Origin of the sequence: Aliidiomarina celeris, from assembly GCF_003316875.1 — a bacterium.
Lineage (GTDB): Bacteria > Pseudomonadota > Gammaproteobacteria > Enterobacterales > Alteromonadaceae > Aliidiomarina > Aliidiomarina celeris.
Window position 1 is genome coordinate 633,513 of the sequence record NZ_QMIL01000001.1, and the last position, 57,671, is coordinate 691,183.

Annotated in this window: 46 protein-coding genes and 3 tRNA genes (2 of these 49 cut by a window edge); 19 read left to right on the top strand and 30 right to left on the bottom strand. The window is 50.2% G+C overall.

Annotation, left to right across the window (positions count from 1 at the left end; translation table 11 throughout):
• From astE to DQW12_RS02980, 4 genes are all read right to left on the bottom strand, one after another.
• A protein-coding gene (astE, locus tag DQW12_RS02965; RefSeq protein ID WP_113906360.1) for a succinylglutamate desuccinylase crosses the window boundary here: on the bottom strand, positions 1 to 265 show its start. 767 nt of this gene lie to the left of the window's left edge; 265 of the gene's 1,032 nt are visible here — the first part of the coding sequence; the start codon lies at positions 263 to 265; its stop codon lies off the left edge, out of view.
• An 18-nt stretch (positions 266 to 283) separates the two neighbouring features.
• Complete coding sequence (locus DQW12_RS02970) at positions 284 to 1,018, bottom strand: DUF599 domain-containing protein (protein WP_113906361.1); 735 nt, start codon at positions 1,016 to 1,018, stop codon at positions 284 to 286.
• A gap of 140 nt (positions 1,019 to 1,158) precedes the next feature.
• Positions 1,159 to 4,281 carry an efflux RND transporter permease subunit gene (locus tag DQW12_RS02975; RefSeq protein WP_113906362.1) on the bottom strand — a complete coding sequence of 1,041 codons (3,123 nt, stop codon included), beginning with the start codon at positions 4,279 to 4,281 and terminating at the stop codon, positions 1,159 to 1,161.
• On the bottom strand, positions 4,278 to 5,549 hold the full coding sequence (locus tag DQW12_RS02980; protein ID WP_113906363.1) for an efflux RND transporter periplasmic adaptor subunit: 1,272 nt from the start codon (positions 5,547 to 5,549) through the stop codon (positions 4,278 to 4,280). Before DQW12_RS02980 ends, DQW12_RS02975 begins: the two co-directional genes overlap by 4 nt.
• 141 nt (positions 5,550 to 5,690) lie before the next feature.
• Here DQW12_RS02980 and DQW12_RS02985 point away from each other — a divergent pair, with 141 nt between their 5' ends.
• Together DQW12_RS02985 and DQW12_RS02990 are read left to right on the top strand one after the other, a co-directional pair.
• Positions 5,691 to 6,836: a patatin-like phospholipase family protein gene (locus DQW12_RS02985; protein ID WP_113906364.1), complete on the top strand. Its 1,146-nt coding sequence runs from the start codon at positions 5,691 to 5,693 to the stop codon at positions 6,834 to 6,836.
• 147 nt (positions 6,837 to 6,983) lie between these two features.
• Positions 6,984 to 7,859 (top strand): GGDEF domain-containing protein, encoded by an 876-nt coding sequence (locus DQW12_RS02990; RefSeq protein ID WP_113906365.1) that lies wholly within the window; start codon positions 6,984 to 6,986, stop codon positions 7,857 to 7,859.
• 39 nt (positions 7,860 to 7,898) lie between these two features.
• Here DQW12_RS02990 and tilS read toward each other — a convergent pair whose 3' ends face one another.
• From tilS to dnaE, 3 genes are read right to left on the bottom strand one after another with little or no spacing between them, the layout of a single operon-like run.
• Positions 7,899 to 8,867, bottom strand: a complete 969-nt coding sequence (gene tilS / locus DQW12_RS02995; RefSeq protein WP_113906366.1) for a tRNA lysidine(34) synthetase TilS — start codon at positions 8,865 to 8,867, stop codon at positions 7,899 to 7,901.
• Positions 8,854 to 9,810, bottom strand: a complete 957-nt coding sequence (accA, locus tag DQW12_RS03000) for an acetyl-CoA carboxylase carboxyl transferase subunit alpha (protein ID WP_113906367.1) — start codon at positions 9,808 to 9,810, stop codon at positions 8,854 to 8,856. Before accA ends, tilS begins: the two co-directional genes overlap by 14 nt.
• Positions 9,811 to 9,826: 16 nt before the next feature.
• Positions 9,827 to 13,306, bottom strand: a complete 3,480-nt coding sequence (dnaE, locus tag DQW12_RS03005) for a DNA polymerase III subunit alpha (protein WP_113906368.1) — start codon at positions 13,304 to 13,306, stop codon at positions 9,827 to 9,829.
• Positions 13,307 to 13,452: 146 nt separating this feature from the next.
• Between dnaE and DQW12_RS03010 the strand changes: the two genes are divergently transcribed.
• Entirely contained in the window at positions 13,453 to 15,132 is a 1,680-nt protein-coding gene (locus DQW12_RS03010) for a sensor domain-containing protein (protein WP_113906369.1), read from the top strand.
• 8 nt (positions 15,133 to 15,140) lie between these two features.
• Here the strand turns inward: DQW12_RS03010 and DQW12_RS03015 are convergent.
• The 5 genes from DQW12_RS03015 to dnaQ form a co-directional block, all read right to left on the bottom strand.
• A tRNA-Asp gene (locus DQW12_RS03015) sits at positions 15,141 to 15,217 on the bottom strand.
• Positions 15,218 to 15,239: 22 nt separating this feature from the next.
• Positions 15,240 to 15,316 (bottom strand) — tRNA-Asp (locus DQW12_RS03020).
• A 41-nt stretch (positions 15,317 to 15,357) separates the two neighbouring features.
• Positions 15,358 to 15,434: transfer RNA gene (locus DQW12_RS03025), tRNA-Asp, on the bottom strand.
• A gap of 118 nt (positions 15,435 to 15,552) precedes the next feature.
• Positions 15,553 to 16,947, bottom strand: a complete 1,395-nt coding sequence (locus DQW12_RS03030; protein ID WP_113906370.1) for a TIGR03503 family protein — start codon at positions 16,945 to 16,947, stop codon at positions 15,553 to 15,555.
• Positions 16,911 to 17,651, bottom strand: a complete 741-nt coding sequence (gene dnaQ / locus DQW12_RS03035; protein ID WP_113906371.1) for a DNA polymerase III subunit epsilon — start codon at positions 17,649 to 17,651, stop codon at positions 16,911 to 16,913. Before dnaQ ends, DQW12_RS03030 begins: the two co-directional genes overlap by 37 nt.
• A 56-nt stretch (positions 17,652 to 17,707) precedes the next feature.
• Between dnaQ and rnhA the strand changes: the two genes are divergently transcribed.
• A complete protein-coding gene (rnhA, locus tag DQW12_RS03040; protein ID WP_113906372.1) occupies positions 17,708 to 18,181 on the top strand; it encodes a ribonuclease HI in 474 nt (157 codons plus the stop codon).
• On the opposite strand, the gene DQW12_RS03045 is transcribed toward rnhA, so the two are convergent.
• From DQW12_RS03045 to DQW12_RS03070, 6 genes are all read right to left on the bottom strand, one after another.
• Positions 18,178 to 19,272 carry an efflux RND transporter periplasmic adaptor subunit gene (locus DQW12_RS03045; RefSeq protein WP_232819865.1) on the bottom strand — a complete coding sequence of 365 codons (1,095 nt, stop codon included), beginning with the start codon at positions 19,270 to 19,272 and terminating at the stop codon, positions 18,178 to 18,180. The genes rnhA and DQW12_RS03045 overlap by 4 nt on opposite strands.
• A 2-nt stretch (positions 19,273 to 19,274) precedes the next feature.
• A complete protein-coding gene (locus tag DQW12_RS03050; protein ID WP_113906373.1) occupies positions 19,275 to 22,637 on the bottom strand; it encodes an efflux RND transporter permease subunit in 3,363 nt (1,120 codons plus the stop codon).
• Positions 22,638 to 22,684: 47 nt separating this feature from the next.
• On the bottom strand, positions 22,685 to 22,888 hold the full coding sequence (locus DQW12_RS03055; protein WP_113906374.1) for a YgaP family membrane protein: 204 nt from the start codon (positions 22,886 to 22,888) through the stop codon (positions 22,685 to 22,687).
• 94 nt (positions 22,889 to 22,982) lie between these two features.
• Positions 22,983 to 23,285: an ArsR/SmtB family transcription factor gene (locus tag DQW12_RS03060; RefSeq protein ID WP_113906605.1), complete on the bottom strand. Its 303-nt coding sequence runs from the start codon at positions 23,283 to 23,285 to the stop codon at positions 22,983 to 22,985.
• A 2-nt stretch (positions 23,286 to 23,287) separates the two neighbouring features.
• On the bottom strand, positions 23,288 to 23,683 hold the full coding sequence (locus DQW12_RS03065; RefSeq protein ID WP_113906375.1) for a rhodanese-like domain-containing protein: 396 nt from the start codon (positions 23,681 to 23,683) through the stop codon (positions 23,288 to 23,290).
• 133 nt (positions 23,684 to 23,816) lie between these two features.
• Positions 23,817 to 24,524: a class I SAM-dependent methyltransferase gene (locus tag DQW12_RS03070; RefSeq protein ID WP_113906376.1), complete on the bottom strand. Its 708-nt coding sequence runs from the start codon at positions 24,522 to 24,524 to the stop codon at positions 23,817 to 23,819.
• 59 nt (positions 24,525 to 24,583) lie between these two features.
• Here DQW12_RS03070 and gloB point away from each other — a divergent pair, with 59 nt between their 5' ends.
• The 3 genes from gloB (at position 24,584) to DQW12_RS03085 (ending at position 27,658) form a co-directional block, all read left to right on the top strand.
• A complete protein-coding gene (gene gloB / locus DQW12_RS03075) occupies positions 24,584 to 25,348 on the top strand; it encodes a hydroxyacylglutathione hydrolase (protein ID WP_113906377.1) in 765 nt (254 codons plus the stop codon).
• Positions 25,349 to 25,441: 93 nt separating this feature from the next.
• Positions 25,442 to 27,079: a LysM peptidoglycan-binding domain-containing protein gene (locus tag DQW12_RS03080; RefSeq protein WP_113906378.1), complete on the top strand. Its 1,638-nt coding sequence runs from the start codon at positions 25,442 to 25,444 to the stop codon at positions 27,077 to 27,079.
• 54 nt (positions 27,080 to 27,133) lie between these two features.
• Positions 27,134 to 27,658 (top strand): hypothetical protein, encoded by a 525-nt coding sequence (locus tag DQW12_RS03085; RefSeq protein ID WP_113906379.1) that lies wholly within the window; start codon positions 27,134 to 27,136, stop codon positions 27,656 to 27,658.
• Between the two features lie 39 nt (positions 27,659 to 27,697).
• On the opposite strand, the gene ligA is transcribed toward DQW12_RS03085, so the two are convergent.
• From ligA to smc, 3 genes are read right to left on the bottom strand one after another with little or no spacing between them, the layout of a single operon-like run.
• Positions 27,698 to 29,716, bottom strand: coding sequence for an NAD-dependent DNA ligase LigA (gene ligA / locus DQW12_RS03090; protein WP_113906380.1), 2,019 nt, complete (start codon positions 29,714 to 29,716; stop codon positions 27,698 to 27,700).
• 17 nt (positions 29,717 to 29,733) lie between these two features.
• Positions 29,734 to 30,834: a cell division protein ZipA gene (gene zipA / locus DQW12_RS03095; RefSeq protein WP_113906381.1), complete on the bottom strand. Its 1,101-nt coding sequence runs from the start codon at positions 30,832 to 30,834 to the stop codon at positions 29,734 to 29,736.
• A gap of 25 nt (positions 30,835 to 30,859) precedes the next feature.
• Complete coding sequence (gene smc, locus DQW12_RS03100; protein WP_113906382.1) at positions 30,860 to 34,336, bottom strand: chromosome segregation protein SMC; 3,477 nt, start codon at positions 34,334 to 34,336, stop codon at positions 30,860 to 30,862.
• A 215-nt stretch (positions 34,337 to 34,551) separates the two neighbouring features.
• Here smc and DQW12_RS03105 point away from each other — a divergent pair, with 215 nt between their 5' ends.
• Together DQW12_RS03105 and DQW12_RS03110 are read left to right on the top strand one after the other, a co-directional pair.
• On the top strand, positions 34,552 to 35,118 hold the full coding sequence (locus tag DQW12_RS03105) for a sn-glycerol-3-phosphate transporter (protein WP_113906383.1): 567 nt from the start codon (positions 34,552 to 34,554) through the stop codon (positions 35,116 to 35,118).
• Between the two features lie 163 nt (positions 35,119 to 35,281).
• On the top strand, positions 35,282 to 35,986 hold the full coding sequence (locus tag DQW12_RS03110) for a hypothetical protein (protein ID WP_113906384.1): 705 nt from the start codon (positions 35,282 to 35,284) through the stop codon (positions 35,984 to 35,986).
• A 14-nt stretch (positions 35,987 to 36,000) separates the two neighbouring features.
• Here the strand turns inward: DQW12_RS03110 and DQW12_RS03115 are convergent, their stop codons facing one another.
• Complete coding sequence (locus DQW12_RS03115) at positions 36,001 to 37,524, bottom strand: fumarate hydratase (RefSeq protein ID WP_113906385.1); 1,524 nt, start codon at positions 37,522 to 37,524, stop codon at positions 36,001 to 36,003.
• Between the two features lie 94 nt (positions 37,525 to 37,618).
• Here DQW12_RS03115 and pabB point away from each other — a divergent pair, with 94 nt between their 5' ends.
• The 3 genes from pabB to DQW12_RS03130 all read left to right on the top strand — a co-directional run bounded on the left by pabB (position 37,619) and on the right by DQW12_RS03130 (position 41,127).
• Positions 37,619 to 39,076 carry an aminodeoxychorismate synthase component I gene (gene pabB, locus DQW12_RS03120; protein ID WP_113906606.1) on the top strand — a complete coding sequence of 486 codons (1,458 nt, stop codon included), beginning with the start codon at positions 37,619 to 37,621 and terminating at the stop codon, positions 39,074 to 39,076.
• Positions 39,076 to 39,681: a CoA pyrophosphatase gene (locus DQW12_RS03125; RefSeq protein ID WP_113906386.1), complete on the top strand. Its 606-nt coding sequence runs from the start codon at positions 39,076 to 39,078 to the stop codon at positions 39,679 to 39,681. Before pabB ends, DQW12_RS03125 begins: the two co-directional genes overlap by 1 nt.
• A 69-nt stretch (positions 39,682 to 39,750) precedes the next feature.
• Positions 39,751 to 41,127 (top strand): L-serine ammonia-lyase, encoded by a 1,377-nt coding sequence (locus DQW12_RS03130; protein WP_113906387.1) that lies wholly within the window; start codon positions 39,751 to 39,753, stop codon positions 41,125 to 41,127.
• Positions 41,128 to 41,150: 23 nt separating this feature from the next.
• On the opposite strand, the gene cysB is transcribed toward DQW12_RS03130, so the two are convergent.
• Complete coding sequence (gene cysB / locus DQW12_RS03135) at positions 41,151 to 42,125, bottom strand: HTH-type transcriptional regulator CysB (RefSeq protein WP_113906388.1); 975 nt, start codon at positions 42,123 to 42,125, stop codon at positions 41,151 to 41,153.
• A 71-nt stretch (positions 42,126 to 42,196) separates the two neighbouring features.
• On the opposite strand from cysB, the gene DQW12_RS03140 reads away from it, so the two are divergent.
• Genes DQW12_RS03140 through yciH form a run of 3 tightly spaced genes read left to right on the top strand, consistent with a single transcriptional unit; the run spans position 42,197 to position 44,040 of the window.
• Positions 42,197 to 42,892, top strand: a complete 696-nt coding sequence (locus DQW12_RS03140; protein WP_157957836.1) for a sensor histidine kinase — start codon at positions 42,197 to 42,199, stop codon at positions 42,890 to 42,892.
• 52 nt (positions 42,893 to 42,944) lie between these two features.
• Positions 42,945 to 43,703 (top strand): hypothetical protein, encoded by a 759-nt coding sequence (locus tag DQW12_RS03145; RefSeq protein WP_113906390.1) that lies wholly within the window; start codon positions 42,945 to 42,947, stop codon positions 43,701 to 43,703.
• A gap of 4 nt (positions 43,704 to 43,707) precedes the next feature.
• Positions 43,708 to 44,040, top strand: a complete 333-nt coding sequence (gene yciH / locus DQW12_RS03150) for a stress response translation initiation inhibitor YciH (protein ID WP_113906391.1) — start codon at positions 43,708 to 43,710, stop codon at positions 44,038 to 44,040.
• Between the two features lie 19 nt (positions 44,041 to 44,059).
• Here yciH and DQW12_RS03155 read toward each other — a convergent pair whose 3' ends face one another.
• A complete protein-coding gene (locus tag DQW12_RS03155) occupies positions 44,060 to 45,733 on the bottom strand; it encodes a SpoIIE family protein phosphatase (protein WP_113906392.1) in 1,674 nt (557 codons plus the stop codon).
• A gap of 6 nt (positions 45,734 to 45,739) precedes the next feature.
• Positions 45,740 to 46,045 (bottom strand): STAS domain-containing protein, encoded by a 306-nt coding sequence (locus DQW12_RS03160; protein ID WP_113906393.1) that lies wholly within the window; start codon positions 46,043 to 46,045, stop codon positions 45,740 to 45,742.
• 139 nt (positions 46,046 to 46,184) lie between these two features.
• Between DQW12_RS03160 and DQW12_RS03165 the strand changes: the two genes are divergently transcribed.
• Positions 46,185 to 46,985, top strand: a complete 801-nt coding sequence (locus tag DQW12_RS03165) for a response regulator (protein ID WP_113906394.1) — start codon at positions 46,185 to 46,187, stop codon at positions 46,983 to 46,985.
• An 83-nt stretch (positions 46,986 to 47,068) separates the two neighbouring features.
• Here DQW12_RS03165 and DQW12_RS03170 read toward each other — a convergent pair whose 3' ends face one another.
• Positions 47,069 to 48,373, bottom strand: coding sequence for an amidohydrolase family protein (locus DQW12_RS03170; RefSeq protein WP_113906395.1), 1,305 nt, complete (start codon positions 48,371 to 48,373; stop codon positions 47,069 to 47,071).
• Complete coding sequence (locus DQW12_RS03175) at positions 48,373 to 51,489, bottom strand: amidohydrolase family protein (protein ID WP_113906396.1); 3,117 nt, start codon at positions 51,487 to 51,489, stop codon at positions 48,373 to 48,375. The genes DQW12_RS03170 and DQW12_RS03175 overlap by 1 nt, the downstream gene beginning before the upstream one ends.
• A gap of 231 nt (positions 51,490 to 51,720) precedes the next feature.
• Between DQW12_RS03175 and DQW12_RS03180 the strand changes: the two genes are divergently transcribed.
• Together DQW12_RS03180 and DQW12_RS03185 are read left to right on the top strand one after the other, a co-directional pair.
• Positions 51,721 to 52,179 (top strand): c-type cytochrome, encoded by a 459-nt coding sequence (locus tag DQW12_RS03180; protein ID WP_113906397.1) that lies wholly within the window; start codon positions 51,721 to 51,723, stop codon positions 52,177 to 52,179.
• Positions 52,180 to 52,183: 4 nt separating this feature from the next.
• The gene (locus tag DQW12_RS03185; RefSeq protein WP_113906398.1) at positions 52,184 to 52,816 is read left to right on the top strand and encodes a cytochrome b/b6 domain-containing protein; all 633 of its coding nucleotides are present in this window, start codon (positions 52,184 to 52,186) and stop codon (positions 52,814 to 52,816) included.
• A gap of 38 nt (positions 52,817 to 52,854) precedes the next feature.
• Here DQW12_RS03185 and DQW12_RS03190 read toward each other — a convergent pair whose 3' ends face one another.
• The gene (locus tag DQW12_RS03190) at positions 52,855 to 53,235 is read right to left on the bottom strand and encodes a DUF3574 domain-containing protein (protein ID WP_113906399.1); all 381 of its coding nucleotides are present in this window, start codon (positions 53,233 to 53,235) and stop codon (positions 52,855 to 52,857) included.
• 126 nt (positions 53,236 to 53,361) lie between these two features.
• On the opposite strand from DQW12_RS03190, the gene DQW12_RS03195 reads away from it, so the two are divergent.
• Positions 53,362 to 53,730: a response regulator gene (locus tag DQW12_RS03195; protein WP_113906400.1), complete on the top strand. Its 369-nt coding sequence runs from the start codon at positions 53,362 to 53,364 to the stop codon at positions 53,728 to 53,730.
• Here DQW12_RS03195 and DQW12_RS03200 read toward each other — a convergent pair.
• Both DQW12_RS03200 and DQW12_RS03205 read right to left on the bottom strand, forming a co-directional pair.
• Complete coding sequence (locus DQW12_RS03200; RefSeq protein ID WP_157957837.1) at positions 53,727 to 54,383, bottom strand: DNA-J related domain-containing protein; 657 nt, start codon at positions 54,381 to 54,383, stop codon at positions 53,727 to 53,729. The genes DQW12_RS03195 and DQW12_RS03200 overlap by 4 nt on opposite strands.
• A 152-nt stretch (positions 54,384 to 54,535) precedes the next feature.
• Positions 54,536 to 57,671, bottom strand: partial view of a S8 family serine peptidase gene (locus DQW12_RS03205; protein ID WP_113906402.1) — the 3' portion only. 929 nt of this gene lie beyond the right edge of the window; only the last 3,136 of its 4,065 coding nucleotides appear in the window; its start codon lies off the right edge, out of view; it ends in the stop codon at positions 54,536 to 54,538.

Consider the following 57,671-nt stretch of genomic DNA (forward strand, 5'->3'; position numbering starts at 1 on the left):
TAACCCGTGCTTGTGGCGTGAGCTGCCCCTGCTTCAGCGCTTCAATGAGCGCGTCGCATATTTCAATGGGAGCCGTTTCGTCGCCATGCACAGCACAGGACAAAACCAAATCGCGGGTGGGCTTGCCGGCTGGGGTAAACACAATCACGCCACTGTCCCATACCTCCACCTTACCGCCGTTGGCGAGTTGCTGACTGACTTCAACTTCAGCACCCCATTCATGAGCTCGGGTCCAAGCAAGAAAGTTTTCCTTTAACATCAACATTCTCCGTTCTACAAGGATTTAACCCAGTTCATCAGGCGTTTTTGGGCCGGGTGTTAAGTTGTGCGTAGCGAGCAAGGCACGCAACACTTTAGAGTTGTACTCGCGCCGGTACAGTACTCCGGTAACGACTAATGCAGCGAGCATTAACAGCCAAGGGCTTACAAACCAACATAAATAGCCCAACGCAAAATAGTAGGCGCGCAAGCCGTAGTTGTATTCATGGCCTGCTTGATCAAGAACTTTGGCGGTATTTTTTGAGAACCGTTCGCGCTCTTCTAGGGTAACAGTTGCCTTGCTCATTTTCGGCGCCATGCCTAATAAAATAGACACAAAGCCAAACTGGCGAACCGCCCAAGTGAATTTAAAGAATGCATACACCATAATTCCAGCGAGTCCGCCAAGCTTCATCAGTACGAGTGTATGGCTTTGCTCAGCCGTAAAAGGGAGTTCATCTAGCACGCGCACAAAGGCGTCGTTCGAGGCCAGTACTGTTAACACACCGGCTAAAACAAAAATGGTAGACGAAGCAAAAAATGTAACTGTGCGTTCCACGTTTCCCACCAGCGCTGCGTCGGCAATATGCTGCTCTTTGTGCACAACCGCGTTCATCCACTCAACCCGTAGAGCCCGCAGAATGCTCGAGAGCGAATGCCTTGTTTTTGCGCGCTTGCGAGCAAAAATGGCATAGCCTACCCACATAGATAAAAACCAAACAATGGCGATAACGTCGAGTAATGGAATGAGTGTGCTCATGTTTGCCCTACAGCTCGCTTCTTAGTGTGTCGAGGAAGTGTACATAGTTTAACGCCTTTCCAGCGGAATAACAGCCGCAGCGTTATCATTCGCCGAGCCCTGCGCAGCAGCAAAAAAAAGGGCGCTTTGCGCCCTTTCAATTAACTTGAACCTTCCGGTTTGGGTTTGTTGTTCCACCAACGGCCAAAATCGTCGAGTACTAAGTACAAGCATGGAATGAGTAACAGCGTGATTACCGTGGCAAAGAGAATACCAAAGGCCAACGACACTGCCATGGGTATCACCATTTGTGCCTGCAGGCTCTTTTCCAGAACCATCGGCAGCAAGCCTACAAAGGTCGTTAACGAGGTGAGTACAATAGCTCGAAAACGTGCACCACCGGCTTCTATCACCGCGTCTTCCAATTTGTCGTTCTCTTGCCGATTCTGGTTCACATAATCCACCAAAATCAAGCTGTCGTTCACCACCACACCGGCCAGCGCAATAATACCGAATAAACTTAAAATACTAATCGGCATGCCTAATACCAAGTGGCCTAAAAACGCGCCGATAATACCGAAAGGTATAACCGACATAATAATAAAGGGCTGACTGTATGATTTGAGCGGAATCGCCATCAGTGCATAAATAGCAAACATGGCAATAACGAAGCCAATCGCCAACGAACCTAGCGCTTCTTGCTCATCGCGGCTTGCGCCTTCTAAGCCAAACTGCACATTTGGATAATTTTCCAAAATTCCCGGAATGTCGTTTTCCCGTATGTCGGCAATAATTTCTCGCGGCTCTACTCGATCTTTATCCACCCGAGCGCGCACATTAACCGAACGCGTTCCGTTAATGCGAGTAATCGAACTAAAACCGTCGGCTAACCGCGCCTCGGCAACCTCACGGAAAGGAATTTCCCGCCCGTCTGGCATGCGGATCATCATTTCTTCCAAGTTACCAATAGACACCCGCTCTTCCAGCGGATAGCGCACCATTACCCGAACTTCTTCGTCGTCGCGCGGAATCCGCTGCGCTTCGGCACCATAGAAGGCATAACGCACTTGCGTGGCGACGTCTTGTAAACGCACCCCAAGCGCTGCAGCTGAGGGTTTCACTTCGAGTTGAATTTCCTCTTGTGGCACACCAAAGGTATTGGAAATATCGAACACCCCACCATAGGTTCCTAACGCAGCACCCAGTTGCTCGGCAGCAGCTGCAAGCTCGTCAAGGTTGGTGCCACTCAGCTGGAATTCGATGTCGAAACCGCCGCCACCGCCAGCCATAGAGGCCTGCAGGTTAAGCTCTTTCACACCGGCAATTTCAGGCATACGTTCACGCCACTGATTAACAATTTCAAAACCGTCAATTTGCCGCGTTTCGCCCTTCTCAAGTTCAACAAAAACCTGTCCGCCTTCGCTACCATTGAGGAATATATTGGTGTGTTTCACTAAGCTCTCGCCGTGCTCTTTTTGGTAGTCGTCACTCACCGAGCGTAAGGTGTTTTCCACTTCTCGCAATGCACGAATGGTCGAGTCTTCATGTGTTCCGGGCTGCATTTCAACTTGGGCAAAAATAAAGTCGCTTGGAATATTAGGGAAAAACACCCAGCGAATAGCGCCCCCTTGAATAAGCCCTATCGTGAGGATCATTAAAGCAAAAAAGGCTGCAATCGTGGTGTATCGATACTCGAGACACTTGCGTGCAAACGGCTTGTAGTTATGCTCAACAAAATACTTCAAGCCATCGGCCACACCATTGCGCACACGTTGAAAGCCATTCTGCTTACTCTCTGGGGTTTTGGAGTACTTCATACCGTTAATGTGCGCGGGTAGAATCCACTTCGACTCGACCAGCGAAAACAGTAAACAGAGAATCACAACCCAAGCGATCGACTCCCAAATACCGGCCATAGGCCCACCCACCATGAGCATTGGCACAAAGGCCACAACCGTGGTTAATACACCGAAGGTTGCGGGCACAGCCACACGTTTTGCGCCTCGAATCACGTTCTCTTCAGACTTGCCGTATTTTTCAATTTCGGAATAGGCACTCTCACCAATAATAATGGCGTCGTCGACCACTATGCCCAGCACCAGAATGAAACCAAACAGCGAGATCATGTTAATGGATACGCCAAACATGGGTAAATTCATTACCGCGAGTGCACCAAGGAAACACACGGGAATGCCGATCATTACCCAGAAGGCCAAGCGAATTTGTAAGAACAGCGACAAGGCCACCAACACCAACAGAACGCCGAAGATTAAGTTCTTCAACATTAAATTTAGGCGCCCCTTGAGGTAGTAGGAACTATCTCCCCAATAGGCAATAGAAGCGCCTTCCGGAAGCTCGCCTTGTTTGCGCTCTACATACTGCTTTACGGTTTCTGCTATGGCCAAGTCGTTTTGTGTACCCACACTGTCAACCCGCACAAAACTCGCGGCTTTGCCATCGAACTCAGCGAAGGCGCGGCGTTCGACAAATTCGTCTCGAACACTCGCAATTTCGCCAAGGGTCAATCGCGTACCATCTTCTCGGCTTATTAAAACAATGTCCTCAAATTCTCTGCCAATGTAACTTTGGCCTTTGGCGCGCAACAAAATATCGCCGTTTGGCGTGCGTATCGAGCCACCCGGCACGTCGAGTGAAGTACCGCGAACCGCTTGTACCACTTGCTCAAAGGTGAGCCCGTAAGTGCGCAGGTCTTGCTCGGAAATCTCGATAGCAATTTCATAGTTTCGCGTGCCCACAACCGTGGCTTGCGTTACCCCGGGTAACGAGCGAATTTCATCACGAACCTCGCGCGCCAAAACCTTTCGTGCACGTTCATTCATGTCGCCGTAAATCGACAACCAAATAATCTGTTGTTGCGGGCGAATTCGGTACACCAACGGCGGCTCTATCTGTGCCGGAAAGCTGGAAATACCGTCAACGTTCATGCGTATTTCGTCCATGACCTCCGCTACGTCATAACCGGTGGACACCTCAATGTTCACGGTGCCCATACTTTCCCGCGCCGTGCTGGTAATACGTTTAATACCTTGAACTTCGTCAATCGCATCTTCAATGCGAATCAGTACGCCTTGCTCAACTTCTTGCGGGGCGGCACCCGGGTACGTTACCCGAACCATAATGTTGTTTAATTCAATGGTCGGGAAGGTCTGCTTACGAATAGCAAACACCGCCATAATGCCGGCAATAACGATAATCAGCATTAACAGGTTAGCGGCCACCTTATTGCGCGTAAACCACGCAATTAAGCCAGTTTCAGGTTTCATGCTTGGGTACCTTTCGCTTGTTCAGTTTCTGCCGCTTGCTCGCCTTCTTCACCCTGAATAGGAATCCATGTGTCCGAATCGTTTTCCGTTTCTGGTTCTGCCGGCGTGAGTGGGTCACCGGGTAGGCGAACACGCATACCGGGTAAGGGGTTATCAAGCTGAGTTAACATCACTCGCTCGCCCGACGCTAACCCTTCGCTTATGTACACGTCGTTTTGTGCAGAACGGTATACAGTAACAGGGCGCGCTTCTAAAATACGCTCATCGGTCACAACCCACACTTTACCGTCAGCATTCACAGCATAACGCGGCAAACGAATTAAATTTGGCACCGTAATGCCTTCAATATCAGCAATCACGTAACGACCAAAGGTGAGTGGCTGGTTATGCAGCCCCAGCTTACGGTTGTACGGGTCTTTTACTTCAATTACGCCGTAAGTTACGCGGCTGCTTGAATCCACAATGCCCTCAGTGCGCACAATGGCACCTTGCCACGTTAATGTTTGCCCAGCAACGTTAGCGCGCAAGTTCACCGTTGGTCCGCCGTCTTGCTCGGCGTCGATAGCCGCCATATCAAGGAAAGACAAGTCATAATCGGTAAGCGGCACGCGAATTTCCGCAAGCTCAGTACCAAAAAGAGTACCAACCACGGTATTCATACTTATAAACTGGCCTAGGTTAACGTTTCGTGTCGCCAACACGCCGTCGAAAGGCGCGCGAACTTGGGTTCGCTCTAAGTTGCGCTCTGCACGCATAAGGCGCGCTTCTGCACTTCTCAAGTTGGCAAGTTCACTGGCTAACTGCGGCTGGCGTAAACCCAACTCTGGAATTTCACCCGCTTCTATGGAGCGCCATTCAGCCTCGGCAACACGCCCGAGCGCACGCTCTTGCGCAACCGCCGACTGAGCGCGCGCTAGATTGGCTTTCGCCTCTTCTAATTCAGCCTGATAATCCGCAGGATCAACCGTAAGCATCACCTCGCCTTTACTAAAAAATCCACCCGCTACCAGCCTTGGTGACACTTCAAGAATGCGCCCGCTTACTTCCGAAACCACCGAGGTTTGGAAGCGCGGCATCACGTTGCCTTGCGCCGGCACAGAAAAGGTTTCGGCTTGCTTTTGTGTGGTCATCACTTCTACCAAAACAGCAGGCCGAACGGGAGTTTCGCGATTCGGTGGTGGCCGCATACTTCCGAGCACAGCAGCTAAAAGGACAGCGACAAGAAGAATTACAACAGGTAAAATAATTTTTCGTTTTAAAATAGCCATTGAACCAATGCTTCCTAAGTGGGCTAGCTTGAATCCATCTATTATGAATGTTAAATGCTTTCGGTAACAGTACAGCCGTACACTAAAGTTGTTTCCGCTGCGTTTAATATGTAAACAGACGTTACAAGGATCTGTCGAATTATGATTTCTTCTCGTGAACCCGCCCTATTACTTGCCGGTGGCGGAGCTCGCGCGGCCTACCAAGTGGGCGTACTCAAGGCAATCGCCACGCTGGTTCCTCGTGCTCACCCGCTGCCGTTTCGCATTCTTTGTGGCACGTCTGCAGGAGCACTTAACGCCAGTGCTTTGGCCAGCTATGCGTCAAATTTCCGCCTAGGCGTAAAGCATTTAGAAAAAACCTGGGGCGAATTTCGAACTGAGCAAGTTTATCGTTGCAGTACCGGTGAGCTCTTTGGTCATTTGCTTGGCCGGGTTGGCCGTATGTTTCAGTCGGAGAGTACAGAACGGCCGGCAGCAAGCCTATTCGACAATCAACCTTTGCGGGAACTGCTGAATACCGTGGTCGATTTTAAACGCATAGACCGACATATTCACCAAGGCTATTTGCGCGCGGTCGCCATCACGGCTTCTTGTTATAACAACGGCGAGTCGGTCAGTTTCTATGAGGGGATACCGCAATACGAAGACTGGTTGCGTGCTAAACGTCGCGGTACGAGAACGCGCCTTACCAGTGAGCATTTGATGGCGTCGGCCGCTATTCCGCTGGTATTTCCTGCCATTAAAGTTGGCCAACATTTCTTTGGCGACGGCTCGGTGCATCAAATGTCGCCCTTGAGCCCAGCGATTCATCTTGGCGCCAGTAAAATTTTAGTGATTGGCATGGACCCGCCACAAACCGAGGACGCCTTACATCGGCCTTATGTACCCAGCAGTGCGGCAGTTGCAGGGCATTTGCTGGACACCATATTCGCCGACACTCTGAATGCCGACGTTGAACGGTTAGAGCGCATTAACGACACCATATTTCGTTTAGAGCAAGCGGGTATGACCCATCCCACGTTACGCCGAATAGACTCATTACTGATTCAACCCGAACTGGACTTTACGGAAGTTGCCCATAAACACTATCACCGACTACCTAAGCCAGTGCAAAAGCTGTTGAACTTAATTGGCGTCGACCGCGACACCCCCTCCAGTATTGTGAGCTACTTGCTTTTTGAAAAAGAATATTGCCAAGAGCTCATTCAGCTTGGCTTTGAGCAAGCACTCAAAAATGAGGACCAATTGCACGCCTACCTCGAACTGGGTGGCCGCCCAGTGGAATAGAGTGGCAATTTTTTGCCACTTCACCTAATTCAGCCGACAGAAAAGCCACACAGAGCAGGAGAATAAATTTTAAATCAATAACTTGCAAAACGTGGAACAGTGTTTGCAAAGCTTGCCACAGCATCCATTTGTATAAGGTTAAGTTCTGTGGTGATTGTAGAACAACAACAAGATCAGAATGGCGTTCAAGTGTTAGCCTGTTCGGAACGATTCCAACGCGACGGTAAACTTTCTGAGCGCTTACAAACCACCCTCGATATCGAGCAATTACTTGCGCTCTATGGCAAAGAGGTTCGTGACTCCTTGGCCATCGACAGCCTTACCTTCGCTGCCGATGAATTAGTATTTGCTGTATTCGGATATGTGGAACAAAAGCCGCAACACAATGCGGCCATTTATGCAGACGGCGAGTATTTAGGCCAGCTGGTGTACAGCAAACATTCGGGCTTTTCTGCTGCGGATAAAAAACAGCTGAATACCTTTCATCAGCAGCTCATTTTCCCGCTTCGAAATGCCATGCGATTCGCCCGTGTAAGGCGTCAAGCCATGCATGATCACATGACCGGCGTAGGCAACCGTTTGCTTATGAGTGAGCAACTTACCCGAGCGGCGGAAACCAAACGGCGCAATAACCTTTCGTATATGCTAATGCTGCTCGATCTTGACGGTTTTAAAACGGTAAACGACACTGCCGGCCACGCCAAAGGCGATCGTATTTTGCAACGTTTTGCCGAGGTCATTAAGCGTGCATTGCGGGCGTACGACGGTGTTTATAGATACGGCGGAGATGAGTTTGTCTTGCTGCTGCAAGACGCAGATAAACACAGCGCCCAGCATGTTTATGATCGTATTCAAAATGGAGTGGCCGGTGACGCGCTTTTAACCGAATATAATATTGGTTGCAGTGCTGGTGCAGTGGAACTCAACCCAACACAAGACGAAAACACCCTACTCGCCCGCGCCGACAATGCACTCTATGAAGCCAAGCAGAGCGGCAAAGGCCGGTTGTGCTTTGCCATCTAGGCAGGCCCTTTTTGCTTTAGTTTATATTTATTTACACACCTACAACGGCGCGAGTACCAACTGGCGCCGCTCTCGATAAACCTGATTCTGCCCCCATTGCACGCGCACCTTCCCTTGTGGCAAGCGCGACAGTTGGCGCAATAATTCGGTCATAATGGCGGAGCTTGGCAATGGTACGCCTGCACGCTCAAACCATCGGCGCAACAGTGCCTTCTGCAAATTGGGTGCGAGCTCAAGCCAACCTGCCAACTCAAAGCGATCGCCCTGTATCCGCGGCGTTAGTTCTTTATCAATAAAATATTCGAGCAGGCTTTGTTGCTCGGCACAAAGTTCAGCCGAGCGCGCAACAGTGGCCTGAATTGACGGCCAACGCTGTTGTAGCCTCGGCACAATTTCATGGCGCAGAAAGTTGCGGTCTATCGAAGTGTCGTAGTTGGTGTCGTCTTCAATCCACTGTACGCCATGCGCTTCTGCGTAGGCGTAAAGCTCTGTTTTCTCAAAGTTAAGTAACAGCCGTAAAAGCCGTCGCTGTTCCTTAAACGGCGCAATAGCCGCCATGCTCGAGAGCCCCTTAGGGCCGGCACCACGCTGTAGTTGCAACAAGAAGGTTTCAATTTGGTCGGAACGGTGTTGCCCTAACAGAATAACCGCATTAGCCTCAGTAAGTTCAGCTAAACGCTGATAGCGCGCCTCACGCCCTGCCGCCTCTTTACTTTCGCGGTTCGCTATCACCACCTGAATGGGTTCAATAATGGCCGGGAACTGTCGCTGCTCGCAGTCTGCGCGCAGAAACTCCGCCCAGGCCGCCGACTTTTCATGAAAGGCGTGGTCTAAGTGAATCGCTAAGTAGCGATAATTCGGAAATTCTCGCCGAAAACGGTCGGTTAAATCCAAAACCGTTTGCGAGTCCACTCCGCCGCCCAGCGCCACTACGATTTGTTGATTCGTAGCAAGCGCCAGCGCACAAAGTTGTTGTTTAAACTGGGGGTATAAATCAGCAGTAGCCAAAGTTCATTAACTTTTGATAACGCTTCTCCAGCAGCTCTTCTTTTGAAAAGCCTTTCAAAGCATCAAGGTCGCTCCGTAATTGCTCTTTCACACGCATTGCAATTTGCTCATAGTCGCGATGGGCTCCACCCACTGGCTCTTCAACGATGGCGTCGATAAGGCCCAGTTCAAGTGAGCGCTGCGCGGTTACACCCATAGCTTCCGCCGCTAGTTCAGCTTTACTCGCACTCTTCCACAAAATCGACGCACAGCCTTCTGGCGAAATCACCGAGTAGGTGCTGAACTGCAACATGTTCACGCGGTCACCCACACCAATTGCAAGTGCACCGCCCGAGCCGCCCTCACCAATAACGGTACAAATGGTGGGTACTTGCAATCGAGACATAACCTTTAAGTTGCGCGCAATCGCCTCACTTTGCCCACGTTCCTCGGCACCAATACCGGGGTAAGCGCCCGGCGTGTCAATAAAGGTCAGTATAGGCATGTTAAAACGTTCAGCCATTTCCATTAGCCGTAGGGCTTTGCGGTAACCCTCGGGCTTTGGCATACCAAAGTTACGACGCACTTTTTCCTTTGTTTCTCGCCCTTTCTGGTGGCCGATAATCATTACAGGATCACCGTCAATCCGACCAACGCCACCCACAATAGCTTTGTCGTCTGCATAAGCACGGTCTCCGGCGAGTTCATCGAAGTCGGTAAAGATCATGCGAACGTAATCGAAGGTATAAGGCCGTAAAGGATGCCGCGCTAACTGCGCAACCTGCCACGCACCCAAGTTTGAGAAAATCTTTTTCGTCAGCTCGTTACGTTTTTTACGCAACTGCTTTACTTCCGCTTCCAAGTCGATGTCGAGGCCGCCTTTTGCACCAACAGCCTGTAACTCGTCAATTTGTGCCTGTAATTCGGCAATCGGTTGTTCAAATTCCAAAAAATTCTGGTTCATCCGTAGGTAGTCCGGTTTAAGATTCAAAGTTCAAACGTACATTGCCTTCGCCTACCGCAGTCGTAAGCTGGTACAGCAAGTCGTCTGTAGGTTCGACGTACCATTGAGCTGGCGTGATTAAACTCGCCTGAGCTCCATCAATCTGACAATCCAATTGTATAGGGCAGGTTCCTCTGGGTGCCTGCTGCACCACCTGCACAACCGCCGCTGCTAGTGTGTCCTGTTCGGCTAAGTTTAACGACACTCGTACCGATTTGACAAATTGGGCGCGTGCTTGCTCAAGTGTTAATACTTCTTGTGCGGTCATTGTATTGCCTTGGTTGAAGTGATCAAAGCTGACCTCTCCTTTCACCCACAATACTTGGTCTTTGGCCAATAAGCTTTCATATTGTTCAAAAATGTCGCTGTAAAACCGCACATCAAGCCGCGCTGACTTATCGTCGAGGGTTACCAGGCCCCAGCGCTGACCTTTTTTATTCACCATGTTGCGCACGTCGAGCACAAGCCCAGCCACCGCATACGCGTTACCGCGACCACTCGGCTCAACATCGCTCAGGCGGCCACGCGTATAGTGCTTCAACTCTTCACGGTAACGATTTACCGGGTGCCCGGTTAAATAAAGCCCAAGGGTCTCGCGTTCACCGTCTAGCCAAACACCTTCTGGCCACTTCGGTACCTGTTCGAAGGCCGCGTCTGGGTGGTCATGTACCTCAGCACTCATACCAAACAAGTCACCTTGGCCAATGGCCTCAGCTTGCGCCTGTTGATCTGCCTGGCGCATGGCTTTATCTAAAGTTGCTAACAAAGCAGCGCGGTGCGGCCCTAAATTGTCCATGGCCCCCGCTTTAATCAGCTTTTCCATCACGCGTCGATTGAGCTTCTTCAAGTCGACGCGGCGACAAAAATCGAATAAATCGGTGAACGCGCCTCCGGCCTCACGGGCGGCAATAATCGCCTCTATGGGGCCTTCTCCAACCCCTTTAATGGCCCCGATGCCATAAACAACACGCCGTTCTTGGTCAACACTAAACTTATGCTGGCCAACGTTCACGTCTGGGGGCAATATTTTTAGCCCCATACGCTCGCATTCGTCCACTAAAGTCACAATTTTGTCGGTGTTGTCCATATCGGCCGACATAACAGCCGCCATGTATTCGGCCGGAAAATGAACCTTCATCCATAAGGTTTGATAAGCCACTAAGGCATAAGCGGCAGAGTGAGACTTGTTAAAACCATAACCTGCGAACTTTTCTACCAAGTCGAAAATCTTCATCGCCAACTCAGGATCGATACCGTTATTCTTCGACCCTTCAGCAAAAAACTCGCGTTGCTTTGCCATTTCTTCTGGCTTTTTCTTGCCCATTGCGCGGCGTAACAAGTCGGCACCACCAAGCGTGTAACCCGCCATTTCCTGCGCAATTTGCATCACCTGCTCTTGGTAAAGAATAACCCCGTAAGTAGGTTCCAAGATTTCCTTCAGGCATTCATGCTGCCAGGTTGCATCTGGGTAGGAAATTTCTTCACGACCATGTTTGCGGTCAATGAAGTTGTCTACCATGCCCGACTGCAAAGGCCCCGGTCGGAACAAGGCCACCAATGCGATAATGTCTTCAAAACAGTCGGGTAAAAGCCGCTTAATCAGCTCTTTCATGCCGCGCGACTCAAGCTGGAATACAGCCGTCGTTTCGGCCTTTTTTAACGACCGATAACAGGCTTGGTCGTTTAACGGAATAGCGGTAATGTCGATCTCGGCTTTTCCTTCTTGCCGATAACGCACATTTACCATATCCACAGCCCATTGAATAATAGTCAGCGTACGCAAGCCCAAAAAGTCGAACTTCACTAAACCTGCGGTTTCAACATCGTTCTTATCAAACTGAGTAACCGGGAATTTACCCTCGTCGTCACAATAAAGCGGTGAGAAGTCGGTGATTTTGGTCGGGGCTATAACCACCCCACCCGCATGCTTCCCGGCATTTCGGGTAACTCCTTCCAATCGCCGCGCCATATCAATCACTTCGCGCACTTCGTCGTCTTCGTCATAAAGCTGCGGCAAGCGAGGCTCTTCTTCGAACGCCGCTTTTAAGGTCATGCCTGGGGTCATGGGAATGAGCTTTGAAATACGATCGACAAAGCCATAGGGGTGGCCGAGAACCCGCCCTACGTCGCGCACCACGGCTTTTGCAGCCATGGTACCAAAGGTAATAATTTGCGACACCGCTTCGCGGCCATAGAGCTCGGCTACGTGATCGATCACTTCGTCGCGCCGATCCATACAAAAGTCGATATCGAAATCGGGCATGGACACCCGTTCTGGGTTCAAGAATCGCTCGAACAGCAGATCGAATTCGAGTGGGTCGAGGTCAGTTATCATCAGTGCATAGGCCACCAGCGAGCCTGCCCCCGAACCACGCCCAGGCCCTACGGGAATGCCGTTGTCTTTACTCCACTGGATAAACTCCATCACGATCAAGAAGTAACCGGGAAAGCCCATTTCGTTAATAACTTTTAGTTCAATCTCCAAACGCTCGTCGTATTCGCCGCGTTTTTGCGCCCGAAGCTGTGGGTCTGGGAAAATAAAAGCTAAACGCTTCTCGAGCCCCTCGCGTGACTTCATGACTAAAAAGTCTTCAATGCTCATGGAACCCGTGGGAAAATTCGGTAAGTAATAGGTGCCAAGCTCCACTTCAACATTACAACGCTTGGCTATTTCCACACTGTTCGCGAGCGCCTCAGGAATGTCGCTAAACAGCGCCTGCATGTCTTCGCTACTGCGCAAATACTGCTGTTCCGAATAGAGTTTCGGCCGGCGCGGATCTGCCAAAGTATATCCGTCGTGTATGGCCACCCGAATTTCATGTGCTTCGTGGTCGGAAGGCTGCAAAAACACCACATCGTTGGTTGCAACCACCGGTAAATTGTATTGTGCGGCAACGGCTACAGCACCATGTACCTGTTCTTCTTCGCGCGGTCGGCCTGTGCGCGTTAACTCTAAGTAGAACCGATCGGGAAAGTGCTGTTGATAAAATGCAATACTCTGTTCAAGCGCCGCGCTGTTCTTCTTTAAAATGGCTTGACCCACGTCACCCTGTACGCCACCAGAGAGCAAAATTAGCCCTTCTTGATGTTCTTCCAACCACGCTTGGTCAATACACGGGCGACCAAATTTATGACCGCGCAAATAGGCTTTCGAAATTAATACCGTAAGGTTTTTATAGCCCTTGTCGTTGAGCGCCAGCGCTGTTATCCGCAATGGCTGTTCTGGCCAACTTTCTGTCAGCATACGCAAGTCGGCGCCAATAACAGGTTTAATACCGAGGCTACGTGCTGTTTGATAATAACGAACCAGCCCACAGAGGTTCATTTCGTCGGTCAGCGCCATAGCGGGCATGCCAAGCTCAGCCACTCTTGCACACAAAGGCTTTACCTTTTGCAGACCGTCGACCATGGAGAAATCACTGTGTATGCGCAAGTGCACAAAAGCAGGGTTTGTCATTATCACTACTTAGCTGTCTATTATTGCCCTTCGGGAGAGGCCTTATTGTGCCTGAATCGCCGCGCAGGGAAAAGGCTTCTCTTTGCTTAACATTTTAGGTTTTGCGTGCTAAATCTATAAGGGTGAATTCTTTACAATGGCACGCCATGAAGCAAACAAAAGCAGGAACGTCCTCCCACATAACTAGGCAGCGGAATTTAGAACAAGAGCGTGCCGCCGCTGTTCTGTACACTATGTTCATTCATAATGATGAGCCCGTGGCCAACTGGGTGAGTGACAACCTTACTGAAATTACCGGTTGGAGCCGTGAACAAGCCATTCAACCGGGCTGGTGGAGTGCACACATTCATCCCGACGACCAGAAAGTTGAAGCGCAGGCCAACGACGATTTGCTCAGTCAAGGCTACCTTACATACGAATACAGGTTTCAGTTCGCAGATGGCAGTTATCATTGGATCCGCGATGAAATGCGGGTACTTCGTGACCCGAGCTCAACTGATATTCAAATTCTAGGCGTTTGGCGAGACGTCAGCCAAGAGCGCGCAATGAATACGCTCTTGCACCAACAAAATGAACGTTTGCAGCTCTTCACCCAAAACGTACCGGGCATGCTGTACGAATTTGTACTGGAGCCAGACGGGCGTATGTACTTTCCTTTTGCCTCCGACCGCATTCAAGACATTTACGGGGTAACCGCAGCGCAAGCCCGCGAAGACGCCTTTAACGCAGCGCAGAACATCCACCCAGACGATCTCGATGAAGTATTACGCACCATCAACGCGTCGGCAGAGCAACTGACAATTTGGCGCTTAGAGTATCGAGTTAAATTTGCAGATACTGAACGCTGGTTACGGGGTGAGGCGCACCCGGCGCGCAAGGCCAATGGAGCCACCGTATGGCACGGCTACATTATGGACATCACCAACGAAAAAAAAGCAGAACGGGAACTTAGACTTGCTTCGAGTGTGTTTGAACACACTCATGAAGGCATTATGATCACCGATCCGAATGACATCATTATTGAAGTGAACCCAACCTTTACCCGTATTACTGGTTATTCTCGAGAGGAAGCCGTAGGTCAACCCGGTCGTTTTATGGCGTCGGGCCACCATGACGAAGCCTTTCTGCAGGATATTTGGCGCAACCTTAAACAGCATGGCTTTTGGCAGGGCGAGATTTGGAATCGTAATAAACGCGGGGAAATTTACTGTGAACGAAAAACTATTTCTGCTGTGCACGACGAACAAGGGAATGTACTTCAATACGTGGGGTTATTTAGCGACATTACCCAACTTAAACTACAACAGCAGCGTTTAGAGCAACTCGCACACTACGACAGTCTCACTGGGCTACCGAATCGCACGTTGCTCAACGACAGGCTGTACATGGCGGTTGAATCGGCACGACGAAACAACACTAAAGTAACCGTGGTGTATCTCGACCTTGACGATTTCAAGCCCGTAAACGACCAATATGGTCATGCCGCTGGTGATTATTTACTGGAGGCGATTGCCGAGCGCCTTACCGCGTGTGTTCGCCGTAGCGACACTGTGGCGCGCATTGGCGGCGATGAATTTGTGTTGCTGTTGTTGAACGAGTCTGTGAATGGCTATCAGGTGCTGTTGCAACGCCTACAAACAGAGCTTATGCAGCCGGTCGTACTTGAGGGTGCGTCTATGGTGATTTCATCGAGCCTTGGCGTTGCCCATTTCCCAACCGACGCAGACACGCCCGAGCTATTGCTGCGATACGCAGACCAAGCGATGTATGCGGCCAAGCAACAAGGAAAGAACAAAGTAATGGAATACAGAAAACTAACGAACTAACAAGGAAATGGCGGAGCGGACGGGACTCGAACCCGCGACCCCCGGCGTGACAGGCCGGTATTCTAACCAACTGAACTACCGCTCCAACGGTAGAAAATTTCCAGCAGTGGCGGAGCGGACGGGACTCGAACCCGCGACCCCCGGCGTGACAGGCCGGTATTCTAACCAACTGAACTACCGCTCCACACTGGAAATACGATAAAAATGCACTTGAGACACAGCAAATGGCGGAGCGGACGGGACTCGAACCCGCGACCCCCGGCGTGACAGGCCGGTATTCTAACCAACTGAACTACCGCTCCAATTGATTGCTGTGCTTTAAGGACTTCCTTAACGCGGCGAGGATGATACGAGCCCCGCGAAAATGAGTCAACCCCTTTTTAATCAAGTTGTCACTGTTTGCTCATCTTTACGCCAGTTTTAGTCTGAATTGCCATTTTTGGCCTTCGCCTTTGCTTCTTTCTTTGCTGCCTTCTTGTCTGCTTTTTCTTTGGCTTTGGCTGCCTTAACAGCTTTCCTCGCAGGATTTCGCCCTCGGCTCATTAGCATAATAAACATCCATACCGCAACAATGGCTAAATTCACCACCACCACCCACACTAGGCGGTTGCTGGTTTCGGCACGCTCCGCTTGCAGTTCATTCAACGCTTGTTGGTGCGCTTGCTCTGCTGCAGCCTCAGCAAGTTCCGCTTCGTTTACTTCGGATTCTGGCGCTTCAATTGGGCGCTGAGAGCGAAATTCGGTGGTCGGCAAATCCATTTTAAACTCACGACCGTTTTTGTCGGTACCATTCAAGCTCAGTTCCAGCTGAAAAACTCCGTAAGTATAACTCGGCACTTGCACCTGCAAATCGTCGTCTTGCGCGGTCACAATGCTAACGTTCTGGCGCTCACCGTTCGGATAATTTACCCGCCCCGACAGCACAATGTCGTTGCGGTCAATCATCTGCTCGTCAACTTGGAACTCAATTCGATGCGGCTCATTATCATTCGCCGCAACTTGAACCTGAGGCCTCACCGGTTGCTGGTGAATTAAAATAGGTTCGCCTTCAAACACACGCGTATGAAGCGGCGTGCGCACACGGTAGGTAGGAATATATTCGCCCGCGGCTATATCGAGCTCTATCTTGCCGGTAAAAACACCGTCTTTCGGAACTCTGTCCATTTCAAGTCCGTCGTCGGCAAATTCGCCCAAGCTTACAATGGCTTGGCCAAAATTATCGTAATCGGGATTATTGGTACTGTTCAGCAACATTTCTAAGCGGATCACACTGCGGAAATCGCGTTGGTCGATGTCGTCACCCGCCTGCGTTACCCGCCCCTCTACACCAATGGTTTCACCACGAAACAACAGTTCAGGCAAGGGGTCTGGGGTAAATTCAATATCACTCACCACCATAATGCGGCTGTCGGGGCGAATACGCCCTGTTACTTGCCAGGGGCCCGGTACAGGCTCCTTCACTCGAATTAAATCGTAGTCTTGCGCACTGTACCAAGCTACGTTTCGAGGGTGGCGGCTGGCATACCATTTAGTGCCGTCGGGCAAGGTAACTACGGCAGGGGCAGTATCCGGATAGCGAAAAATAACGAGGGTAATTTCGTCTATGGCATAGTCGATACGGAATCGATCGAGCTCAAGCGGCACCTGCTGTAAATTGCCGTTTTCGAGCAATGAGAATGCCCGCCGTGGATCTTCGGGCGCTTGCTCTTGCGTTACTGCGTTGCCTTGTGCGTGAACGACGCTGCTGAAAAATACCCCAGCGCTAACCACGATCAGCGTTAGTTTTCTTGCCCAACCTGTTGTTGCCAAAGACATTCCCCACTTGACGATAAAGACGCTAAATATAGCCGATGTGCCTCTTCTTCTTCGGCACTTGCGGGTAAAACCTTTAGCGCTGAACGATCACTCGCTATACGTTTTATCGTTGAACTGCCCGCCTCTTGCTCCGCCTCACTGCCGTGCAAACCCAATTTACGCTGGCCTCCGGTAAGAAGCAGGTAAACATCAGCCAGAATTTCAGAGTCGAGTAACGCGCCGTGTAGGGTTCGGTGTGAGTTATCAATATCAAATCGTTTACATAAGGCGTCTAGGCTATTTCTTTGCCCTGGAAACTTACGGCGCGCATAGTCTAAGGTGTCGAATACCGTTGCATAATCTTTCGTTTTGCCACGGGCTGGTGAGAGTAAATTAAGCTCATGGTCAATAAAGCCCACGTCGAAGGGCGCATTGTGAATCACCAACTCGGCCCCTTGAATAAAATTCAAGAAGGCATCTACAACCTGCGCAAATACCGGTTTGTCTTCTAAAAATTCATTAGTAATGCCATGTACTTCAATGGCTTCTTGCTCCACTACCCGCTCTGGGTTGAGGTACACATGAAAATGTTCGCCGGTTAACTTACGGTCAATCATTTCAACACAGCCAATTTCAATAATACGGTGCCCTTGCGCTGGGCTAATACCGGTTGTTTCAGTGTCTAAAATGATTTGCCGATGCCCAGCACTTGCAGTTTGTGTCATGTTGCCTCGCCACGTATACTCGCCACACAAAATGAAGTAAACATGGTAACCCGTCTATGGCGCCGAAAAAAGAAGTAGTTGTGTATACGGATGGCTCATGCCTCGGCAACCCCGGTCCGGGTGGGTATGGTGTGGTATTGCGCTATGGCCAGCATGAGCGGGAACTCGCGCAGGGCTATACCTGTACCACAAATAATCGCATGGAATTGTTAGCCGCAGCGGTTGCGCTAGAGGCTTTAAAACAGCCATGCTCTGTGGATTTATGGACCGACAGCCAATATGTGCGCCAAGGAATTACCCAGTGGCTGCAAGGTTGGAAACAAAAAAACTGGCAAACCAGCAATAGAAAGCCAGTGAAGAACAAAGATCTATGGCAACGCCTGGATGCTGCACAACAGCGTCATGACGTTCGCTGGCATTGGGTGAAAGGCCACTCTGGGCACCCAGAAAACGAACGCTGCGATCAACTCGCTCGCAGCGCTGCTGAAGGAAAAAACAAAAAGGAAGACACGGGCTACCAACCGGACTAGCGTAAGGCTATCGTGTCGCCCTTTTGCACGCCAGACACCACTTCATACCACTGCTCGCCATCAACTACGAATCCGCTGGTTTCGCCAAGGCGAACCAAGCGGCGCTCTAAGCCCTGCGCCTTTACAACCTGTACAAAGTGCAATTGCCCTAAGGTTTCCACTGCCCCCGCAGGTACGCCGAGTCGCTCGCGTTTCGTGTCTTGGCGTACAGCAAGCCGCCCGTACATACCTGGGTACATTACCTGCTGGGGTTGAGCTTGCGCACCCATGTCGATACTTAACCGCACCACAAAACTACGTGAAGCAGCATCTGCTGCCGGCACGATTTCAGTCACCACCGCAGAATACGCCTGCTCGTGAGCATCAATGGTAACGCTAAACACTTTTCCCGGTTGTATAAAACGCAATGCCGACTCACTCACCCAGGCTTCAAAACGCAAGCTTTCGGGCTGATAAAGGCGAATAAGTTGCATGCCGGGCGCGGCAGTGTCGCCGGTATAAACCCCTCTATCACTAATTACCGCATCAAATGGAGCGGTAATTACACTGAAACTTTCACTGGTTTGCGCTTCCGACAAGCCTTCTCGTGCGCCAGCAAGCTCAGCTTCCGTCGTGTCACGCTGGGCAATCGCCTCGTCTAATGCAGCGCTAGGCAACAAGCCCTGCTCAACCAATGCCGAAACACGTTGAAAATTGCTGCGCGCCTCATTCACGCGCGCTTGGGCAGCGGCTAAAGTTTGTTGTTGTTGCCGTACACGCGCACTCAAATCGTCATTTTCAAGCCGAACTAACACGTCGCCCTGCTGCACGCGGTCGCCGGCTTCCACTAACACATCGGCCACCCGCGCAGTAATACGAGACGACATGGATGCCTCTTGGCGCGGTTCCATTTGGCCGCTGAAAAAACGTACTTCTGGAAGTTCGAAGCTGGTGACTACCGCTGTTTGCCCAGCACGTTGCGGCACCACGGGGTCTATTTGTTGTTCTACTTTGCTCACCCAAGTGCCAGCAAGCAACGTAAAGATAACGACCAAACCGACAATGGCGGCCGCAAATGTGAATATCCGCGGTTTCAAACTCATATTCGCCATAGTTACTCTTCCTCATCAGCAGGTAGTGGCAAGCCGTGCCCTTCAGCATGCTCATAGATCATGTGATACACCACTGGAATAACCAGCAGGGTAAATACGGTCGACGCCGTAATTCCGAAAATAATCGCCCACGCAAGGCCATTAAAAATGGGGTCAAGGGTAATTACAATATTTGCCAACATGGTGGTACCCGCAGTGAGCAAAATCGGCCGGGTACGCGCAGCTCCTGCGTCGAACAATGCTTCCTTCAACGAACAGCCCCCACGTTGCAAACGCTGTTGAATAAATTCAATGAGAATGAGTGCATTACGCACGACAATACCGGCCAGCGCGATCATTCCGATCATAGCCGTCGCGGTAAACAGCGACGGATTCGGATACCGGCCAATGTCGGCTGCAAACATATTCAAAAACCAGAAGCCTGGCATAATGCCAATAATAGTCAGCGGAATAGACAACATCATAATGCCAGATACCGCTTTTAGCCCGGTTTGCAATACCATCACAATATAAACACCAAGCAGCGCCACACCATAGGCAATACCGAGATCGCGAAACACATCAATGGTAATCTTCCACTCGCCTTCGCCGCTCCATTTCACTTCAATGTCGTCGGGAACCGACCAGCCGTAGCCACTGCCATTGGTAAAGTAGGTGCGCGACCAGAGCGAACGATGGGCCTCGCGGTCTGTATCTTGGTCTGCTTGCATATCTACCACTACATCAGCCGGCACGCGCCCCGTCACTTCGCCGTACACGTACACCACCGGGCGCAAGTTCTTGTGAAAAATTGGACGCTCGGCCCCAACTTCAACAAACTCGCCTAATTCCACTAAAGGAACCAGAGGTGCCGGAGCCGCTTCTATGCCATTGCCACGGTCAACCCGCGCCACCCCTTGTTGGCCGCGAACATACAGCGACAACAAATAGTCTTTATTGTTACGCCAGCTTTCTGGCAGCCGTATTTCAATTGGCAATGGGTTCACTTCGCTCGCCAGCTGCAAATAGTCAATGGTTAAGCCGCCCGTAGCCGTAAGAATAGTGCGGTGAATATCGGAGGCGCCAATGCCTGACAGTGCTGCTTTTTCACGATCTACTTCAAAACGCCACACCAAACTTTCATTCGGCACAGAAGTGTGCACTTGGCTCACCATATCGTCGCGCTGTAAACGCTGTGCTACCTGTTGCGCGGCTGTTTCTAGTGCTGCATACGATGTGCGATCAGTTCCATAAACTTCTGCAACTACCGTTGCCATCACTGGAGGCCCAGGCGGCATTTGAACCAACTCAAGGGTACGCACGCCCAGCGTTTGCCCCAACGCCTCTAACTCGTCACGTAAGCGAGTGACCACCTCGTTTGACTGCATATCGCGTTCAAATTTATCTACCAACACTACCCGAGCTTCGCCATGATAAGCCTCACCGCGGCGAAAATAGTGGCGTACCATACCATTGAAGTCCATCGGTGAAGCAACACCAGAAAAAGTCGACACCGATTTCACTTCGGGTACCCGCTGCAAATAGTCGGCAATGCCTTGCATCGCGCGCGCGGTGTCTTCAAGCGCACTTCCCACCGGCATGTCAACAACCACCTGAAACTCGTTCTTGTTGTCGTGCGGCAGCAACTTCAAAGGTACCAAACGGAACGCCGGCAGCATCGCAGCGACAATAAATAACCCTGCTACCGCCCAAAGAAATGCTTTACTGCGACCACGAGAAGCCAATACCGGCTCTAGAATCTTGCGATAACCGCGATACAGCAAACTGCTCGACGGGTCGTAAACACCATTACTTTCCGCGCGTTTCAATATTTTCCATGCCAACCACGGCGTGATTAAGAACGCCGTTACTGTCGAGGCAATAACCGCGATAGGCACGTTAAAAGCCATGGGGCCCATGTAAGGCCCCATCATGCCGGTAATAAAGAACATGGGAGTGAATACAATGACAATGGCTAAGGTCGACATCAGCAGCGCACTGCGAATTTCCACCATGGCTTCGATAATAATGCGCTTACTTTTTTTGCCTTGTGCTTCAATGTGGCGCTCAATATTGTCAATCGCGGCAATGGGGTCGTCGACAATTAAACCCAAGGCTAAAATTAATGCGAACATGGTCACGCGGTTAATGGTGTAACCGAACAATAAGTCGAGACCAAGGGTTGCGCCGTAACTAATAGGAATTGCAATGGCAACCACCGCCGCTGCACGCCAGTTTAGAAAGAGCCCAACAAACACCACCACTACAATAATGGCGACCACGAGGCTCGACACCAACTCTTTCACTTTTCCGTCGGCGGTTTCACCATAATTGCGAATGACCTCAACCTGAATATGATCAGGCAACCAATCCGCTTTCAATTCACTGAACGCGTTTAGAATGTTGTCGGCTACCCAAACCGCATTACTGCCTTTCTGCTTGGCCACGGAAATGAACACCGCTGGGAATTGTTGGCGCTGGTAATTGCTTCCTAACTCGCTTGCTGTTGAACTGGCTACGCCGGGGTAAAAGAAGGTATAGTTTTCGGCCTGCTCTGGACCATCGGTAACTTCCGCAACATCACGCAAGTAAACAGGCCGGCCGTTCACAACGTTCACTACAATGTTACTCAGTTCAGTCGCAGACTGGAAAAAACGACCACTTTCAACTTCAATACGGGTGCCTTGCTGAACAATAAAGCCGCCAGTAGCGCGGCTGTTGCCCATAGTAACCGCGCGGCTTACGTCGTCAATCGTGCTTTGGTGTGCTGCTAATGCAACACTGTCGAGCTCAATTTGAATACGCCGCGCCTGTCCGCCGGTAATTTGCACTTGATTGGTGTTCGGGATCGCTTTTAATTTTTGCGTGGCCTGTTCGGCAACCCGCCGCAACTCGTAGTTTCCAAGCAACTCAGGTTGGGTGCTGTAAAGTGCCGCAACGACAATGGGCACGTCGTCAATTTCAACCGGTTTTACCACCCAACTTTCAACCACCGCGGGAATTTCATCTTGGCTGGAGTAAAGCTTGTTATAGAGCTTTACCAACGACTCTTCACGGCCTTCTCCCACGAAAAAGCGAACCGTTACCACCGCAGAGTCGCGCTGAGACTGCGAGTACACATACTCCACGCCGTCAATTTGTGAGAGCAATTGCTCGAGCGGCTCAGTGACTTGCGTAGCAACCTGCTCTGCGGGCAAACCGGGACTCGACACCACAATGTCGGCCATAGGCACAATTATTTGGGGATCTTCTTCTCGCGGAGTCAGTAATAAAGCGAGAATACCAAAGAGCACAGCAAGTGCAGCGAGTATTGGCGGAAAAGTACTGTTTAAAAACCAACCGATAATTCCTTGTTTAACCGGCGAATTCCGCAAATCTGTGCTCATGTGTGCTCCTTGTTTACTTTTTGCCTCGCTTGTTTCGAACGCGTGGCTTATTTAAATGCACAACCTGATTTTAGACCAAACACCGCTAAAATCTTGGCGAGCGGGCAAAAGCCAGTAAAAGCGCTTTGCAAAAGGTTTAAACCCACGAACCCTGTGAGGAGCAACCAACCTGTATTCACCTGCCATGCGAGAATAGCAGAAATTAAAATAACAGTGCCCGCAAAGGCAAGAACGAAACGATCGATATTCATAATAGAACTCCGGCACGTTAGAAAATAAGAACACCCTTATATTAGCACCGCCTAATGCATTAGACAAAAAAATATTGCTCGTGCTCGTAATACTTTAGCCGCAATACATGTCGTACAGCGCCGACAAAATCTCCATGGCTTTCGGGTCAGTAATGCGGTAATAAGCCGTGGTACCTTCTTTACGATAATCCACAATACCCTGCGCTCTCAATTTCGCTAAATGTTGCGATAACGCCGATTGTGATAACTCAAGCTGGCGTTCAAGCTCACCTACCGACTTTTCGCCACTCACCAAGTGGCAGAGCACCATCAAGCGGTTGCCATTCGCCAGCGACTTTAATAGCTGTTCTGCCGCAAGAGCGTTTTGCTGCATTTGCTCAATAGAGAGCGCATTCATTTTCATTGTGTTGCTTTTCCTGCTTCAGTCCACGCGGTCATACCGCCTGCAACCGAATACACATTTTCAAATCCCATTATCTGCAGCGTTTGTGCAGCCAAAGCACTACGGCCGCCTGTTCTGCAAATTAAATACACGGGTGATTGCTTCAATTGTTCGAGCGCAACTTCTGGTGCACAGCTTGCAGCTGCCACCTGTGGCAGTGATGCAAGTTGAAATTCCAAAATTCCGCGCGGTAGGTTTACCGCATGTGCAATATGACCAGCAGAAAACTCACCAGGCTCGCGCACATCGATTAATACGGTTTCTTCTTTACCTACCAAACCTTCAAGCTCATCAATAGTCGCCTCGCGAATTACCGCTTTCGCTTCTGCAACCAATTGTTGTGCTGTTTTCATACTCCGTCTCCGTTAAAAATACGGTCAGTAAGACTACCCTAGCTCTAGTTTCTGTACAAGTGTTCAGTTCGTCGACAACCCCACCTTTACAAGCCTAGTTAAAGGCGCCCTGGGTAACCACTCGAGCGTGAACTTAAAGCGAAGTTCTGCCCACCGGCACGGCTTCAGCCCCCCTCACTTTTTGTCGCTTCGCATGACCACGGCGAGCCCACGTTAAAGGCCATTCGCGCTTTCTAGCAACAATGCCATAACCCGCACTAGCGGCGGGAAACAACCAAACTTTTTCGTTGGCTGTGGGCCACGGCACACCCTTGCCCAAAGGCCCACTGTGAATAATTTCGTAATTTAATAGAGCTAACCAGTCTTCAATACGCGCTTTGGTAAATAATCGACCCCGCCATGGCGCCCGAGCGCGCGCCGGCGGCCAAACACGTGCCATATTGTGAGGAGCCCAGGGGTTGTTAAAGGTCAAAAATAAACAGCCGTCTGCACGTAGAGCGCGATCCGCCTCACGCAAAACTTGATGGGGGTCGGCGCAATACTCTAATACAAACGGCAATGCAATCCAGTCTACACTGTCTTGCGCGAGCGGCAGTGCCGTAAGCTCAGCGCGAGCGTCTGCAGACACCCCGGGGTGAATATGGTATTGCGCTTTCACCCTGCAGTCTGACCAAGGTACCTCAAGCGCGCCGAGCGTGATCAGATACTGCCCAAACACGATCGGATCATGTTCCCGCAGCCAAACAGCTACAGCCTCTCGCCACCACTCACCGTGGCTTAAATCATGCCACGAGGTTAATAACGCGGTTCGGTGTTGTTGCAACGCTGGTTTTAAAAACATAACAAATCCTCGTATACTGCAGACAACGCTTCGCTCTTAACGTTCACTGGATTTACACCATGCATATTACTCGAATTCATGCCTTCAAAGACAATTATATCTGGCTACTCGAGAACGGTCAGGGTCAGGCAGTGGTTGTCGACCCAGGCGACGCACAGCCGGTACTCGACTATCTCAAGGCGAATCACCTTAATTTGCTGGCTATTTTAATTACCCACCATCATGCCGACCATACGGGTGGAATCCCAAAACTTGCTCAGCACTACCCATGCCAAGTGTATGGGCCTGCGAAGGAAACCATTCACGGTGTAACGCAGCGCCTGCAGCATCACGAGCAAGTAACGTTAGGGCATAATTTCCCAACATTTACCGTTCTCGATTGCCCCGGCCATACGCTCGGCCATATTGCATTTTATAGCGCACCTTATTTATTTTGCGGCGACACACTATTTGCGGGCGGCTGCGGGCGCATGTTCGAAGGCACTCCGGCGCAGTTTTCTTCTTCTTTACATCAATTTATGCAATTACCTAGCGACACGCGAGTCTATTGCGCACATGAGTATACGGAAGCGAACCTTGCCTTTGCTGCTGCCGTGGAACCAGGGAACACAGACATTCAGACGCGCCGCGAGCATGTTCAAGCGCTCCGCGCCAAGAATCAAGCCACGGTTCCCAGCCTGCTTGAGGTTGAACTTGCTACCAACCCGTTTCTTCGCACCCAGATTGCCGAGGTTCGACAAGCGGCTGAAGAACACTCTGGTCAGCACTTAGCCAGCACAGAACTTGTGTTCGGCGCATTAAGACAGTGGAAAGACAGCTTCTGATTCCCTACAATGTGTCGATATTATCACCAAATTTTAGAACCGCATGCGTTCATGCAGCGCGGTTAAACGCGGTACAGGGAGAAACAACAACGCATGCTTAATTATGTGCTTACGCCTTTTCGTCGGGTGCCGTTAGGCATTGCGGCTCTGCTAGCCGCCACAACCCTACTTTCAGGCTGCCAAATTACGCAGCCTTTTCAGCAACAAGCCGCAACTCACAGCGCCGAACAGTTGCCCCGCGACGTCGGTATACAAAAATATGCAATTGCATTACCTACAAGTATTCATCAAGAACAAAATACCGAGCAGTTGTCACCACTGCAGCAAGCCGATGTGTGGGATCGTGTGCGTTTGCAATTAAGCCTAGACGTACCCAACCACCCCAATATTGAAGCGCATCGCAACTGGTATTTACAGAACCCGCATTATATTCCCCGCGTTACCCAGCGCGCCGGTCCACTGCTGTATTTTATTGTGGAAGAAATTGAGAAACGCAACCTGCCTTTAGAGCTCGTTATGGTTCCCATTGTAGAAAGTGCATTCGACACTTTTGCCTATTCGCACGGGCGCGCCAGTGGTTTGTGGCAGTTTATTCCGAGTACAGCTATTCATTATGGGCTCGACATTAATTGGTGGTACGACGGGCGCCGCGACATTGTTGCCGCCACCCATACCGCACTGGACTATTTTGAACGGTTAGCGGCCACCTTCGACGGCGACTGGTTGCTTGCACTAGCCGCTTATAACGGCGGCCAAGGGCGTGTAGCTGCTGCAATTCGCCGCAACAAAGCACAGAACCTACCTACCGACTTTTGGTCACTGCGGTTGCCGCGCGAAACCACGCAATATGTGCCTAAAATCCTCGCTTTAAGTAGTCTTTTGGCGGAGCGATATGAAAGCCCTCTGGCGTGGCGCTTTGTACCTAATCAACCGGTTCTGGAAGTTATCGATGTCGGTCAACAAATGGATCTCGCCCTCGCTGCCGATATGGCGGGATTAACCTTAGAAGAACTTCATCGTTTCAATTCCGGCTACAACCGGTGGGCGACTACACCTGAAGGGCCCTTTCATTTATTACTACCGCAAACCGCCGCCGAGCAATTTAAAACAGCACTAGCCAGCAGCGACCCAGCCGGTTGGGTAAGTTGGGAGCGGCATCGTGTGCGGCGCGGCGAAAGCCTCATCACTATTGCGCGGCAATATCACACCACGCCCAGCGCCATTCAACAGGCCAACAATATATCTGGCAGTTTAATTCGAGCAGGCGACTTTTTACTGATTCCCGTTGCGAGCCAGAATCTCAACGCTTACTCACTTTCCGCCGAACAGCGCTTGGCGAGCACCCAAAGCAGAGCCAATAACGGTACCCGAATAGACCACACGGTTGCGCGTGGAGACACACTTTGGGACCTTAGCCGCAAGTATGGCGTAGCGATCAACCAAATTGCCCAGTGGAATAATATGGCGCCCGGCGACATGCTACGCCCAGGACAAACGCTAGCAATTTGGCAAGCCGAAAACGTGAGTGCACCTAGCCAAGCAAATTCCGGCGCGGCGGTAACCCGTACCGTTACTTATCAGGTTCGAGCGGGCGATTCCTTGGCACGCATTGCTAGCCGTTTTCGCGTTACGGTTACCGATATCGAGCGTTGGAATCAGATTAGTCGTGAACGTTATTTACAACCAGGGCAACGCCTTACTTTGCATGTAGACATTACCCAAGGTGGTTAGTTTTCTACGCGCAAAGAAGCCACATTTAAGCCCCATATTAGGAGATAAAAACGAATGCGTCTGGCAAAACCCATCAGTGTAGCGTTGCTACTGAGCTGTATATGGTCCATAGGCTCGGCGCCAGTGTGGGCAGAGAATGAGCAAGGCTTTCAGGAGCTATTTTCGGGCACCGCGGAACTGGGTGACGGCAGTACGGTAGAAGTAAACTTTCCCCTGTCCTTCGAAGAAGTAAACGGCACTTGGTATTTTCGCGCTGGGCGCCAACAAATTGCCATGTCAGCGCCACCACAGCAGTATAATTTACAGCTAGCGGTGCAACCGGACGATTCTATGGTGTATATCGCTGAATTCGCTAATCGTTATATGCGCCGCTTCCATATTACCATTGGCGAGCACAGTTTAGTGCTTGAGCCCGGCCCTTCGAGTAACCGCTACGGGTTAAGCTTAAGTATTGATAACCGGCCCATGCTGTTTGAACGGCGCACCCCTACCATTAGCATTACCATGGACGAAAACGGCATTACTGGCGTGCGCAGTGACGGTTTTGTTAGAGACCTGTCATCGCGGCGTGTAGAGTAACGCAGCGGAGCCCTTACAAGAAGCGGGGCTCCTGTTCATTCAGCCTAGCAATTCTTGCAGATCGGCTTCCGTATAAACCGGCACCCCAAGTTGCTCAGCTTTGGTTAATTTAGAACCCGCATTGTCACCGGCAAACACAGCTGTTGTTTTTGCCGATACACTTCCCGACACCTTCGCTCCACGCGCCTGCAATTTAGCCTTCGCTTCGTCGCGTGTCATGGTGGTGAGTGTGCCGGTGAGCACATAGGTATTGCCGGCAAGATCATCTGTAAGTTCACTTTGCTCTTGCGGTGCAATAACCACCGCTTTTTCACCCTCGAGTAAACGGTTAATCACCTCTTGATTATGAGGTTCATGGAAGAAATTAACGATGTGTTTAGCAACCACTACACCCACGTCAGGCACCTTTTGAAGTTGTTCTTCATCGGCGGCCATCAATGCGGATAATTCACCAAAATGTTGCGCTAAATTTTGTGCCGTCGCCTCACCAACTTCGCGAATGCCAAGGCTATATAAAAAACGCGCCAAGCTCGTGTGCCGGCTTTTCGCTAAGGCATTCACTAAATTTTCCGCCGACTTCTGCCCCATACGCGGCAAACTTGCCAATTGGTACGCGGTTAAAGAAAATAAGTCGGCTGGGTGTTTAACCCATTCGCGATCCACCAGCATTTCCACTAGTTTGTCGCCCAATCCGTCAATATCCATGGCCTTGCGCGAAGCAAAATGTTTGATCGCCTCTTTGCGCTGTGCTGCACAAAACAACCCACCGGTACAACGCGCCACCGCCTCGCCTTCAACACGCTCTACTGCAGAACTACACACAGGGCACTGCTGTGGAAATTCCACCGCCTCGGTTTGTTCGGGCCGCTCAGCCATTACTACACCGACAATTTGCGGGATGACATCGCCCGCACGGCGAACAATAACGCGGTCGCCAATGCGCACAGCCAATCGCTCAATTTCATCGGCATTGTGCAGCGTTGCATTACTCACAGTAACTCCGGCCACTTCGACCGGCTCTAGCCGCGCAACAGGAGTAATGGCCCCCGTACGGCCCACTTGAAAATCGACACCGCGTAACCAAGTGGTTTGCTCTTGCGCAGGAAATTTATACGCAATCGCCCAGCGCGGCGCACGTGAAACAAAGCCTAACTGCTCTTGCTGTGCAATGGCGTCGAGTTTAAAAACAACGCCGTCTATTTCATACGCCAAGCTGCCTCGGCGCTGCAAAATGTCTTCATAATACGCATTACATTTCTGGTTGCTCTCGAGCCTTTTCGTTTCTGGGCAAATGGGCAAACCCCACGCCTTTAGCTGCTGTAAGCGTTGGTAGTGGCTGTCATTATCGAGTTGACGCGCAGGCTGAACCTCACCCATAGCATAGGCATAAAAATTAAGCGCTCGTTCAGACGTCACCCGCGAGTCTAATTGACGCAAGCTCCCCGCGGCTGCATTACGCGGATTGGCAAATACTTTGCTACCGGCAGCCAACGCTTTTTCGTTCATGCGTTCAAACGCGGCCAAGGTCATAAACACTTCACCACGCACTTCTAACCGCGCTGGGAAGTCGCCCCGCAAGCGTAAAGGAATCGCTCGAATGGTTTTTACGTTGGCGGTTATATTTTCGCCCCGATAACCATCGCCGCGGGTAGCACCTCGCACTAAAACACCATTCTCATACAATAAACTTACGGCCAAACCGTCTAGTTTCGGCTCTGCGCACCAATGCAAAGGCGCATCGGTAGCAAGCCGCTCCTGCACGCGCTGTTGAAAACTTTCCATTTCGTTGGCGTCGAAGGCGTTATCGAGCGACAACATCGGCACTTCATGTTCCACTTCAGCAAAAGCACCACTCGGTGGAGCTCCCACGCGTTGTGTGGGTGAGTTAGGCAATTTTAATTGAGGGTGCTGAGCTTCTAGCGCTTGTAACGCTCGAAAATAGCGGTCGTATTCGGCGTCGGGAACTGAGGGCGTGTCGAGTACGTAATATTCATAGTTGAACTGTTCGATCGCCTCGGCGAGGCGCTGCATTTCAGATTGCACAGTGTTGAGGGTCATTTCGGCTTTGTCTTCTTTTAAGATTGTCGAGCCGCCACGTGTTGGCGACGTTCAAACTCTCGAATTTTCTGATAAGTGTGCTGAACCGATTGTTTGGTAATCGGGTTTCGATTGCCGTCGAGCACGGCCGCTCTTGGCATCGCGTCGGCAATTTTATTGGCCGCGTTGTACATCATGGTAAAGGCTTTATGGCCGTCACTCTTGAGCGGCAAGGTCATAAATAACGCAACGCCACGGGTAGCGAAGGTTTCAATTTCGTCCAAGTTAAAAACACCAGGATTAAACATATTAGCCATACTGAAAAGTATAGGGCCTTTGCCCGAGGTGTCTTCGTGGCGGTGAAAAATGTCCATGTCGCCAAACTTAAAGCCGAGTTCGGTTACCGTTTGCAGTAAAATAGCCCCTTGAATGTCACCAGAAACAAACAGAGTGACTACTTCTTGCTCGGGTACTGAAGGCTCTTGATCAGACGCTGAGGGCTTCTGATCAAACGCTGAGGGCTCCTGATCAAACGCTGAGGGCTCCTGATCAAACGCTGAGGGCTCCTGATCAAACGCTGAGGGCTCCTGCTCCTCCACTAAAGGCTCTTGCTCCCAAGCTGAAGGCTCTTGCTCATTCCTTTTATCACTGCGCAGGCCGTCGAGGCTACCCACCTGCGGCTCGTCGTCTGTATTCGACATAGCGTCCGCTGCGGCAATCGACGGCTCTTCATGATCGGTATCAAACTCCATCGGCAGCTGCTCTACCTGTACGGTCGGCTCTTTACGCACAGGTTGCCGTGTTGTTTTTCGTGAGCGTTTATCTGCGTCAGCAGCTTCAGCGGTGCTATTGTTCACTTTGCTTTTCGTTGAACGTGTTGTGGCAGTCGGTACTGCGTCTACATCGCGCGTCACTGGCTTCGAACTCGAATGAGCGTTGTCGCTGCCCTGTTTAATCGTGCGAACTTTACCAATCCCATATTCATCAAAACCGTCGGTTCGCTGCATGGCGGCTTCGCGTTGCGCTTGGCGCTGTTGACTGTGCCGATTATTTTTACGAATTGTCCATAGCCCGTGTGCCAACAGCCCTAAAATAAAGAGCAATCCAGCAATAATGAGTATTGTGCGCATACCTTCCATTCGTTACTACCTATGTTTTATTCGCTTAAACTGCTTCTGCGAGCGCCAAGGCTTCGTCAACGTCTACGGCAACAAGGCGAGACACGCCGGGCTCTTGCATAGTCACACCCGCTAAATGGGTGGCCATTTCCATGGCTATTTTATTATGGCTAATGTAAATAAACTGCACCGATTCTGACATTTCTTGTACTAAACGGCAAAAACGGCCCACGTTAATATCGTCTAAAGGCGCGTCAACTTCGTCGAGTAAGCAAAACGGCGCTGGATTCAAACGAAAGATAGCAAACACCAAAGCTAATGCGGTGAGTGCCTTCTCGCCACCCGACAATAAATGGATTGTACTATTTTTCTTACCCGGAGGTCGCGCCATTATGGTCACGCCCGTTTCGAGCAAATCTTCGCCGGTAAGTTCCAAATACGCAGATCCGCCGCCAAAAACTTTGGGAAATAATTGCTGTAAGTCGCTATTCACTTGATCGTAAGTGCTCTTAAAGCGTGCGCGAGTTTCACGATCAATTTTCTTCATAGCGTCTTCAAGTGTACTCAGCGACGCCGTTAAGTCTTCGTGTTGGGCGTCGAGATACGATTTACGCTCTGCTTGCGCTTCCACTTCGTCTATCGCCGCCAAGTTAATGGCGCCAAGTTGAGCAATTTTGCGGGTGCGCTCCTCAAGCTCCTGTTGCCATTCTTTTTCGTTCGCATTTTCAGGTAAGTTTGCCAACACTTCTTTTAGCGAAACTTGCAAGTCTTGAAAAGCCTCTAACAGCGCATGCCCACGTTCGCGCGCTGCGGCTAAGGCTAACTTACTGGCTTCGACCTGTTCACGCTGTTTCGCTATTTGCGCCAGCACGGCCGACTGCCCTTGGTTAATAATACTGAGCTCTTGTTGCACTGCGCTCAACTGTTCTCGCGTTTCTCGCAATTCTGCCTCGGCCTGCTCTCGCAACAACAGCAATTCCGCTAGCTGCTCTTCCAGCAACGCTATTTCTTCACCTTCCTGCTCTTCCTGTTGATATTCGGCCAAGCGTTCACAAATGTCGCTATACTGGCTATTCAGGCGTTCAAGCTGCTTTTGTAAATGCTCACTGCGACTTTGCGACTGCTGCCATTCGAGTTGAACCCGATGCACTTGCTGCTGTGCTTCTTGCGTTTGACTAGCAAAGCTTCGTTGCTGCCCTCGTAACTGTTCACCCTGCTGCTGCGAGCGCTCAAATTTAGCATCAAGGTCACTTTCACTGGCGCTCAACTGGGCAAGACTTTGCTGGCGTTCTGCTTGTTCCGCTTGCAAACGCTGGTAGTCGTTGCGCAAGGTCGCCGCTTCGTGCGCTAGCTCCTGCTGCCGTGTTTGTGCTTGCTCGCGTTCACGTAATAATTGCTGAAGCTTCTGCTCGCTTTGCATCAGCTCACTTTGCAACAACTGAACTCGGCTCGCATGGTTCTCCATTTGTAGTTCTAAGTCTTGTCGTTGCTGCTGAGCATTGGCAACCCGCTCGCTCGTGTCGGCAAGCGCTTGCTCAAAATTCACAAGCGAGTCGTTTACTGCATTGAGCTCTTCTTGCCAACGTAATTGCCCCGCTTCTTGCTGCCCTGCTCCATCGCGCCAGCCTTTGCCATACACTTGGCCATTGGCGGTGCAAACCGCCACCACAGCTGGGTTCTTCAGCGCTAGCTGGGCTTCGTCAGGGGTTTCTGCCCATGCAATTGCGTCGAGCAGAGCAAGTGTTTCGTTGGGTTGAAAAAAGTCGTTCAGGCTGCGCTGTTCGTTCTGTGTTGTAGCGCCAGAACGCGCCCACAACAATGGGCTATTGAGCACGCTCGGAATATTCTGCTCAGCGCCCGCCTGCGCCTTCAAAACAGGTGCCTGCAACCACTTTTCGAGTACATTTTCCACTGCACTTTGCAGCCATTCGGGAACCTGCAACAGGCTTCTCAATGGCCCCCATTGCGCTTGAGTGTCGAGCCACTGCTGAATATTGTCGAGTAACGGTTCAGTCTTGGCTTGCAGCAGTTGCTCTAACGAAGCTTTGCGGCCTAACGCCTGTTGCAGCTCGGTATGCAGTTTATCGCGCTGGGCCACAAACTGCTCCAGTTCACTACGCGAATTCGCCAAGCGTTGTTTGTCTGTTTGTTGTTGCTGTTGCGCTGCGCTGAGTGCTTGCTGAGTCTCTGCTAGCGTTTCTTGGTAAACAGCAGGATCTTCAAGCTGCTGTACTTGTAGTTTCTGTAGCGCTTCGTCTATTTGTTTGAGCCGCTGCTCAATTTGCTGCATAAACTGCTCGCTCGCGCGCAGTTCAGCCTGCACAACTGAGCGTTTTTCCACACGCAAGGAGCGGCTTTCACGCAGTTCACTATGTTCGTGCTGCCAATTTTCAAAGGCCACTTCGGCCTCTTCTTGCTGTTGCTGCGCTATCAGTAAACGTTCAGCTACCTCTTCTTGCAGCTCACCTAAGGTTTCTCGTTGTTGCTCTACCTCGTTGAGTAGCTCACTGTCTGACTGAATTTCGGCTTGTAGTTGCTCGCGTTGTTGCGCCAGTGCTTGGCGTTGCTGTTCACGCTGAATGCTCAGTTGCCGTTGGTGGCGAATTTGTTGTTCCACACTGGTCACTTGCGTTGACGACTGATAAAACTGCTCCTGCGCTTGGTCCACGCGGTCTTGCGCCTCATGTTCGCGCTCGCGCAGTTCGGTTTGCCCACGTTCGCTACCGCGTTGCTCCGCCAACCACTTTTCCAGTTCCGTTTCTTGTGCTTTGAGCTCGTCTTCAACACGGTCGCACTGCTGTTGGTAGTGCAACCAACGCAAAGCCTGCAACTCACTTTTATAACGACGCTCTTCCGCTTTTAGGGTTTGGTAACGCTTCGCAGCGGCAGCTTGGCGTTGTAATTTCGCAAGCTGTTGCCCTAATTCTTCGCGTACGTCGGTTAAGCGTTCTAGGTTTTCACGGGTACGGCCAATCCGAGACTCGGTTTCTTTACGCCGCTCCTTGTACTTGGAAATACCTGCCGCTTCTTCAATAAAAACCCGCAGCTCTTGCGGCCGCGACTCAATCAACCGGGAAATCATGCCCTGCTCAATAATGGCGTAACTGCGCGGCCCTAAACCGGTGCCTAAAAACAAGTCGGTAATATCACGGCGGCGACATTTTGCGCCGTTTAAAAAATAGAGCGACTGAGCGTCGCGCGTTACCACGCGTTTCACAGACACTTCGTTGTAGTTGGCAAACTCGCCTTGTAAGCGGCCGTCCGAATTGTCGAATACCAGCTCAACACTGGCTTGCGAAACAGGCTTACGCGCTGTCGAGCCGTTAAAAATAACATCGGTCATGGCGTCGCCACGAAGGTTCTTAGCACTGCTTTCACCAAGTACCCAGCGAACCGCGTCGATCACATTCGACTTGCCACAGCCATTTGGCCCCACAATGCAGGTCATCTGCTCTGGAAATGCAACTTTGGTTGCATCCACAAACGACTTAAAGCCGGCTAATCGAATGTATTTTAAACGCATGACTTCTGCTTATCGTTTCTTGTTATGGTGTGTGTAAGTGCGTTTCGCTAGGTTTTAATGCCAGTGTAAAACCAAGCCTAGCTGCGCACAAGAGCAAGGCCTTTAATTTCAACTTTTACAAAAGCTTTCAGCGCTATTCGTTGCCAATTCACGCTAATTTCCGTACCTTAAAGCTTCGCTGTTGAGGAACAAAAGTGTTGAGGGAACAAAATATTATGTTTACTTTCTTTTTGAAAGTGCCTGTTGCTGCCTTGCTGGTACTTGCTCTGCTTAGTGTTTTTCAGCAAGCCCATGCCATCATGGACACCACCGCCTCTTCACACGCAGATTATCGCTTTAAAGTGCACGCCTCGGTGTACACCACCCACTTTAATCCAAAACCAGAACACAATAACACGCAAAACTTGTTAGGTGCGGAATGGTACGGTAAGCACCTTCCTGTTCAGCCATGGCAAGACTCACGAACGTGGTTGAATCAGGCGGCTCCACTGGTGGGCGCGGCTTGGTTTCGCAACTCCTACAATCAGCGAACGCTCTACGCCTACACGGGCATACGCCAAGATCTACAACACTATGACAATGGTGTGCAGAGTTACGCAAAATTAACCGCGGGCTTCTTGCATGGCTACCAAGATAAATATCGCGATCGTGTGCCGCTGAACCAAATGGGTACCTCTCCAGCCATAGTGCCGATGTTCGGCCTTCAATATCAAAGTGCGCATATAGAACTTGTTTTGTTTGGCGCCTCCGGCTTAATGCTCAATATTGGCCGATCATTTTAAGCTGCCCCTTTAAACGCCTGGCCTCATGCTTTGACTGCAGAGAAAAGCAAAAACTATAGGCAAAGGCTGAATTTTAGCCTTTGCTCTTGGCAATAAAAACGCCGCTCGATACAGTTCAAATTTGCGTTTTCAGAAAGGTCGTTAAAGAGAAAGGTGGTTAAGGATGAACCCAACACAAAGTAAAATATTTCAGCAAGCACTCCTCACGCAGTTACAACAGCAACACATTCCTGCGCTTATTTTAACACCCAAAGGAGAAGTGCTGCATACCAATCAACTGATTACTGCGGTTACCACGGAAGCAAAACACTGGCGACACTTTTGTTTAAATTATGGCTCGGAACAACCGCGGGGGCTGCCGACCCATAAATCAGTATTCGTATACTGCGACCCGCGTCACAATATTCGCACCGCATTCGCCATGCGCATACCCCTTCCTCTGTCTTCCTGTTCGCTCTTGCTCCTTGTTGAACCTCAAGCGCTTCAGTTTGGCAGCATGGGCTTTGTCATTTTCGACCCCACTGAACAGTGCTGTTATTGGTCAGAAAAAGCTTCCCGCCAACATGGTGAACTCCATTATCGGCGGGTTCAGGATCTACCGAATTTTTTACACTGGTATCACCCTGCTCAACGCGATCGGCTCCTCTATGTCATGCTCCATATCACACCGCAAAGTTCGCCCCAACAAGTCACGCTCACCGTTGCGCATTCTGGCCAACGCGTTCGCTATCTGTGGCTGCCATTACAGGTGCAAGGTAAGTATTTTGTTTGTGCCTTTGTGCGTTCCCTCAAGGTGCCGCAACGTGCGCACAAGCGCCAGCAACAAAAAGGGCTGAAGGTAACAACGCCCAGCCCTTTTATTGCATAAACTGCTATTTTTCTTTATTTCGCGGTTGTACCTTCAAGCTCAGCAATTTTCACACTCCAAATTGCTGGGCCTGCTTGGTGAGCGTTATTTCCGTTACTGTCTACCGCCACCGTTACCGGCATATCTTCCACTTCAAACTCGTAAATAGCTTCCATGCCTAGGTCTTCAAAGCCGACTACGCGTGCTTTTTTAATGGCTTTCGCCACCAGGTAAGCCGCACCGCCTACCGCCATGAGATAAACTGCTTTGTGTTTAGCAATGCTGTCGACCGTTTTTTGCCCTCGTTCCGCTTTACCAATCATACCGAGAATACCGGTTTGCTCGAGCATTAGGTCGGTAAACTTGTCCATCCGTGTGGCTGTGGTTGGGCCTGCCGGACCCACCACTTCGTCGCCAACCGGATCAACCGGCCCCACGTAATAAATAAAACGATTTTTAAAGTCGACCGGCAGCGGTTCGCCGTTATCTAACATATCTTTGATACGTTTGTGCGCTGCATCGCGGCCGGTGAGTAATTTACCCGACAAGAGCACCGTTTCGCCCATTTTCCATTCGGCAATATCCGCTGCGGTTAAGGTGTTGAGGTTTACGCGGCGGGCATTGTCACCCACTTCAAAGGTAATATCCGGCCAGTCTTCCAGTTTCGGCGGCGCTAATTTTGCTGGGCCGCTACCGTCGAGATGAAAGTGAACATGGCGTGTGGCTGCACAGTTGGGGATCATGGTGACTGGCTTCGAAGCGGCGTGAGTAGGCATCGACATAATTTTCACATCGACCACAGTGGTGAGTCCGCCTAAACCTTGAGCACCAATACCAAGCTTGTTTACCCGCTCATAAATTTCTAAACGTAGTTCTTCCTCTGGTGTTTGCGCACCACGGGCAATGAGCTCTTGAATATCTACCGGTTCCATTAACGATTCCTTTGCCAACACCGCCGACTTTTCCGCAGTGCCACCAATACCAATGCCCAGCATTCCGGGCGGGCACCAACCGGCCCCCATCTTCGGCAAGGTTTCAACCACCCAGTCTGCAATGGAGTCGCTTGGATTGAGCATCACCATTTTAGTTTTGTTCTCCGAGCCACCCCCTTTCGCGGCTATAGCAACTTCAACATGGTCGCCTGCAACCATGTCGATATGCACTACCGCAGGCGTATTGTCTTTGGTGTTTTTTCGCGTTCCCGCGGGGTCAGCAACAATAGACGCACGTAAAGGGTTGTCGGGGTTGAGATAAGCACGACGGGTGCCTTCATTAACCATCTCTTGCACCGTCATATCGGTTTTGTCCCATTGCACACCCATGCCCACTTTTACGAAACAGGTCACAATACCGGTGTCTTGGCACAAAGGCCGATGCCCCTGGGCAGACATGCGCGAATTCACCAACATTTGTGCAATGGCACTTTTGGCCGCTTCACTCTGCTCTTTTTCGTAAGCGTCGGCGAGCGCGTTCACAAAGTCGAGCGGGTGATAATAAGAAATAAACTGTAAGGCATCTTCAATACTATCAATAAAGTCTTGCTGTCGAATTACGGCCATCAGAACCCCTCTGTATCCACTTTACCGGTGTCTAAAATCGGCAGATATGATACCCTCTAATCAAGCATGTCGCCAGTAACAACCCATGGAAACCATGAGCAAACCTTTTACTATTTTTGAGCTTTCTTACGCCAACTGGAATGAACCTACTGCGCTTTTTTCTCCCTTTGCGAACGAGCCCTGGGCCATGCTTTTTGACTCTGCCAACGCCCAGCATGTGAACAGTCGGTTCGATATTCTGGTGCGCCAGCCGCGTTTTAAAATTACCCAGCAACAGGGCCGCTGTAACGTTTCACCAGCACTTCCCTCTACACCACTTCCCTCTACACCACTTCCCTCTACACAAAGTAACGCGCAAGACGTTTCAACCAAGAGCAGCGATTTCTTCGCGCACATTAACGCCGCAATGCAAACACTAGCGCCGCTTGAGCTGTCTGCCGAACAACAACAATGGGCCGCTAATTTACCTTTTCTAGGCGGGGCGCTTGGGTACTTAGGTTATGATCTTGCGCGCACGCTTGAAGCCATACCCGAACATGCCATTGCCGACATTGATCTACCCGATGCGGCCATGGGCATTTACCAACATGCTTTAGTGATTGATCACGACAGCCAACGCACTTTTGCCCTCGCTCCTGTCGACTGGTCACTGGCGGAAGTGGAGCGTTTTTGGCGTGGGTCCGCTCAAAACCACCCTGCGTTTCATCTTACGGGCGACTGGCGGAGCAATATGAGCCAGGCCGACTATTTACAGCGCATTGAGCGTATTTATGATTATTTAACTGCAGGCGACTGTTACCAAATTAATTTAGCGCAACGTTTTTCCGCGCCGTGTAGCGGCAGTAGTTGGAACGCCTATTTAGCACTGCGCAAAGCCAATCGCGCACCGTTCTCCGGTTATATTTGTTTGCCACAAGGGGCCGTATTGAGTGTCTCGCCCGAACGTTTCTTGTCGGTCAGCACCAACGGCAAGGTAGAAACCAAACCCATTAAAGGCACCCGCCCGCGTAATACTAACCCTGCTCAAGACCAAGCCAGTGCAAATGCATTGCTCGCCTCCGAAAAAGATCGTGCTGAAAATTTAATGATTGTGGACTTACTTCGCAACGACATAAGCCGGGTCTGCGCGCCGGGGACCGTTAAGGTACCGCATCTTTTTCGGCTTGAAAGCTTTCCGGCGGTTCATCATTTAGTGAGCACCGTTACGGGTCAATTGGAGCCTCCGCATACTGCACTTGACCTGATGCGCGCTGCATTTCCCGGCGGTTCTATAACGGGTGCACCCAAAGTTCGCGCCATGGAGATTATCGAAGAATTAGAGCCGCACCGCCGTTCTGTGTACTGCGGTAGTTTTGCCTATTTCAGTGTGCACGGGCGTAGCGACAGCAGTATTACTATTCGAACGCTATGCCGCACGGGTGACAAAATTCACTGCTGGGCAGGCGGCGGCATTGTTATCGACTCTGTAGGTGAGCAGGAGTATCAAGAAACCTTCGACAAGGTAGCGAAAATATTACCTACCTTGGAAAAAAGCACAGCGGGGAACGAATAATGCACCGCTCCGCCGCTGAGTTTAGCGCTCATTTTAATCTTCACCCCGCTCAGCCCGCAATGTGGCCGAAGTCGCATACGCAGCAGTTGCGTGCCTCCGCCGTCTTGGTGCCGTTGGTCGAAACACCAACGGGTTTGCACGTTGTACTGACTCGCCGAACGGCCCACTTGCGCCATCACGCCAACCAAATTTGCTTTCCCGGCGGCCGCCGCGACGCAAGTGACCAGTCATTGCTGCACACGGCATTACGCGAGACGGAAGAAGAGCTAGGCATCAAAGCAGGAACCATAAACTTACTGGGTGCATTGCCGCCGCAGCCAGTACTCACCAAATTTATGATCCAGCCCTACCTTGGCGTGGTTCCCGCAAATACCTCGTATAGAGTGCAAACCAACGAAGTTGCTGAAGTGTTCCACGTTCCGTTGCGTACCCTCATGGACCAACGAAACCATTTACAGTTTAAGCGCGAACACCCTATTTATCCGGTAGTGCATTTTATTCCGTACCAGCATTATTTAATTTGGGGCGCTACCGCCGCAATTATTCGTCGCCTTGCCGACCAAATGAACCCAGCAGGGAAGCACCTGTACAGACCAGTGTTCTGACACTTGCGCTTACAGCAACAAATCACCACACTACAGCACAATACAAGAGAGTTTAGGAAAACAACCAATATGATTAGCGTTTTCGATATTTATAAAGTAGGTATTGGCCCGTCGAGTTCCCATACTGTAGGGCCCATGCGTGCGGCACGTGAGTTTCTCCTCGACTATCAAAAACAAGGAGGCGACCTCGCCAAAGTTACCGGCGTAGAAGTAGAGCTATTCGGTTCACTGGGGCAAACCGGCAAGGGCCATGGCACAGGTAAAGCCGTTATTTTGGGGCTTGCGGGTGAGGCACCAGAAAGCTGCGATACCAGCAAGGTCGACAGTTTTTTAGCCGAAATAGAGGCCACTGAGCAACTGGCATTATTGGGTGAACACACGGTCGCTTTTCCACGTACCGGCGCTATCGTTTTTCATCGCCGCAAAACCATGCCGAAGCACGCAAATGCTATGGAACTTAAGCTTTTTGTAGGTGAAGAGCAGGTATTCAGTGATTTGTACTACTCCATTGGGGGCGGCTTTATTGTGCGCGACGCCGACTTCGACGAAACACTAGAAGAAGCCATTGAGCAAGAAAGCAAACCGATTCCGTACCCCTTTGACAACGCCACTGAACTGCTTGCTCGCTGCAAAGAACAAGGCCTGCGAGTGAGCTCACTGATGCTAGCGAACGAAAAAGTGTTTCGCTCTGAAGACGAAATTCGCAAAGGGTTAATGCATATTTGGCAAACGATGCGCCAATGCATTGAAACCGGCATAAAAACCGAGGGAATATTGCCGGGCGGTTTAAAAGTTCGCCGCCGCGCGCCCGCGCTCTATCAGCGGCTTCGCAATGAAAAAACCCGTGACCCAATGCAGGCAATGGACTGGGTGAGCTTATTTGCGCTCGCCGTAAATGAAGAAAATGCAGCAGGCGGTCGCGTAGTAACAGCACCCACAAATGGTGCCGCTGGTATTATTCCGGCCGTTATGCGCTATGCCGATAAGTTTATTGAGCCGCTCGACGAAGATGCAGTGATGCGCTTTCTACTCACCTCAGCAGCTATCGGCATTTTATACAAGAAGAACGCCTCGATTTCAGGTGCTGAAGTGGGTTGCCAAGGTGAAGTTGGCGTGGCCTGTTCAATGGCCGCAGGCGCACTCGCGGAGTTAATGGGTGGCGATGTGAGTCATGTGGAAAACGCTGCAGAAATTGGCATGGAGCACAACCTAGGTTTAACCTGCGATCCCGTGGGTGGGTTGGTTCAGGTACCCTGCATTGAGCGCAATGCCATGGGTGCCGTGAAAGCTATTAATGCTGCCCGGTTAGCCATTCGTGGCAGTGGTGATCACAAGGTATCGCTCGACAAAGTGATAAAAACCATGTGGGACACCGGCAACGACATGAAAACCAAATACAAAGAGACCGCTCGCGGAGGCTTAGCCGTTAATATCACCGAGTGCTAAGCGCGCTTGTCGCGTGCTCGGTACTATAGAATAGGCAGCTCAATGGAACTGAAAAGTGCATCAACCTCTTCTTGCTGCCGAAGCTGAAGCGCTGCATCAACCTTGTCTCGGGTAAGATGCGGCGCAAACCCTTCAATAAAATCATACATATAACTGCGCAGGAACGACGTTCGGCGAAAGCCTATTTTAGTGGTGCTGGGCTTAAATAAATGCGCAGCCGGAATGGCGACTAAATCAGCGTCGGTTGTTGCTTCATAAGCCATAGTGGCCAACACCCCCACACCAAGCCCCATGCGCACATAGGTTTTTATCACGTCGGCGTCGGTAGCGGTAAACACAATTTTTGGCTTTAATTTGGCCTTATTAAACGCATTATCTAAACGCGATCGCCCAGTAAAACCATGCACATAGGTTACCAATGGGTAGGCGGCCAAGTCTTGAATACTCACTTGCTCCAGAGCCGCTAATGGGTGCCCTGGCGGCACTAACAATGAACGGTTCCAATGATAACAAGGCAACATCACTAAATCTTGATACAAATGCAAGGCTTCGGTGGCAATGGCAAAGTCTGCATTCCCTTTTGCAGCCAATTCGCTTATTTGCGAGGGTGAGCCTTGGTGCATATTTAAGCTCACTTCCGGGTAACGCTGAATAAACGACTTGATAACCGGTGGCAACGCGTATCGCGCTTGCGTGTGGGTAGTGGCTATATTCAACGTTCCTTTGCGTGGATGCGTGTATTCAGCCGCTACAGCTTTTATCGCGTCTACCTTGCCCATGACTTCTAAAGCAATATCGATAATCTGCTGACCGGCAGGGGTAACGTGAGTAAGGTGCTTACCACTACGACCAAAAATTTGTATGCCCAACTCGTCTTCCAGCATACGAACCTGTTTACTAATACCCGGCTGCGAGGTGTAAAGGTGCTCAGCTGTTTGAGAAACATTGAGGTTATTATTCAGAACTTCTACTATGTATCGCAGTTGTTGCAGTTTCATCGGCGAGCCCGTACGGATCGTGTTAAAAGGGTAGCTGCTTATTCCTAATACTTATGAGAGTGTCAGTATCTATGCCTTCTGTCAAACAAAATACGATCGACTTCGCAACCGTGCTCGGCGCAAGCGTGCACGACATGAAAAACTCTCTTTTTCTTCTGTTGCAGTCTATTGAACAGGTTGCAGCACAAATTGAAGCACCAGAGCCGAAAGCAAAATTGGCCGATATTCACTATGAAACACAACGTTTAAACACGAGCCTTATTCAACTACTCACTTTATTTCGGCAAGAACAAAAAAACTTGCCTGTGAATCGTGAAGAGTACTTTTTAGACGAGCTTGCAGACGACTTAATCGCCAACAACCAGTTTTATGCTGACCACCACAATACAGCCCTAGAAACCGAAATCGCAGAGGAAAAAAGTTGGTTTTTTGATCACCAACTGGTGCTGGTTTTACTTAACGATGTTCTGATTAACGCTATGCGGTATGCCCATGAACGCGTAAAACTGGTGGCCGATATTGACGAGGTATCCCACGAGCTTATTATTGAAGTTCATGACGACGGCCCGGGCTACCCTGCCGAAATGCTCGACAACTATTCTGCAGGACCACAAGCTACCGAATTGGGCGCGGGTCGCACCGGGTTGGGGCTCTATTTTTCGCGTCTTATCGCTGAGGCGCATCAAGACAAAGGCCGCGTGGGCTCTATTGTGTTGAGTAATGACAGCGTATTTGGTGGTAGCCGATTTACCTTAAGGCTACCGTAATTGAATGGAGTCAGGTACAGTAGAGCCATAACAAGGAAAAACGAACGATACTATGCTCCTAACGATTATTATTCTTATCTTTGCGCTGTCTGCGCTTGCCGTAGGGGTAAACGCTATTCAGCAACACAAACAACGTGTTGAACTAGAGCGGCGCCAACAAATGTTCCGTTATCGAGGTATTTTAGACGAAACGGAAAACCTCATAACTTTAGCCAGTGACTTTCCCGTAGGTAAAGGTCTGCTGCATGTGTTGCGGGTGCGTGCTCGCGACGCGCTGCGTTTATTAATTGATGTGCAGCCTAAAACCAAAGAGCTACAAATTCGGCTTGAAGAATATGAAGAGGCGGTAAAGAATCACAATCCAGAAGACAAATCCACGCTCATTACCAACTTCACTATTCCGCAACAAGACAAACAAATTGTTGCCATGATCCACGGGTTAAAAAAGCTGCGTAAAGCACTTCGGGCAGAATATGGCCGCAACCGCGTAGACGCCACCGTGTTTCAAGAGGAAGAAAAACGGATTAGCAAAACCTTACTGCAAATTAGTGTCGAAACCCTGATTCGCCGCGGCGAAGGCGCGTTTAGTTCGGGCATGTTGGGCTCCGCTCGCCAGTACTTTGAAAAAGCACAAAAGAGCCTGCAAGACGCCACCTTCGATGACCCCTACATAAGCGAGAAGCTCGGTGTTGTCACCGGTAAGCTAGAAGACATCGCAAACTCCCTGCGTGACGTTAACGCAAGCGACGCACGCAAACGCGACAAGAAGAGTGACCTCGACGAGTTGTTCCAACCGAAAAAGAAATGGTAATGGCATGAGTTTTCAAGACCAATTAAGTCAACTGGTATTTTCCACTGATCGCGGCAAAATTGAACCCGAGCAAGCGCCGGAAGCTATTCCAGATGGTGACGGTATTGTTCGTATTCGCCGAGAAACCAAAGGCCGCAAAGGCAAAGGTGTAACCCTTATTGAAGGCCTTGCATTGCCCGAGAAAGAACTACAAAGCCTTGCAAAAACGCTGAAAAAGCGTTGTGGCGTGGGCGGTAGTGTTAAAAACTACATTGTCGAAATTCAGGGGGATCAACGGGAAACCTGTAAAGCTTGGCTAGAGCAACAAGGTTACAAAGTAAAGCTTGCTGGTGGTTAATCACCAACTTCTATTGTCGCTACTGCAGCAAGTATACAAAACAGATCGTGCGCCCTCCATGCAGCCATTGCACGTCTCGCGCCAGCTCCCGAATGAGGCTGAGCCCACGGCCAAAATTAACCTCACCGCCTATCGCACCTTCTGTGTTTTCCTCCGCAACGTTCGTACCTTTCTGTGGCAAAAACCCGAGCCCTGAATCAGACACCGTAAAGGTTAAGCTTTTACTTTCTGGCTTGTAATCAACCTCAATCGTAATCAAACCGTCTTCGAGTTCTAGTAGGCGCCTTTCTCGTTCTACGTAATAGCGTTCAAAACCGTCTGGCGACTGCTTTAAGCGACTATCCATGCGCAGCAAACCATGGTCAATCGCATTGTTGTACGACTCGGAAAGCAAGGTGAAAAGCGCCGAACGATGGGGTTTAAAGCCTGGAATATGCTCAAATGCACGTAAAAAGCTAGCAATAGGGTCTTGTGAGCGAATTTCATTCATGGTCATGTCGCAACGCACCCTAAAGGGGAGTTGCGACAAATCTGTGCTCGGGACTTGCGCTAGAATGCCCGTTGGCACACATTCAAGTAAGGCCAGTGTAATATCATCGTGCTGATGCCACTCTTTAGTGAGCGCCTTAATTTCATGAGCTACTGAATTAAATTCCCAATGAAAGTGCTGCAAAAGTAAACGCAACCCAGACGCGCCGAGCATTTGCCCGTGCTCCTTGCCCAGTTCAATTAAACCGTCGGTTGCCAAAAGCACGCGACTGCCAATGTCTACGCGTAACGTGGTAACCGCTGGGTCAAATTGATCACTCGGTAAAATGCCAAGCGCAACATGTTGAGGCGCAAGCTCGCCTAAGAACTCTCCCTCTGGCCCGATTAATTGCGGGCCATTCATCCCCCCATTCCAATAACTCAAACGTTGGCCAGAGGCAGACAACTCAATGAGAACAGCAGCGCAAAACATGTCTTCTGGAAGCAGCTCGCTTAATCGATTATTAATTTCCGTTGCTATTTGTCCTACTGGAGCGCCGCGCGCAGCCATCGAATAGAATGTTTGCGACGCAGGCAAGGTACCAATAGCTGCGGCTAAACCATGACCGGTAAAGTCGCCTAAAAATATATACAGATTACCAATCGGGCTTGCGGCGGTTAACAAGGTGTCGCCATTGAAAACACTTAAAGGTAAGAAGAGAGTGCTGAGATAAGGGTAGTCACCTAAGTTGCGGTTCAGCGCATTGTTGAAAATACGTTTCACAATGCGATGCTCGCGGTCAATCCGTGCACTGTGATACGCCAAGTGTTTGTTATTCTGCTCTAATGTTTGGCTTAATTTTCGGGTGCGCAAATGTGCTTTTAGCTTTGCACCTAATACCAAAGGGTCAAACGGCTTACTCAGAAAGTCATCGCCGCCCGCCTCCAAACAACGCAGTAAAGTGCGCTTGTCGTCAAGAGCGGTAATAAAAATAATCGGCAAATGAACCTGATTTGCTAGCTTTTTCAGCTGCGGAGCTATTTCGTCACCCTTCAAGCCGGGCATCATCACGTCGAGCAAAACTAAATCGGGACTAAACTCGTTGAAAACAACCAAGGCGTCTTCGCCACTTTCGACAGTAAGCGGCGAATAACCAAACTCTGTAACCATTTCCCGCAGTTGTTCACGGTTTACCGCTTGGTCGTCAATAATAAGAACGCGCACAGAAGCTTAGTCGATTTGAAATAGTTTATCGAAACGCGAAATGTCTAAAATTTTGCGAATTTCCGGCCGGCAGTTAATCAGTTGAATTGGCCGCGTGTGGTTACTCAAACTTTTACGCATATTCAACAACATTCCCAGCGCTGCACTGTCGATATACTCAGTTTCCCGAAAGTCCACCACCACGTTAATCGAACTGTCACTGAGTTCAGAGTAGGCTTGGCGAAATTCCTGCACCATACTAAAGTCGAACTTTCCCTTCACACGAATAATAAATTGCTGCCGATCGCTCGAATACTCTGTAAATAAATTCATGAAAAACCCCTAAACGCTTGCGTAGTTGAAAGATTAACCTGTTCTTTGCAGGAGGGCTAGCCCGTTTCTAAACTCACTTGTCAAAACCGCTCGATTCCCCTACTCTGAACGCACTTCCAATTAAGGACACTGTGTATTTATGGCTGAATTGACTGCCGATCAGCTTTCTATTTTATTGGTTGAACCCTCAGAGGTACAACGAAAGCTCATTACTCGCCACCTTGCCGACGCAGGTGTTACTCGCTTAGAAACAGCGAGTACCGTTGCCGAAGCGGTTGAGTTACTGCCGCGGTTACAACCCGACTTAATTGCCAGCGCTATGTATTTTCCCGACGGCGAGGCCATGGCCATTCTCGAGTATATTCAAGGCAATAAACAGTTAGCCGACACGCTCTTTATGTTGGTGTCGAGTGAGCATAAACGTGAACAGCTTGAACGCTTCAAGCAAGCAGGCTGTGTGGCTATGCTACCGAAACCCTTTACCGACAAGCACTTGCAAAAAGCTATCAATGCCACTCTCGATTTAATTTCACCGGAACATTTTGAGCTACAAATGTTCGACGTGGAAGAGCTCCGCGTGTTGCTCATCGACGACAGCCAAACTTCTCGGCACTATTTACGCCGAGTTTTTGAAAGTATTGGTGTAAGTCAAATTGTAGAAGCAGCCGACGGCCGTTGTGCAATTGAGGTGCTCGAAAACCAAGATTTCGACCTTATTTGCACCGACTACCATATGCCCGAAATGGATGGTCGTGAACTCGCCGAAACTGTGCGGATGCAACCTAAACATGCTCACATTCCTATTTTAATGGTGTCTGCTCGGGCAGACGAACTTCAGCTCGAACAAATTGAGCAGGCGGGCGTTAATGCTTTAACCGACAAGCCGTTCGAACCGGAAGTACTGCGAAAAACACTACAACGTTTACTCGACAGCCATTAGTGCTTGCACGAATAGTGCTGCACGAACCGAGCAGCAATAAAAAACCCGTACACAAGTACGGGTTTTTTCATTTTACCTTCGCCTTAACGACTCAAGCGTTCGCTATACTTTTCATAAAGTTGACGATGGCGGTTATTCAAATCCACCGGGCGACCATCAATATACATATATTCAATGTCTTGGCCGAGTGGATCGAGAATATCGCCGCCAGACACCACCAAGGTAGCCTGCTTACCCACCTCGAGCGAGCCCATGCGATCATCAACGCCCATAAGCTTCGCAGGCACAATAGTAATGGCCGCCAATGCCGCTTGGTAGTCGAGCCCTGAAGCCACCGCATTACCTACACCAAAAGCGAGGTTACGCGTGTCCCAGAATCCCGGATAAGCTAAGGCAAACTCAACGCCCGCTTCATGTAGCTTCGCTGGCGTTGAAAACGCTACGTCGTAGCCTTCGTCTTCACGGCTCGGCAAGCCGAACAGCGCACCAAATACCACCGGAACTTCTTGCTCCGCGAGTAAGTCCGCTACCATCCAGCTGTCTCGCCCACCCACAATGGTAATGTCGAAGCCAAATTCACGATTAAATTCGAGAACCTGTTCAATTTGACGACGATCATTGGCATGAACAAAGAGCTTCAGATTCCCTTCGAATAATCCACGCATAGCCTCCCAACGCTGGTCTACTAGGGTTTGTGTACCCGCAACCCGCGCGCTATGGTAAGTTTGCGCAGTACGAATAACCTCATGCAGTTGCGTTATTGCCTCTGCATTTGCCTTGCGTTGCTGCTCCGGAGTACGGCGTTCCCACCACGCAGTATTGAGACCCGCACGTGGCCAACTCACATGCAAGGCTACAGGGCCTTGTTCCAGTGCATCCTGCCAATGCCAACCGTCTAGCTGCATTAAGCTGGAACGCCCTTGGACCAAATTGCCTTGTGGTACAACTTCAGCGTGAGTAATTCCCATGTAGCGAACGGTAGGAATAACTTCCGAGTCGGCATTAAAAGCATGGTGGCCCATTACTTCTGGCGTTATATTGCCCACCTCTGCCAAGTCGTTCGACGCCCGAATCGCCTCGAGTTCTATCAAACCCAGCGTGGTGTCGAGCGCTATCAAGCCTGGGTAAACGTGTTTGCCCGCTAAATTGATGATCTGCACGTGCTCAGGCAGTGTTAAATTTTCACCAATGGCCGTAATTTTGCCATTTTCCATTAGCAAGTCTTGCTCAGTCAGCACACCTTGCGTAACCGTATGCAAGGTTGCCCCCTGCAATAAAACAGCGCCCTCGCTGGCCTTACCGGGCACCATATCATGGCTATGCGCAGGTGCCATCGCGAGCGAAGAGCTTACCGCCAATGTTAGCGCGAATGATATCAATCGTTTCATTAGTGGGCTCCTTCTGAATGCTGTGAATGGTCATGTTGGTGTAGCGCCTCAAATGTCTCGAAACCACGCCATACGTCTTGTGTTGTTTCACAGTGCCAAGTTGGCTGCGTTGCCCGATAACCACCACGCTCGCCACGATTCGCTTCGCTACCCGCACTAAGTACCGCTTCAACAAGCTGTGCTCGCTCTTCAGCAATGCGCTCGCGTTGGGCGGCATCCACTTCGCGGTCAAAATATTTTCGACCTTCAATCCAGGTTTGCTGTGGGCGCGCATAAGCCGACAGCGGATGGTTATTCCATATCACAAAGTCGGCATGCTTACCTGCAGTAATCGAACCTACATAGTCAGCAATTTCAAGCTGCTGAGCAGGATACAACGTCACCAGTTTGAGTGCTTCATGTTCGTCCATTCCACAATAGCGGACCGACTTTGCTGCTTCTGTATTTAATCGGCGTTGCAAATCATTGCTGTCGGAATTCAAGCTAGTGAGTACACCTGCGTCTTTCAAAATACAAGCGTTGTAAGGAATGGCGTCGTATACCTCAAATTTAAAGCCCCACCAGTCGGCAAAGCTCGACGCTCCCGCACCATGTGCCGCTATTTCGTTGGCTACTTTATAGCCTTCTAAAATATGCGTGAAGGTATGAATTTTAAAGCCAAGCTCATCGGCTACGTCGAGCAACGCCAATACTTCAGACGCCACGTAGCTGTGCACATGGGTATAGCGTTCGCTGTTGAGAATCTGCACCAAGGTGTCTAAGCGGTAGTCGCGGCGTGGTGGTGCCGTACGGCGACGCTCTGACCGACTTAGCCGCGCATAGTCTCGTTGCGCCTGCTCATACTCACGCGCAGCTTGGAAGTAGTCGCGAATTAACGCCGCCACACCCATTCGCGTTTGCGGATAACGCACACGATACAAGTCGCCCCAGTTACTTTGTTTTACGTTTTCGCCCAATGCCATTTTAATTGTGGCTGGCGTTTCGGCGAACTTCAGACCTTCCGAGCCTTGGCCCCAACGTAATTTAATTGCTTGGCCCTGACCACCAATAGGGTTTGCCGACCCATGCAACAAATGCGCAACGGTTGCACCACCCGCTAAGGAGCGATAAATATGGATGTCGTCTGGATTCACCACATCGCCAATGCGAACTTCTGCAGTAACCGCTTCACTCCCTTCGTTCACCCCTTGCGAAATTGCAATATGCGAGTGTTCATCAATTAAGCCGGGAGTAATATGCATACCTGTGGCGTCAATTACTTCGTATCCGCGCGGTGTTGACAAGTTCTGTCCTACACGCTGAATTCGACCATTGCGTACTAAAATGTCCGCATTCTCCAATATGCCTTGGTCATCGGCTGTCCACACGGTGGCATTGCGAATGTGTAGATTCGCTTGCGTAGGTTGTTCGCTAACACCAAAACCAACGTTTGGCCATGTAAGCCGCCCAACATATTCAGGTGTGCCCGCGTTACGTTGCGTTTCCGCCGCCGCAGCTTCTGGCTCGTCACGCGTTGCGCTTAACGCAATGGCGCTGCCGTTAGCACTTACCGCACGACCAGAAAACGACGTTAGGCTTTCATGTTGCATGGCGAACCGATAGGTTCCCGGCAAATCAAGGGCCCCAAGATCAGCCATAAACGACACACTGTCATTGTCTGCGCTGACAGCACGAAGATTCACCTCGGTTTCGCCCGCCACTAACTTACCTTGCATGCGGCCATTGCCAGAGAGTGTCAATGTAAGCTCTTTATCGCCCAAGGTTAATGCATATTCGCCGCTAAAGTCGGCTGGGTTCATAGGCTTCAGTTCGTTCTCTTCGCCTTGCAACCACACCGACACAATTTCTCCTTGGTCAAATAAGTCGCCGCGCGAAACCACGAAGTCAGCACGATAGCCTGCAGCCAAACGCCCAGCTTGATCGGCAATACCCGCCATTTCTGCCGGCACCGTTGTTAATGCCGCAAGCGCTCGCTGTGGCGACAAACCATGGTCAATCGCTTTACGAACGTTCGGCCAGAAGTCACTGGTTTTACTCAAACCATGCAACGTAAGCGCGAATGGAATGTCTGCATTCGCAACCACAGCAGCATTGCCCGGAGCTCGTTCCCAGTGGCGTAGGTCTGCCAATGAAACGTCAAGTTCCGCAAATTGCTCGTTCAGTTCCGGTGCCGCAGGATAGTTTAGCGGTAATATTAACTTCATATTCGCCGCTTTCAGTTCGTTAATGCGAGCATATTCAAAACCAGAGCCCACAACAGTAATTGGCAACGAAAACTCAGCAAAAACGCGCGCCGCGCGTAATGCGTTCAATTCGTCACTTGCGTCGAATACAACACCGGTGCTGGCAATATTCGACAACGCCGAAAGTGCCGCGTTGAACTCTAAAGCGCCATTAGAGGTACTTAACCCTTGGGCTTCTTTGTACCAATTGGCGTCAGACAAAGTTTGCCGAATCAGTGCGATACTCCCCATTAATGAGCTAGGGTATTGCTGCGTTGAGCTGCCTTTGTCGAAAGAAGCGAAGTGCGCGGTTTGTGGACGGTAAATAATGTCGTTTGGTAAACGGTCTGCAAGCGATAAGGTGGTCGCACGGCCACGGAAAATACCGTCAAAACGTGCCGACTGGACGCTGGTAAAACCTTGCTCAATGTAGCGTTTGGCATCGCCACTCTGAGCAGCAGCCGTTTCATACCAATTCTTCTCTGCATGAATGGCCGCATTGCTTGCGTTACCGCCTTCGCGCTCATTTGAATATACGGGCGCCTGTGACCGCCCTCGTGGGCCGCCCTGCTCGGGTTTCGCCACACCGTAATTACTGTAGGGGTCGATAAACCCAGGGTAAATGGTATAGCCAGTAGCGTCGATAACACGCGCTCCCGCCGGCGCGCGGTTATTTCGCTCAATAGACCGAATAATGCCACGCTCAATTACCAAGGTTGCATTTTCTACCCGCTGCCCTGGCTCCGTAATTAATGTTGCATTCGTAAGCGCAACAAGTTGCGGGTCGCGTTCATGCAAACCGCGAACAGGTGTGGTTTGATCAGCCCAACTCAACATGCTTACGCTCGCAGCAAACACTGCTGTTGCGCTTAGCACCGTTATATTTCGCTTCATTCTGCTTCCTCTTACCGTGGGTTATGAGAAGTTATTATGAATTTTCTATGTTAATGACGCTACAAGGTATTAAATACGCTCGCAGTACACTAGCATTAAAAGCCGCTTTACTTTTAAACTCTATGGTTATTAGACCAAGCGCGGGTGTTCTACGACAAAGCTCATCCACTCGACGTGAAAATGAGTATACTGTAGGTAACAGTAACCAAAAACAGCCCAAGAGGATAGTTTATGATTCGTTCAGTCAAGGTTTTGGTAAGTTTAGGCGCTCTGCTTATTACCCCTTCGTTACAAGCAGAACCCTTCGAAAATGCGGCGGAAGCCGTTGAGTATCGGCAAAATGCTTTTTCTATGATTCGTGCTAACTTTGGCGTGCTCGCCGGTATGGCTCGTAACGAAATCCCCTTCAATGCAGACGAAGCAAAAACGCGCGCACAAGCGGTGTATCATTTATCGTATATACCTTGGCAAGGTTTTGTAGGCATGGGTGAAAATGCCTACGAAGGTACCGAAGCGCTGCCCGGAATTTGGCAAAACAAAGCCGACTTTAACAACAAAGCCGAAGCGCTTCGTAGCGCTGCAAAGGAGCTCGTAGAAGCGACAGAAAGCGGTTCAATGAACACCATCCGCCCTAAATTCATGGCTGTCGCACGCTCTTGTCAACAATGCCACGAACAATACAGAGATTAAAATAATGCAAGTGCGGGTTTGGGACGGTTTTATTCGTGGTTTCCACTGGTTACTGTTAGCCACTTTTTTAGGGCTTTGGTTTACTGGTGGGAAAATTGAGCACATCGATCGCCACGAACAACTGGGGCTTTTTATGCTCGCACTTTTACTTACTCGCATTATTTGGGGTTTTGTGGGAAGTGAGTCTGCTCGTTTTCAGCATTTCCTGGCCGGTCCAAAAGCAATCGTTGAGTACCTCAAAGCGCCCCGTGAATTCCAACGCTTCACCCATAACCCGCTCGGAGCTTGGTCGGTTGTAGCCTTGCTCACGGTACTGCTCGCTCAGGTGGGTACGGGTCTATTCACCGACGACGCCATTTTCTATCGCGGACCACTGGCACACCTCGCAAGCTCAGATACACTGCGTCTATTAACCGTATACCATAAGCAAATCATTAACTTCATTTGGGTGTTAGTAATTTTGCACGTTGTGGCGATAGTCGTGTACCGACTGCTCGGAAAAAATCTAGTGCCGGCAATGATTCATGGTAATCAAGCAGGGGAAGGCAATCAGAGACCTCCGGTTATTCGTCACGGCGGTTGGGGCTACCTATTACTCGCAGTAAATTGCATTTGGATATTCTATTTCCTTGGGTAACCTGAGGCTTAATCCTGCGAAGTTTAACGCAATGAGCTCTATTGACTTGCAGGTATAAACAGCCATTGTTCAACAGAACTAACGAGCACCATGACTGAGTCTTGCTCAAACAAATTCGTATAAACAGTGGCTAGCTCTTTTACTTTCGGTAACTCATTCTCAGGAATAATTAGGGTAATAATCTTCGATTTTTCCGCTTGGCCTTGGTAATAACCAACGCTATCGACGACATTAAAGCCATTAAAACGTGTCGCTACTTCGGTTTTCTCAAAGTTCATCCACTCGGCAACGGAAACCTCGCCTTGTGGCATGTTCAGGCCAAAATACATTTGTACTTTAACGGCCCCATGCTCTGTTGCTGTCGCTATTCCCGCAACGGTAAAGAAGCACATAAGCGCGATAATTCTTATCCAAACCATAATTATCCAAAAGCTCCCGACAAAGTATAATCCGCCTATTTAAGCAGATACGGCTGCGGATCAAAATAGTCAGACCTTAAAAGCTGTGGTAGGCTTATTGTTCTAGCAGCAAATGGACAGTAGTTGATGACCTCAATTCTAATTGCAGACGATGACTTCATTAGTCTAGAAGTGCTGAAAGCTATGCTCAGCAGTTATAACGTTAATATTATTACCGCCCAAGATGGCAAACACGCATGTGATCTTGCACTCGAACACCAGCCCTCGCTCATTATTCTCGATTATGAAATGCCCGTAATGACCGGCGCAGAGGCCTGTGCGAACTTGCGGAAGAATTCTCAATTCAAGAACATCCCTATTATCGCCTTAACCGGCCACCAAAGTTCCACCGAGTTAAATACCTGCCGCGACGCGGGAATGAATCAAACACTTCACAAGCCTGTCTCGCCCGAAGCTATCGCGGAGCTATTCAAGTCATACTTGCCAAATATTTAAGGCTCGAACCGCGTTTTTAAGGTTTCGTATGCTGCTATGAATCGTTCCACTTGCTGCCCAGAGCCGCCTTTGTCGGGGTGGTATTGGTGCATTAGCTTTAAGTAGTGACGCCGGAGTTCTGCTCTCGACTGTGGCATATTCGTCAACGCTAGCACCTGCATACTTTGTTGAATGTCGTTCTCGGTAATAGCTTTAGGCCGGTAACCTTTCTCTGTAAAACGCTGCCAAAAGGCGTTAAGCCACTGCTCAACATCCAAAGCAGTAGTTCCTTCAAGGTTCTGCCAATCCATATAGTATGCGCGAAGCTTGTCTTCTCGGGCCAAACCATTGACCGCGGCTGCCAGTGGCACCACACGAATGGCTAAGGTGTCAATTTCAAGGTCAAATAATCCTTGAGTACGCCACGTGTCTCGTAGACGATACAGTATATAAAAGAGAATAAAGTGGGTGCGGAATAACGACAGTTCCGAACGCAGTGCGTCTTCCGCAAAGAATTGGTACGGTGGCTGCTGCAGCGTTTGAATCAATTCAAATTCGGTAATCGGCTGCTGTCGCTTCAGTAGTATATCAGCCACCACTTCCAGCACTCGCTCAACAAAGTCACGCTCTGGCTTTGAATTGTCATCGGTTAAATCGACTTTTGGCGCTGTCATCATACTCCATAAATGGCTATGGTATTTTCGCCAAGGCTAACACAAGGCCCCTTTGCAACAAACTCCCCCCGAAGGCTGAGCACTACAAGCCACGCCACCACAAATGAGCCTTTATGAAAAAAGCTCAGCGAATGCTGAGCTTTTTAACAGGTTTACTCTCTCGTTCTCGGCGCGTTAGTTGCCGCCGGCTCACTGCGCTCTGAGGGCGGCAATAGTGTTCTGTGCACGCTATGGAAGTCTTCACTGAGCACTCGTTTGCCTTGGTAGATACCATAACCCGTATCACCATTTGCAGGTTCATTTTGTGCGTCGAAAATATAAAGGTCATCAATAAGCCAGCCACGGAAACCGTTATATAAACCGTCTCTGGTATTGAATAAGAACCGAATTTCTATCAATTCACCCGCAAATTGCGATAAATCGAACTCTTCCAATACCCACACGGGTTCACGATAATACCCTGCCGACGAAAACCCCTTCGGAGCTCTGTTGCTGTCGTTGGGGTCAACAAAAGGATTCAGCCGACGGATACGAATAAAGTCCGTCCAACCGACAACGCGAACATCAATTTGCATCCAGTCGTAGCCGTTTTCATTGGGGTTCACAGACTCAATTTCCCAATAAGTTTGGAAACGCAGTATCGGCATATTGGTGCCCGTAAGGTCAATAACGGGTGATGTTAACTCACCCGAATGTGAACTCACAGAACGCCCACCACTATTTGGGCTATCGCTCGACGACTGCGTGCCAATAAAGCTACCCGTATCACTCTGTCCGTACCACCAGGCATACTCACCATCAAATGCTGACGGCAAGTTCGCGGTTTCAGTCGTGGCGTCGGGCGCTAAGGTAACATAACCACCCACTTGCAACTGATTCACCAGCGGCGTAGTAGTAAACGGGAAGCGATTCCACATGCCCGTAGTTAACCATCCACTGTCACTCTCGAAGCTGTCGGCATACACAGTTGACCCTTCTAAATCGTAAGGTTCAAGGACAAAATTCTCCGTCCGATCTTTACCTTGCAATACAATCACCTCTTCACGAACCACCGAAAGATGATTCGCTGCCGAAGCCTCCAAAATAAAGCTTGGAATAGGCTCGCCATTGGAAGCAATTTTTGAAATATTTGATATGACATACTGGCCATTTGCATTGGTTACTGCCGAAGCGAAGTAGCCATTCGTTAATTCACCACCCGAGATACGAACCGAAGCGCCTGCAATAGGCGAACCTTCGTTGTTGGTAACCAAACCACTAAGCGAACCGACCGCTTCCGCACTCGCATCGGTCATATTGACAAATACAACTGCATAGCCGGGTACAGCCACATGCGTGAGCGCAGTCGAATAGAAGTCTGCTAGCTCTGCATACAGCTTGTAGTCGCCCGGTTGCAGAAATACGCGCTGGACACCTTCTTCGTCGGTCATTCCTGTATTTTGGTAAATTATTCCGGGCGTACGTTCAAGCGCAAGTTGAGCGCCTTCTAGCGGCTCAAGTGTAACCGTGTTACGTGCCACAAAATTCACCGACTGCACCGAGAATGGGTACTGTTTGGTAACCTCTAGTTCTGTTCCTGTTACGGTATTGCGCAGGGAAACCTGTGCCTCAATCTCATACCAAGCATAATCATGGTTAAGCTCAGTGACCACAACAGAGCTGTCGCTACTGCCACTACTCAAAATTTGCCATTCATCGCTCTGGCTCGCCCGCCCAGAAAGCTGGTAGCTTACTGCCTCTACGCTAAGCTCATTATCGAGAGGTACAACCGCTATCTCCACCTCTGTGCCGAACGGATTTGCGATATAATGCGACAACGAAACTTTGCCTTCCAATACTGCTAACGCTTGCTCCACCGCCGCTTTTACATTCAATTTTGGTATGGGTTGTTCGAGCGGTATCGCCGCCTCTGCGGAGCCACACTCAGGGCTTCGTTCAGTAATATAGTCCGTTGCGCTGTCCAGTAGAATAGCGCGCACATCTTCAGCGCTAAAATCTGGATATACCGAATAAATAAGACTTACTGCACCCGAAACCAATGGCGTAGCGGCGGAGGTTCCACCGAAGCTCTCAGCACTACAGGTACCATAGCCATTCTCGCTACTCAAATAACGAGACTCTCCTTGTTCGGTAACGTCGTACGCTGACAAATACTCTGCCGGTGCCGCAATATCAACAGTTCTGCCATAGTTACTGTTGGGGAGTAACATACCGTTATTGTCGTGGGCTGCTACAACTAACACATTCGGTAGTGGCGAATAGGAGCCTTGGTTGTTTAAGTGTAGGGCACCATTTTTATTTGCTGCCGACCCCCCGTCGTTGCCTGCCGCCCACACATGTATGATGTCGTTAAAACTTAATGCTAAGTTCCGATAAGTGCGGGTATGGGCAAAGGCCAGTGCACTAGAAGCAATAGAACCCATGGGCCCCCAACTGTTATTGATAACGCGAAGGTTAATGCCGTTTTCTTCGTTTGCTTCGTTCAGTAGCGCCCAATAGCTCGTTAAGTTTGCCCGCGCTAACAGCGCCGGCGACTCCCAGTTGACCGCTGAGTTGCCCACGAGGTTATTCGTGTTTCCGATCAAAGCCGCACTAACCGCCGTACCGTGAGAACGAACCGAAGAGGTATAACGCGTTTCATAGGCCCCTTCTAGCTCTTCATGATTGACAAAGTAGCCATCATCAAGAATCGCAATATGCACATTAGGGCTGCCGGTGGTGTGCGCCCACGCCCCCACAAAGTCCGCACCAGCTCCACTTTGTAGGTGCCAATTACCGCCTTCACCAGTCCAAGGTAATCCGTCGTCCGGAAGCTCACTGAATACAACGTTAGCCTCGGCCCCTGTGTAGGCACGTTGGTTCACCCCGGCTACGCCCGCTTCCAGCTTTAATTCCTCAAGCGCTTCAAGTGCAGCCACATCGTTGGGGCTAAACTCGATGAGCAAGCCGTCTATTTCGGAGTAGTCCACTAGCGTTAGTACACTATAATTCGCAACCAAAGACTCGAGTTCGGCGCGGCTTAAACTCCAGCTCGACACCCAAGCCTGATTACGAACCACGCCAATATACTCTTCTACGGGCACTGTGCCATCAAAGTCTACCAACTCAGTTTCGTCTACTGGAATTGCAGAAGTGACATTAAATACCAGCTCTTTTTGCGTGTCTCCTGAGTGTGATGTAGCAAGAACTTGATAGGAGCCTACGCTGTCAGCGTTAAATCGAATACCGGCGTTTTCATTCAACACTGAAACGCTCACCTCATCCACATCGTTAACGAGAACCTGCCAA

Excerpts from the sequence above, each read along its gene's own strand:
- DQW12_RS02970 (WP_113906361.1), bottom strand. The coding sequence starts at position 1,018 with ATGAGCACACTCATTCCATTACTCGACGTTATCGCCATTGTTTGGTTT.
- DQW12_RS02975 (WP_113906362.1), bottom strand. The coding sequence starts at position 4,281 with ATGAAACCTGAAACTGGCTTAATTGCGTGGTTTACGCGCAATAAGGTG.
- DQW12_RS02980 (WP_113906363.1), bottom strand. The coding sequence starts at position 5,549 with ATGGCTATTTTAAAACGAAAAATTATTTTACCTGTTGTAATTCTTCTT.
- DQW12_RS02985 (WP_113906364.1), top strand. The coding sequence starts at position 5,691 with ATGATTTCTTCTCGTGAACCCGCCCTATTACTTGCCGGTGGCGGAGCT.
- accA (WP_113906367.1), bottom strand. The coding sequence starts at position 9,810 with ATGAACCAGAATTTTTTGGAATTTGAACAACCGATTGCCGAATTACAG.
- dnaE (WP_113906368.1), bottom strand. The coding sequence starts at position 13,306 with ATGACAAACCCTGCTTTTGTGCACTTGCGCATACACAGTGATTTCTCC.
- DQW12_RS03010 (WP_113906369.1), top strand. The coding sequence starts at position 13,453 with ATGAAGCAAACAAAAGCAGGAACGTCCTCCCACATAACTAGGCAGCGG.
- DQW12_RS03030 (WP_113906370.1), bottom strand. The coding sequence starts at position 16,947 with ATGTCTTTGGCAACAACAGGTTGGGCAAGAAAACTAACGCTGATCGTG.
- dnaQ (WP_113906371.1), bottom strand. The coding sequence starts at position 17,651 with ATGACACAAACTGCAAGTGCTGGGCATCGGCAAATCATTTTAGACACT.
- rnhA (WP_113906372.1), top strand. The coding sequence starts at position 17,708 with ATGGCGCCGAAAAAAGAAGTAGTTGTGTATACGGATGGCTCATGCCTC.
- DQW12_RS03045 (WP_232819865.1), bottom strand. The coding sequence starts at position 19,272 with ATGGCGAATATGAGTTTGAAACCGCGGATATTCACATTTGCGGCCGCC.
- DQW12_RS03050 (WP_113906373.1), bottom strand. The coding sequence starts at position 22,637 with ATGAGCACAGATTTGCGGAATTCGCCGGTTAAACAAGGAATTATCGGT.
- DQW12_RS03055 (WP_113906374.1), bottom strand. The coding sequence starts at position 22,888 with ATGAATATCGATCGTTTCGTTCTTGCCTTTGCGGGCACTGTTATTTTA.
- DQW12_RS03060 (WP_113906605.1), bottom strand. The coding sequence starts at position 23,285 with ATGAATGCGCTCTCTATTGAGCAAATGCAGCAAAACGCTCTTGCGGCA.
- DQW12_RS03065 (WP_113906375.1), bottom strand. The coding sequence starts at position 23,683 with ATGAAAACAGCACAACAATTGGTTGCAGAAGCGAAAGCGGTAATTCGC.
- DQW12_RS03070 (WP_113906376.1), bottom strand. The coding sequence starts at position 24,524 with ATGTTTTTAAAACCAGCGTTGCAACAACACCGAACCGCGTTATTAACC.
- gloB (WP_113906377.1), top strand. The coding sequence starts at position 24,584 with ATGCATATTACTCGAATTCATGCCTTCAAAGACAATTATATCTGGCTA.
- DQW12_RS03080 (WP_113906378.1), top strand. The coding sequence starts at position 25,442 with ATGCTTAATTATGTGCTTACGCCTTTTCGTCGGGTGCCGTTAGGCATT.
- DQW12_RS03085 (WP_113906379.1), top strand. The coding sequence starts at position 27,134 with ATGCGTCTGGCAAAACCCATCAGTGTAGCGTTGCTACTGAGCTGTATA.
- ligA (WP_113906380.1), bottom strand. The coding sequence starts at position 29,716 with ATGACCCTCAACACTGTGCAATCTGAAATGCAGCGCCTCGCCGAGGCG.
- zipA (WP_113906381.1), bottom strand. The coding sequence starts at position 30,834 with ATGGAAGGTATGCGCACAATACTCATTATTGCTGGATTGCTCTTTATT.
- smc (WP_113906382.1), bottom strand. The coding sequence starts at position 34,336 with ATGCGTTTAAAATACATTCGATTAGCCGGCTTTAAGTCGTTTGTGGAT.
- DQW12_RS03105 (WP_113906383.1), top strand. The coding sequence starts at position 34,552 with ATGTTTACTTTCTTTTTGAAAGTGCCTGTTGCTGCCTTGCTGGTACTT.
- DQW12_RS03110 (WP_113906384.1), top strand. The coding sequence starts at position 35,282 with ATGAACCCAACACAAAGTAAAATATTTCAGCAAGCACTCCTCACGCAG.
- DQW12_RS03115 (WP_113906385.1), bottom strand. The coding sequence starts at position 37,524 with ATGGCCGTAATTCGACAGCAAGACTTTATTGATAGTATTGAAGATGCC.
- pabB (WP_113906606.1), top strand. The coding sequence starts at position 37,619 with ATGAGCAAACCTTTTACTATTTTTGAGCTTTCTTACGCCAACTGGAAT.
- DQW12_RS03125 (WP_113906386.1), top strand. The coding sequence starts at position 39,076 with ATGCACCGCTCCGCCGCTGAGTTTAGCGCTCATTTTAATCTTCACCCC.
- DQW12_RS03130 (WP_113906387.1), top strand. The coding sequence starts at position 39,751 with ATGATTAGCGTTTTCGATATTTATAAAGTAGGTATTGGCCCGTCGAGT.
- cysB (WP_113906388.1), bottom strand. The coding sequence starts at position 42,125 with ATGAAACTGCAACAACTGCGATACATAGTAGAAGTTCTGAATAATAAC.
- DQW12_RS03140 (WP_157957836.1), top strand. The coding sequence starts at position 42,197 with ATGCCTTCTGTCAAACAAAATACGATCGACTTCGCAACCGTGCTCGGC.
- DQW12_RS03145 (WP_113906390.1), top strand. The coding sequence starts at position 42,945 with ATGCTCCTAACGATTATTATTCTTATCTTTGCGCTGTCTGCGCTTGCC.
- yciH (WP_113906391.1), top strand. The coding sequence starts at position 43,708 with ATGAGTTTTCAAGACCAATTAAGTCAACTGGTATTTTCCACTGATCGC.
- DQW12_RS03160 (WP_113906393.1), bottom strand. The coding sequence starts at position 46,045 with ATGAATTTATTTACAGAGTATTCGAGCGATCGGCAGCAATTTATTATT.
- DQW12_RS03165 (WP_113906394.1), top strand. The coding sequence starts at position 46,185 with ATGGCTGAATTGACTGCCGATCAGCTTTCTATTTTATTGGTTGAACCC.
- DQW12_RS03170 (WP_113906395.1), bottom strand. The coding sequence starts at position 48,373 with ATGAAACGATTGATATCATTCGCGCTAACATTGGCGGTAAGCTCTTCG.
- DQW12_RS03175 (WP_113906396.1), bottom strand. The coding sequence starts at position 51,489 with ATGAAGCGAAATATAACGGTGCTAAGCGCAACAGCAGTGTTTGCTGCG.
- DQW12_RS03180 (WP_113906397.1), top strand. The coding sequence starts at position 51,721 with ATGATTCGTTCAGTCAAGGTTTTGGTAAGTTTAGGCGCTCTGCTTATT.
- DQW12_RS03185 (WP_113906398.1), top strand. The coding sequence starts at position 52,184 with ATGCAAGTGCGGGTTTGGGACGGTTTTATTCGTGGTTTCCACTGGTTA.
- DQW12_RS03190 (WP_113906399.1), bottom strand. The coding sequence starts at position 53,235 with ATGGTTTGGATAAGAATTATCGCGCTTATGTGCTTCTTTACCGTTGCG.
- DQW12_RS03195 (WP_113906400.1), top strand. The coding sequence starts at position 53,362 with ATGACCTCAATTCTAATTGCAGACGATGACTTCATTAGTCTAGAAGTG.
- DQW12_RS03200 (WP_157957837.1), bottom strand. The coding sequence starts at position 54,383 with ATGACAGCGCCAAAAGTCGATTTAACCGATGACAATTCAAAGCCAGAG.